The sequence below is a fragment of the Variovorax boronicumulans genome (genome assembly GCF_019352895.1).
Classification (GTDB): domain Bacteria; phylum Pseudomonadota; class Gammaproteobacteria; order Burkholderiales; family Burkholderiaceae_C; genus Variovorax; species Variovorax boronicumulans_A.
Genome location: NZ_JAAAFX010000009.1, coordinates 1,053,880 through 1,105,967 on the forward strand (window position 1 = coordinate 1,053,880; position 52,088 = coordinate 1,105,967).

Genomic DNA, 52,088 nt, shown 5'->3' on the forward strand with positions numbered 1-52,088 from the left:
CGGGGCGACCGAGATCGAGTGGCGCGAGCTGGCGTAGCCGCCCCGGAAGCCGTGCGTGTGGGCGCTGAAGAAGTGGCTCTGCTGGGCCGAGACGCCCGCGCCTTCGCTGTTGGTGATGCGCTTGTCGGTCGACAGGGCGGCCGCTTCGCATTCGAGCGCCAGCGTCGCCGCCCGCTCGCTGTCGATGTCCCAGGGGTGGAACAGGTCGAGGTCGGGCTGTTCGCGCACGATGTCGGCCTCGTCGGGCAGGCCGGCGACCGGGTCTTCGGCGGTGAAGCGCGCGATGTCGTAGGCCGCCTGCACCGTCTGCTCGATGGCGGCGCCGGAAAAGTCGGAGGTGCTGGCGTTGCCGCGGCGGTTGCCGACGTAGACGGTGATGCCCAGGGATTTGTCGCGGTTGCGCTCGACGTTCTCGAGCTCGCCCTTGCGCACCGAGACGCTCAGGCCGCAGCCTTCGGAGGCCTCGGCCCCGGCGTTGGTGGCGCCGAGCTTCTTGGCATGGGCCAAGGCCGAGTCGACCAGGTCTTCGAAGAAGGAGCGGCTGTAGGCAAAGCCGGACGCGGGGCGCGTGGAGGATGTCGTCATGTGTTGGCTATGATACTTGTCGCCCCCAGTTTTCTTATCGCGCGGTCCTTTGCGGCCCAGGATTCACGCATGTCCCGCAAACCCAAAAAAGGCTATTTCGTCCGTGGAGAGTTCGTTGCAGAAGGCAGCGAGCTCGATCTCGAGCTCAAACGCGAGCTCAAGGGCACCGACGACGCCAGCAAGACCGACCTCAAGCGTGAAAGCGCCGAGCTGCAGAAGCTCGGCGAAGACCTGCTCGACCTGCGCGCCGGCCTGTTCGACAAGCTCCCGATCGGCGAAAAGCTGCGCGACGCCGTCATCGAGGCCCGCCGCATCACCAATTTCGAAGGCAAGCGCCGCCAGATGCAGTTCATCGGCAAGCTGATGCGCCTGCAGGACCCCGGCGTGCTCGACGCCGTGCGCGCCGCGCTCGACGAGCAGCATCACGGCCCGGCCGAGGAAAGCGCTCTGCTGCACGAGGCCGAGCGCTGGCGCGACCAGCTGATCGCCGACGACGACGCGTTGGGCGGCTGGATCGAGACCCACCCGGCCACCGACAGCCAGCAGCTGCGCGCCCTGGTGCGCCAGGCCCGCAAGGACCTCAAGGCCGGCAAGCCCGGCGAAGCGCCGCGCCAGGGCAAGGCCTACCGCGAGGTGTTCCAGCTGGTGCGCGCGCAACTGTCCGCGCACGGCAGCGGCGACCATGCGGCCGAAGCCGCCGAGCAGTCGAGGGAGCACGACGCGTGAGCGAAGCCGCCGGAACGGGCCTCGCCGCCTTCGATCCGGTGCGCATCGGCATCGTCTCGGTGAGCGACCGCGCCTCGAGCGGCGTCTACGTCGACCAGGGCCTGCCGGCCCTCAAGGACTGGCTCACGCGCGCGCTGCGCAACCCGATCGAATTCGAGGCCCGGCTGATCCCCGACGAGCAGGCCGGCATCAGCGCCACGCTGATCGAACTGGTCGACGCCGGCTGCTCGCTGGTGCTGACCACCGGCGGCACCGGCCCCGCGCTGCGCGACGTGACGCCCGAGGCCACGCTGGCCGTGGCGCACAAGGAAATGCCGGGTTTCGGCGAGCAGATGCGCCAGATCGGCCTGCGCTTCGTGCCGACCGCGATCCTCTCGCGCCAGGTGGCGGTGGTCCGCGAACGCAGCCTGATCCTCAACCTGCCTGGCCAGCCCAAGGCCATCGCAGAAACACTCGAAGGCCTGAAGAACCCCGACGGTTCGCAGGCCGTGCCTGGCATCTTCGCGGCCGTGCCCTATTGCATCGACCTGATCGGCGGGCCCTACCTGCAAACCGACGACGCGGTGTGCAAGGCTTTCCGGCCCAAATCGGCGATCCGTCCCGCGCGCGCGGCCTGAGCTGTCTCCAAGGCGCCTGAAAAGGTGTCTTCTCCCCGTACAAATCCCGACGCTGCAGTGCAGCAGCGTGCGGCATAGTCGTTGCTTGTCTGCACACCGGGATCGCCCGTCCTGCAGTCTTTCAATCACAGGAGACACCGCATGAAGTTGACCCGACTGGCCGCCGGCCTGGTCCTGGGAATGGGCATGGCCTGCGCCGCGTTCGCACAGACCACGATGAAGATCAGCATCTCGACGGCGCAGAACTCGCACCAGGGCGTGGCGATCGACACCTTCGCCAAGGAAGTCGCGACCCGCACCAACGGCCGCTACAAGGTCGAGACCTTCTACAACGGCTCGCTCGGCGGCGAGCGCGAGTCGATCGAGGCGGTGCAGCTCGGCACGCAGGAACTGGCCTTCTCGTCGACGGGGCCGGTGCCCAACTTCGTGCCCGAGACCAAGATCCTCGACGTGCCCTTCCTGTTCCGCGACAAGGCGCATGCGCGCGCCGTGCTCGACGGCCCGATCGGCCAGGAGATGCTCGGCAAGTTCGACGCCAAGGGCTTCAAGGCGCTGGCATGGGCCGAGAACGGCTTCCGCCACATGACCAACAGCAAGCGCGACGTGAAGGCGCCCGAGGACCTCAAGGGCCTGAAGATGCGCACCATGGAGAACCCGGTGCACATCGCCGCGTACAAGGGCCTGGGCATCATCACCACGCCGATGGCCTTCCCCGAGGTCTTCACCGCGCTGCAGCAAGGCACGGTCGACGGCCAGGAGAACCCGCTGCCGGTGATCATGTCGGCCAAGTTCTCGCAGGTACAGAAGCACCTGACGCTGACCGGCCATGTCTACTCGCCCTGCATCTTCGTGATGAACAAGGCCGCCTTCGACAAGCTCGGTGCCGCCGACAAGACCGCCTTCCTCGAAGCCGCCAAGGTGGCGGTCAAGGCCAACCGCGACCGCGTCGACCAGGACGACGCCAACGGCGTGAAGGAACTCCGCGCCCAGGGCATGACCGTGATCGACAACATCGACAAGGCCAAGTTCGTCGCGATGCTGGCGCCGGTCAATGCCGACTTCGAGAAGCAGTTCGGCAAGGCCAACCTCGACAAGATCCGCAACGTGCAGTAACGCTCGGGCAACCGTCCCCTGCGGGGATGGTCGGGGGCCCGCCGCTCGATCGGCGGGCTTTTTTTTGGTTTCTCGAACGGCTTTGAGATGAAAGAAAAATTCCTTGGATTGGAGCGCTGGACGACGACAGCGTCGATGGTGCTCGCCTGCCTGATGCTGGTGGTCGCCTCGGCACTGGGCGTGTTCCAGATCGTCACGCGCTTCGTGCTCGAACAACCCGCCGAATGGAGCGAGATCCTGATTCGGGTGAGCCTGATCTGGATGGTCTTCCTCGGCATTCCCATGGCCTTCCGCCAGGGTGCGATGGTGAGCGTGGACGTGCTCTACCGCTGGAGCCCGCCGCGCTTTCGCCGCGTGCTCGACGCGGTCGTGAGCCTCGCGGCCCTGACGCTGATGCTGGTGATCCTCTGGTACGGCTGGGACTACGCGATGCGCGGTCGCGTGCAGACCATGGCCGGGCTGGAGAGCCTGTCGATGGTCTGGGCCTACCTCGCGCTGCCGGTCGGCGCCGTCTTTTCCCTGTTCGGCATCGCCGGCAATTTCCTCGATCCGAAGCGGCTCGAGCTGGAGACCGCGCAATGACGCCGGTGATGGTTGCAACGATGGTGCTGTGTTTCGCACTGTCGGTCTCGGTGGCGGTGTCCATCGGCCTGGCTTCGGTGGTGGGCATCCAAGTGTCGGGCGCCAACATGCTGATTTCCGCCAAGGAGATCTTCAGCTCGATCAACAAGTTTCCGCTGGCGGCAATTCCGTTCTTCATCCTTGCGGGCAACCTGATGGAAACCGGCGGCATCTCGCGCCGGCTCGTCGAGTTCGCCAAGAGCATCGTGGGCGGCGTGCAGGGCGGCCTGCCGATGACCTGCGTGCTGACCTGCATGATCTTCGCGGCGGTCTCGGGCTCGTCGGTGGCGACCACCTTCGCGATCGGCGCGATCCTGATCCCGGCGCTCATCAAGCACGGCTACCCGACCTCGTATGCGGCGGCCCTGCAGGCCACCAGCGCGGAGCTGGGCGTGATCATTCCGCCGTCGATCCCGATGATCCTCTACGGCGTGAGCGCCGAGGTCTCGATCGGCGAACTGTTCATCGCGGGCTTCGGCCCCGGCATCCTGATCAGCCTCGCACTGATGCTCTTCGTCTGGATCTACTGCAAGTGGAAGGGCTGGGGCAAGAACGACGGCGAAGGCCGCATGCCCTTCGGCCGCGCGCTGTGGCAGGCCGGCTGGGCCCTGCTGATGCCGGTGATCATCCTGGGCGGCATCTACGGCGGCATCTTCACGCCGACCGAAGCCTCGGCCGTGGCGGTGTTCTATGCGCTGGTCGTGGGCGTGGTGATCTACCGCGAAATCAAGCTCACCGACCTCTACGTGATCCTGCGCAAGTCGGTGCTGTCGTCGGCGGTGATCATGTTCATCATCGCCAACGCGGGGCTGTTCGCCTTCCTGATCACGCGCGCCGGCGTGCCCGACGCCATCGGCCACTGGCTGCAGGAAGTGCTCAAGTCGCCGGCCATGTTCCTGCTGGGCGTGAACGCGGCGCTGTTCATCATCGGCATGTTCATCGAGACCAGCGCGGCCATCATCGTGCTGGCGCCGATCCTCGCGCCGGTGGCGGTGCACTTCGGCATCGACCCGGTGCACTTCGGGCTGATCATGGTGGTCAACCTCGCGCTCGGCATGATCACGCCGCCCTTCGGCGTGAACCTGTTCGCGGCCTGCACGGTGGCGCGCATCTCGCTCGACCGCATCGTGAGGCACCTGATCCCGTTCGTGCTGGTGATCCTCGCCTGCCTGATGGTGATCACCTACGTGCCCTGGGTCTCGCTGGCCCTGCGCGACCTGGTCTACGCCAGGTAGTCGCGGCGCAGGTACACGCTCGGCGGCACGCCGAGCGTGCGCCGAAACATCGCCGTGAACGCGCTGGGGCTCTCGTAGCCGTGCGACAGCGCCACCTCCAGGATCGACGCCCCGCCCGCCAGCTTCGGCAGGCTCAGCAGCAGCCGCGCCTGCCGGCACCAGGCGCCGAAGTTCATGCCCGTCTCGCGCTGGAACAGGCGCGCCAGTGTGCGGGGGTTCATGTGCAGGCGCAGCGCCCAGTCGTCCAGCGTGGCCGGCAGCGCGGGGTCGCGCACCAGTTCCTCGCACAGCACGGCCAGGCGCGCATGGCGCGGCATCGGCACATGCAGCGCCAGCGCGGGCGCGGCCTCGATCTCGTCGAGCATCAGCTCCATCACCCGCTCGTCGCGCCCGCCCGGCGCGTAGTCCAGCGGCAGCGCGGCGGCCGTGACGATCAGCGTGCGCAGCAGTTCGCCGACCTGGATCACGCGACAGTGACGACCCAGGTCCGCGCGCATGCCGGGCTCGACGAAGACGGTGCGCATGCGCACCTCGCCCGCCATGCGGATCTGGTGTTCCATGCCGCCCGGCACCCACACGCCGCGCCCCGTCGGCACCACCCAGCTGCCGGCCGCGGCGCTCACCAGCATCACGCCCGAGATGGCGTGGATCAGCTGTCCGCGCCGGTGCGTGTGCGGCGGGATGACAGCGTCGCCCTCGGGGTCGGTGGCCAGCACCGCGACCGCGCGCGGGGTCGATTCGCCCTGTTCTGGGCGCAGGTCGAGCGGCGTGAAGTGTTTGTCCATTTCGCGACGATTCTTGCCGATTCGTAGCGAGATGATCTTCACAGGGCTTCCTACGATGCTTTTTTCCTCAGGCAAATGAAAGAAGCGATCGAATGAACAAGCGCCGACTCGGGCTGCTCACCGGCACCCATGCCGTCAATGACCTCTACCAGGGGCTGGTGCCCGCCCTGCTGCCCATCATGGTGCTGGAGCGCGGCTACAGCTACACCGCGGCGGCCGGGCTGATGCTGGCGGCCACCGGCCTGTCGAGCGTGGTGCAGCCGCTGTTCGGCCTCTATGCCGACCGCCACCCGCGCAGCTGGCTGGTGCCCACGGGCTTCCTGGTGGCCGCCCTCGGGGTGGTGCTGGCGGGCCTGAGCCAGAGCTACCTGCTGACCTGGATCGCGATCGCGCTGTGCGGCCTGGGCATCGCGGCCTACCATCCGCCCGCCACCGTGGCGGCGCGCGCGGCCGGCGGTGCCTCGCAGAAGGCGATGAGCGTGTTCTCGGTGGGCGGCACCATCGGCGCCTCCTTCGCGCCGGTGCTGGCGGCCACGGTGGTCGGCGGCGGCAGCCTGTCTCGCAGCTACCTGCTGGGCCTGCCGGCGCTGGCGATGGGCGTGGTGTGGCTGGTGGCGAACGCCGGGCGCGGCGCGGCCTCCGCGGCCACGGCCGCCGCCGCGCGCCAGGCCCGCAGCGCGGTGGCGAAGCCGCGCAACGACTGGCGCGCCTTCGGCCTGCTGGTGGCCACCATCGTGGGCTGGTCGATCCCCTACGTCACGGTGCTGTCGATGCTCTCGCTGCGCATCACGCGCGACCTGCACGGCACGAGCTTCCAGGGCGCCGCCGCGCTGACTGCCTTCACCGCCGCGGGCGCCGTCGGCACGCTGCTGGGCGGCTGGCTGGGCGACCGCATCGGCCGCATGGCCACGATCCGCACCGGCTACCTGCTGGCCCTGCCCGCGCTCGCCGGCCTGGTGCTGGCGCCGGGCGCAGCCTGGGCCATGGCCTGCACCGCGCTGCTCGGCATGTGCATGTTCCTGCCCTTCGCCGCGCAGGTCACGCTGGCGCAGGACTACCTGCCGCGCAATCCGGCCACGGCCAGCGGCATCACCTTGGGGCTGGCGCTGTCGGTCGGCGGGCTGGCGTCGCCGCTGTTCGGCATGCTGTCGGACGCGCGCGGGCTCGGCGTCACGCTGACGGCGGTGCTGGGCGTGCTGTGCATCGCGACGGTGCTGGCCTTGCGCATGCGCAACCGGACGATGCAGCCGATGCCGCCCGAGATCGAAGCGATGGCCGCCTGAGGCCCGGCGCTGTCACTGAAAAATCATCGGGATGTCATCGCGCTGCGCCATGCTCCGGCCTTCGATCCTCGAAGGCTGCGGCTGCCATGTTCCCCACCAAGACCGACAAGGCGCGCGACGAACTGCATGGCGGGCGCCGCACGCTGAGCCAGCGTGAGCGGGCGCTGCTGCTGATGGCCGACGGCCGGCGCTCGCTGAGCGACTTCAGCCCGCTGTTCAGCAACCGCGGCGAGGCCGAGCAGGCAGTCCAGGCGCTGGTGCAACAGGGCTACCTGCAGGCCCCGGCCGCCGCGTCCGCCCCACCACCCGCGGCCGTGCAACTGCCGCCGGCCACCTCGGCCGACACCTTCGACGGCAAGCGCTCGCTGGCCACCACGCGGATGTTCCTGTTCGACATCTGCGAACGGATGTTCGTGCGCCGCGACCCGGCGCTGGCGCACCAGATCCGCCATGCCTTGCGCGAGGCCCGCGACCGCGCGTCCATGCTGGAGATCGCCGCGCTGATGCTCGCCGAAGTCGAGAAAAGCGCCGGCGCCGAACGCGCCACGTCGCTGCGCGAGCGCATCGACCGGTTGCTGCCCTTCACCGAAATCGTTCATTGACGCCCCGCCCTGCTCCTGGCGATCCACTACACTCGCGGGGTCAGGAGAGAGCCTCGCACGACGGGGCCGCCGAAGGCGCAGGGGATTCCCCCGAACGCTCAGGCAAAAGGACTGACGAGGCGCCGGTGACCACCGGCGTTTCCTTGCTGGAGAGAGGCCGCCGTACCGGAAACGACGCAGCGGCCCACCGAAGGAGCAAACCCCGATCGTGGGGCGAATCTCTCAGGTAAAGCGGACAGCAGGGGTGGCCCGTGGCGTTGCAGCCATGGATTTCGACTGCCCCTTTGGAGTGCCCCGTGGCTGCTTCTTCCGCCCCCGCTACCGAACTTCTCCAGACCCCGCTGCACGGCCTGCACATCGAACTCGGCGCCCGCATGGTGCCCTTCGCAGGCTATTCGATGCCGGTGCAGTACCCGGCCGGCCTGATGGCCGAACACCGGCACACGCGCACGGCCGCCGGCCTGTTCGACATCTCGCACATGGGCCAGTTGCGCCTGGTCGGGCCCGACGCCGCGGCCGCCTTCGAGACCCTGATGCCGGTCGACGTGGTCGACCTGGCGCCCGGCAAGCAGCGCTACGGCCTGCTGCTCGACGACGCGGGCGGCATCCTCGACGACCTGATGTTCTTCAACGAAGGCCACGACTCGCTGTTCGTGATCGTCAACGGTGCCTGCAAGGTGGCCGACATCGCCCACATCCAGCAGAAGATCGGCACGCGCTGCGAAGTGCAGCCCCTGCCCGACCATGCGCTGCTCGCGCTGCAGGGCCCACAGGCCGCGGCCACGCTGGCGCGGCTGTCGCCGGGCATCGAGCGCTTCGTGTTCATGACCGGCGGCGCGGTGCAGATCGGCGGCATCGCGGCCTTCGTCACGCGCAGCGGCTACACCGGCGAAGACGGCTTCGAGATCTCGGTGGCCGCGAAGGACGCCGATGCGCTGGCCCGGCTGCTGCTGGCCCAGCCCGAGGTCCAGCCCATCGGCCTGGGCGCGCGCAACTCGCTGCGGCTCGAGGCCGGCCTGTGCCTCTACGGCAACGACATCGACACCACGACCACCCCGGTCGAGGCCTCGCTCAACTGGGCGATCCAGAAGGTGCGCCGCGCGGGCGGTGCGCGCGCGGGCGGCTTCCCGGGCGCCGACCGGATCCTGGCCCAGCTCGCCGCGGCCACGACCGGCGCGGCCGGCCACACCGACCACCACACGCTCAAGCGCAAGCGCGTGGGCGTGGTCGCGCTGGAACGCATCCCGGTGCGCGACGGCACGCTGCTGCAGTCCTTCGAAGGCCACGACATCGGCAGCGTCACCAGCGGCCTGCTCGGCCCCACGGCCGACCGCTGCATCGCCATGGGCTACGTGGCCACGGCCTTCGCCGAGCCCGGCACGCGCATCCAGGCCATCGTGCGCGGCAAGCCGGTGCCGATGGAGGTCTCGACCCTGCCCTTCGTTCCGACCCGTTACTACCGCGGCTGAACCTCGCGGAGCCGGCTAGGCTCTGCACCCCTGAACATTTTTTCCACGAGGAGTCTTTTCACCATGAGCATCAAGTACACCAAGGACCACGAATGGGTCGCGGCCGAAGGCGATGCCGCCACCGTCGGCATCACCGTGCACGCACAGGACGCGCTGGGCGACGTGGTCTTCGTCGACCTGCCCGAGGTCGGCAAGACCTTCGCGCAGGGCGAAGTCGCCGGCGTCGTCGAGTCGGTCAAGGCCGCGGCCGACGTGTTCATGCCCGTGTCGGGCGAGATCACCGAAGTCAACGAGGCGCTGCGCGCCGACCCCTCGCTGGCCAACAGCGACCCGCTGGCCACCGGCTGGTTCTTCAAGGTCAAGCTCAGCGAACCCGCGCAGCTCGATGCGCTGCTGGAAGCGGCCGACTACGACAAGTTCGCTGCAGAGAGCTGATTCCGCTTCTTCGTCCCCGTCTTTTCCTCACCGCCATGTCGACCACCTTCCCCACCCTGCGCGAACTTGACACCGCCGACGAGTTCATCGCCCGCCACATCGGCATCGAAGCCGCGGACGAGGCGCGCATGCTGCCGGTCATCGGCTCGGCCACGCGCCAGGAACTGATCGACGGCATCGTGCCCGCGGCCATCCGCCGCTCGAAGCCGATGCAGCTGCCGCCCGCGGCAAGCGAGGCCGATGCGCTGGCCGAACTGAGGAAGATGGCGGCGAAGAACAAGGTGGCGCGCAACTTCATCGGCCAGGGCTACTACGGCACGCACACGCCCGGCGTGATCCTGCGCAACATCCTCGAGAACCCGGCCTGGTACACGGCGTACACGCCCTACCAGGCCGAGATCTCGCAGGGCCGCATGGAGGCGCTGGTCAACTTCCAGACCCTGGTCTGCGACCTGACCGGCATGGCGATCGCCAACGCCTCGATGCTCGACGAGGCCACCGCGGCCGCCGAAGCCATGACGCTGGCCAAACGCAGCGTCAAGAGCAAGAGCAACATCTTCCTGGTGGCGGGCGACTGCCATCCGCAGACCATCGAGGTGCTGCGCACGCGCGCCGCGCCGCTGGGCATCGAGATCAAGGTCAGCACCGCCTCCGAGACGCTGCCCCACCTGATGGCCAACTGCGATTTCTTCGGCGTGCTCGCGCAATACCCGGCCACCACCGGCCAGGTCCACGACCTGCGCCCGCTGGCCGGCCACGCGCACGCCTGCGGCGCGGCGCTGTGCGTCGCGGCCGACCTGCTGGCGCTCACGCTGCTCACGCCTCCCGGCGAATGGGACGCCGACATCGTCTGCGGCACCACCCAGCGCTTCGGCATGCCGATGTGCAACGGCGGCCCGCACGCCGCCTACCTGGCCTGCCGCGACGCCTTCAAGCGCTCGCTGCCGGGCCGGCTGGTGGGCGTGAGCGTCGACGTGCATGGCGCCCCCGCCTACCGGCTCGCGCTGCAGACGCGCGAGCAGCACATCCGGCGCGAGAAGGCGACCTCGAACATCTGCACGGCACAGGTGCTGCCGGCCGTGGTGGCCAGCATGTACGCGGTCTACCACGGCCCGGCGGGCCTCCTGCGCATCGCGCAGCGCGTGGCCGCGCTGACCGGCGTGCTGGCCGCGGGCCTGGAGCAGATGGGCTTCGAGCTGGCCCACGCCACCGCCTTCGACTCGCTCACGGTCAAGAGCGGCGACGACACCGCGGCGATCCTCGAGCGCGCACGCAGCGCGGGCCTGAACCTGCGCCACCGGCTGCAGCAGCACCTGGGCATCTCGCTCGACGAGACCCACACGCGTGCCGACGTCGAGACGCTCTGGGCGCTGTTCGTGCGGCCCGGCATGCCGATGCCGCGCTTCGACACGCTGGCCGAGACGGCCGAGGTGCGCATTCCGCAGGACCTGCGCCGCACCAGCGCCTTCCTCACGCACCCGGTGTTCAACACCCACAAGAGCGAGACCGCGATGCTGCGCTACATCCGCAGCCTCTCGGACAAGGACCTCGCGCTCGACCGCAGCATGATCCCGCTGGGCAGCTGCACCATGAAGCTCAACGCGACCAGCGAGATGATCCCGATCACCTGGCCCGAGTTCGCCAACATCCATCCCTTCGCGCCGGCCGAGCAGCTGCAGGGCTATGCCGAGCTCGACGAGCAGCTGCGCGCCTGGCTCTGCGAAGCCACGGGCTACGCGGGCATCAGCCTGCAGCCCAACGCGGGCTCTCAGGGCGAGTACGCGGGCCTGCTGGCGATCAAGGCCTTCCACGCCTCCAGGGGCCAGGGCGGCCGCAACATCTGCCTGATCCCCTCGTCGGCGCACGGCACCAACCCGGCCAGCGCGCAGATGGTGGGCATGCAGGTGGTGGTGACCGCCTGCGACGCGCAGGGCAACGTCGACCTCGACGACCTCAAACGCGCCTGCGAGAAGCACAGCGAACACCTGGCGGCGGTGATGATCACCTACCCCAGCACCCACGGCGTGTTCGAGACCCGCGTGAAGGAGCTCTGCGCGCTGGTGCACTCGCACGGCGGGCGGGTGTATGTCGACGGCGCCAACATGAACGCGCTGGTCGGTGTGGCTGCGCCGGGCGAGTTCGGCGGCGACGTGAGCCACCTGAACCTGCACAAGACCTTCTGCATCCCGCACGGCGGCGGCGGGCCGGGCGTGGGGCCGGTGTGCGTGGTCGAGGACCTGGTGCCCTTCCTGCCCGGCCATGCGACCGCGGGCATCGGCTCCGAGGGGCCGGGCGCCGTGTCGGCCGCGCCGCTGGGCAATGCCGCGGTGCTGCCGATCAGCTGGATGTACTGCCGCATGATGGGCGCCGAGGGCCTGCAGGCCGCGACGGAGACCGCGATCCTCTCGGCCAACTACATCAGCGCACGCCTGAAGGACCACTACCCCACGCTCTACGCCAGCCCCAACGGCCATGTCGCGCACGAGTGCATCCTCGACCTGCGTCCGCTCAAGGAAAGCAGCGGCGTGACCGCCGAGGACGTGGCCAAGCGCCTGATCGACTACGGCTTCCACGCGCCCACACTGAGCTTCCCGGTGCCCGGCACGCTGATGGTCGAGCCCACCGAGAGCGAGCCGCTGGCCGAGCTCGACCGCTTCGTCGACGCGATGATCGCGATCCGCGGCGAGATCCGGCGCATCGAGGAAGGCGTCTGGCCGCAGGACGACAACCCGCTCAAGCACGCGCCGCACACGGCCGCCAGCCTGCTGACCACCGAGTGGGCGCATCCCTACTCGCGCGAACTCGGCGCCTACCCGCTGGCCGCGTTGCGCCAGGCCAAGTACTGGTCGCCGATCGGCCGGGTCGACAACGTCTACGGCGACCGCAACCTGTTCTGCAGCTGCCTGCCCGTGGGCGACTACGCGACGAGTTGAGCCACTGCACAATCGATGTTCCCTTTCACACGGAGACATCGATGAGTCAACAGAACCAGCCCCTCGACGGACAGATCGCCTGGGTCACGGGCGGCGGCAGCGGCATCGGCCTGGCCGGCGCCATCGACCTTGCGAAGGCGGGTTGCCGCGTCGTGATCTCCGGGCGCAATGCCGCCAAGCTCGAGGCCGCGGTGGCCGAGGCCGAAGCCAAGGGCGCGCCGCAGGGCCGCATCAGCGCGATGCCGCTCGATGTGGGCGACCGGCCGGCGGTCGACAAGGTCGCAGCGGCCATCGAGGCCCAGCACGGCGGCGTCGACATCCTGGTCAACAGCGCGGGCATCAATTTCCCCAAGCGCTTCTGGAACGAAACCGACGGCGACACCTTCGCCAAGGTGGTGAACATCAACCTCAACGGCGCGACCTTCTGCACGCTGGCCGTGCTCAAGGGCATGCAGGCGCGGCGCCGCGGCACCGTGATCAACATCGCCTCCTTCGCGGGCTGGCACCAGAGCTTCCTCACCGGCCCGGCCTACGTGGCGAGCAAGGCCGGCCTGATCGCGATGACGCACAACTTCAACATCGAGCAGTGCGTGCACGGCCTGCGCGCCACCTCGGTGTGCCCGGGCGAGGTGGCCACGCCGATCCTCAAGAACCGGCCGGTGGAGCCGAGCGCCGAAGACAAGGCGCTGATGCTGCAGGAGGAAGACCTGGGACGCACCATCCGCTTCATCGCCGAGATGCCGCCGCACGTGTGCATCAACGAGCTCGTGATCGCGCCGGTCCACAACCGGATCTTCATGGGCGGCAGCGAGTTGCAGCGGCGCTAGGCCAGCGTCGGCTCGATCGCGTCGTCGCGCCCGATGCGCCGGACTTCGAGCTGCCGGATGCGCTGCGCATCGGCGTCGGTCACGGCGAACTCGAACGCGCCGTGGCGCAGGGTCTCGCCCACCACCGGCACCCGACCCAGCCGCGCCAGCAGGAAGCCCGCGGCCGAGCTGTAGCTGTCGTCCTCGCTCACCAGCCCCTCGGTGTCGAGCGCACGTTCGAGCTGGTGCAGGTCGGCCGCGCCGGCCACCTTCCAGTGGTCGGGGCCCAGGGCCTGCACTTCCAGCGTCTCGTCCTCGTCGGGAAACTCGCCGGCGATCGCCTCCAGCACGTCGATCGGCGTGACGATGCCCTGCAGGGTGCCGTACTCGTCGTGCACCAGCGCGACCTGCCCGCGTGCATTGCGCAGCGTGGCGATCAGGCCCATCACCGGTCCCGTCTCGGGCACGTAGAGCGGCTGGCGCAGGTCGGTCAGCGGGTCGATGCGGCCGTGCGCGAGCAGCGCGCCCAGCAGGTCCTTGGCGCGCGCCACGCCCAGCACTTCGTCGAGCGAGCCGCGGCACACCGGGAACATGCCATGCGGCGTGTCGAGCAGCTGCTGGCGGATCGATTCCGAGGGATCGTCCAGGTCGACCCAGGAGATGTCCGAGCGCAGCGTCATGATCGAGCTGACCTTGCGCTGCGCAAGCTTGAGCACGCCGCTGACCATGTCGCGCTCCTCGGGCGCGAACACCGGCGCCTCGGCCGAGGCCTCGGCGCCGGAGGCGGCACGGTCCGCAGTGTCCTGCCGCTGGCCGCCGAGCAGCCGCAGCACCGATTCGGCCGTGCGTTCGCGCAGCGGACGGCGCGCCTGCTGCTTGACGTAGTTGCGGCGCGCAAGCTGGTTGAAGAACTCGATCACGATCGAGAAGCCGATGGCCGCGTACAGGTAGCCCTTGGGCAGGTGGAAGCCCAGGCCCTCGGCGACCAGGCTCAGGCCGATCATCAGCAGGAAGCTCAGGCACAGCACCACCACGGTGGGGTGCGCGTTCACGAAGCGCGTCAGCGGCTTGGACGCCAGCAGCATGATGCCGATCGAGATCACCACCGCGGCCATCATCACCGGCAGGTCGTTGACCATGCCCACCGCCGTGATCACCGCATCGAGCGAGAACACCGCATCGAGCACCACGATCTGCGCGACCACCAGCGAAAAGCCCGCGTAGACCGGCGAGGCGGTGCCCGCATGCGTCACGCCTTCGAGCCGCTCGTGCAGTTCGGTGGTCGCCTTGAAGAGCAGGAAGAAGCCGCCCACCAGCAGGATCAGGTCACGCCCCGAGAAGCCGTGGCCCCAGACCGAGAACAGCGGCGTGGTCAGCGTGACCAGCCACGAGATCACCGACAGCAGCGCCAGCCGCATCAGCAGCGCCAGGCTCAGGCCGATCACGCGCGCCCGGTCGCGCTGGTGCGGCGGCAGCTTCTCCGCCAGGATGGCGATGAAGATCAGGTTGTCGATGCCGAGCACGATCTCGAGCACGACGAGCGTGAGGAGACCGACCCAGGTGGCCGGGTTGGAAAGCAGTTCGATCATGGGAGGGAGGAAGACAGCGCGGCGAAGAATGCGGCGCGCAAGCGGCGGCGGCCCGAGCTGGAGGATTCCATGCCGGGCGCGGGAAAGAACGCGGGAAGAAGTGCGTGCCTTGGGCGATGCCGCATTCGCATCGCGTCAGGAGAAAGACGGGGGTCGCTGGCTCGGGCCAGCGCCGTACTGGGCGGCTCGGAAAGAGATGTCACCCACAAAGTCTAGGGGCATTCCCGCCGCGTTCTGGAAAGGCCCCGCGTCACCCAAGGCCAAGGGCCGTCGACCGCTCAGCGCTTGTTCGCGATCTCGCCCGTCGCGACCTGGGCCCGGAAGCGCTTGAGCACGGCCTTGAGCCGGCGCTCGTGGGCCAGGCCCACGCGCACCATCATCTTCTGCCCGCTCGACAGCGATTCGAGCGCGGGGTCGGCGAATTCGTAGCGCGTCCAGGGGCGGGCCGCGGTGAACTCGCCGCGCACCTCGGTCAGCTGCACCGCGACCGGCCCGCCGGGCTCGGGTGCCGCCAGCAGATGGTCGATGGCCGCCACCAATCGGTCATTGAAGTAGCGCCCCGGATAGCCCAGGTCCTCGTAGGCCTGCTGGAACAGCGGGTACAGCCGCGCGTAGAGCGCGGCCACGCGCTCCGCGTCGAGGGCCTCGGCCAACGCCACGATGGCGTCGTAGCGCGCCGCATTGCCGGCGTCGATGTGCTGCGTCGGCCCGGCCGCGCCGGTCACGCTGAAGTGCTCGGGCGTGGGCTGCACCGGCCACAGGCGCGACGGGGTCTGGGCACGCGGCAGGTTGTCGACGGTGGCCACCACGCGGCGCACGAAGCCATCGACGTTGAGCATGGCGACCACGCGCTTGGCGCCCAGCCAGCCGTTGAGGGCCGAGGTGATCTGCGCATCCGAAGCAGCCAGCGTGGGCAGCACCGCATCGGGCTCGGCCAGCGCATCGATCGGGTTCTGGGGTCCGGAGGCGGCCGGCTGCGGCGCGGGTGCCGGCGCATCGGCGGGCGCCGCGGCCGCGACCGGCGGTGGCGCGGGCGGCACGGCGGCGCGCTGCTGCCACCAGTACCAGCCGCCTCCCACGGCGGCGATGGCGATCAGCACCAGGATGACGATCTTCGAGGCGGAGCTCTCGCGCGCAGGCCGGAAGTCGGAGGGTTCGCGTTCGGGCATGAAGCAGATTCCTTGGTTCCATCGCCGCGGGCGCGGCAATGCGGTTCATTGGAAACCATGCCTTGCCGCGATGGCGTAACGCCTTGTGTAAGCCGCGGGCAACGCAGGGCATGGGGCCGGCCCGACATGGCCCAGACCGGAGGTCCACGAACCGCGTTTCAGGCCAGACCATGACAGAGGTACGATGACGACCGTAAAGTTCCCCTCCCCATCCTGCCATGACTCCCGCGAAGACCGGCCCGTTGTCCGCATGGGAGCCCACCGCCGGCACGCCCTTCTACCGCCAGATCTACGACCGCTTTCGCGGCGCGATCGACAGCGGCCTGCTCAAGCCCGGCGACCGCATCCCCTCGGCACGCGCGCTGACCCAGGAGCTGGGGCTGGCGCGCGGCACCATCGAGGCCGCCTACGCGCTGCTGGCCGCCGAGGGCTACATCCAGGCCCGGGGCCAGGCCGGCACCATCGTCACACCGGAACTCAGGCCACGCACGCCGATGGCGAGCCCCGTGGCACCGGCCGCCGACGCTGCGTCCCGGCTCGGCTTCCGGCCCGATTCGGTGCTGCCCTTTCAGATGGGCCTGCCGGCGCTGGATGCCTTTCCGCGAAAGATCTGGGCCCGGCTGGGCGCGCGCTGCGTGCGCGCGATGCAACCCATCGACATGGCGCATCCCAGCGTCTATGGCCTGCCGGCGCTGCGCGCCGAGATCGCAGCCTATCTCCAGGTCTCGCGGGGCATCCAGTGCACCCCGTCGCAGGTCTTCCTGACCTCCGGCTACCGCCACAGCATCGAGCTGATCGGGCTGGCCCTGCTCAAGGCCGGCGACCGCGTCTGGCTCGAAGACCCCGGCTACCCCCCCACGCAGGCGCTGCTGCGGCACATGCGCATCGCCGGCGTGCCGGTGCCGGTCGATGCCGAGGGCCTGGTCGTGTCCGAAGGCCTGCGCCGCGCGCCGCGGGCGCGCGCGGCGGTGGTCACGCCCGCGCACCAGAGCCCGCTGTGCGTGTCGCTGTCGCTGCCCCGGCGCATGGCGCTGCTGGACTGGGCCGCGCGCAACGAGGCCTGGATCGTCGAGGACGACTACGACGGCGAGTACCGCTACGTGAGCCGCCCGCTGCCCGCGCTCAAGAGCCTGGACCGCGAGGGGCGCGTGCTCTATGCCGGCACCTTCAGCAAGGTGCTGTTCCCGAGCATCCGGCTGGCCTACCTGGTGGTGCCGCAGCCCCAGGTCGAGCGCTTCGAGCAGGTGCTCCAGACCTTTGCCGGTGGCAGCCCCGCGCTCACGCAGGCCATCGTCACCGCCTTCATCGCCGAGGGCCACTTCGCGCGCCACATCCAGCGCATGCGCAAGCTCTACGCCGAACGCCGCGATGCGGTGCGGGCCGGCCTGGAAAGCGTGCTGGGCTCTCACATGCGCATCGATTCGCCGCCCGGCGGCATGCACCTGATCCTGCGGCTGCAGGGCCGGCGCTCGGACCGCAAGCTGGCCGCGCGCATGCGGGAGGCCGGCCTGTATGCCGAGGCATTGACGAACTGGACCCAGGACCACCAGGGCAGCCCGGCCCTGCTGCTGGGCTTCACGAACATCGACTCGCAGCAGGCGGCGCAAGCGCTCGGGCGGCGCATCCTGGCGCTGATGTGAAGGCCATCATGGCCCAGTTCCAAACACCGATCATGGCTCTTCCGGCCTAGGCCAAGATTGCGCACCATGGCGTCCTTTCCAACCGTCAAACACAAGGACTTTCCATGACGACCTCTCGCATCGACTACGCAACGGTCTCGCCCGACATCTACAAGGCCTTCGGCGCCGTGCACATGGCCGTTCACAAAGGCAGCCTGCCCAAGGCGCTGATCGACCTGGTCTACCTGCGCGTGTCGCAGATCAACGGCTGCGCCTTCTGCATCGACATGCACTCCCGCGACCTGCTCAAGGCCGGCCTGCCGGTCGACAAGCTGGTGCTGGTGCCGGTGTGGCATGAAGCCGGCGCGGTCTTCAGCACCCGCGAACGTGCCGCGCTGGCCTGGGCCGAAAGCGTGACGCGCGTGGCCGAGACCGGCGTGCCCGACGCGGACTACGCGGCCGCCGCGGCCGAGTTCGGCGACAAGGAACTGGCCGACCTGAGCTATGCCATCGCGCTGATGAATGCCTTCAACCGCTTCGGTGTCTCGTTCCGCGTCGCCCCCGCCGCGGCCATCGCAGCGGCCAAGGCCTGAGACCGGCACCCATGGCCTGGACGCTGCTCGCCATCGCCGGCCTGCTGGAGATCGCCTTCGCCTTTGCGATGAAGTCGTCGGCAGGCTTCACGCGCTGGGTGCCTGCGCTCTGGACGGTCGCCACCGGCCTGTCGAGCGTGGTGCTGCTCTCGCTGTCGCTGCGGACGCTGCCCATGGGCACCGGCTATGCGGTCTGGACCGGCATCGGCGCGGCCGGCACCGCGATCGTCGGCATCGCCGTGCTGGGCGACTCCGCGGCGCCGATGCGGCTGCTGTGCATCGGGCTGATCCTCGCGGGGGTGATCGGGCTCAAGCTGGTGTCGGGCGACTGAGCGGCGGCGGGCGGCACCGAAAGTGCTTGGGCATGTGGGCACAATGCCCGCAACCCCTCCGCCCCCATCGCCATGGACATCGACTTCTCCCAGCTCACCGAGTACCAGCGCTACAAACTCATGGCCAGCCTGATCGTGCCGCGGCCGATCGCGCTGGTCACCACGCTCGGGCCCGACGGCACCGTCAATGCCGCGCCCTTCAGCATGTTCAACATGGTGGGCGAGGAGCCGCCGATCGTGATGATCAGCCTCAACCGCCGCGAAGACACCTCGCTCAAGGACACGGCGCTCCACATCGTGCGCACCGGAGAGTTCGTGGTGCACATGGTCGACGAGGCCATCGCCGCGCAGATGCACCGCTGCGGCGAACACCATCCGCCGCACGTGAGCGAGCTCGACAAGGTCGGCTTCACCGCGCTGCCCAGCAAGGTGGTCGCGCCGCCGCGCATCGCCGAGGCGCCCGTGGCCTTCGAGTGCACGCTGTTCGAGACCATGGAAACCGCGAGCCGGCAGGTCTTCATCGGCCAGGTGCGCTGGATGCATGCGCGCGACGAGCTGATCGACACCGACACCTGGCGCGTGCGGCTCGAGCACTACCTGCCGGTCGCACGCTTCGGTGCGAGCTTCTACATGCGCACACGCGAACGCTTCGCGATCGAGGACATCGCGGCCGCGCCCGGCACCGCGGTGGAGCCCATCGACCCCGTCTGACAAGGCGCCCGGGCCGCTGCCGCTAGCATCGGCCCATGCTTTCTCCTTCCGTCTGCCGTGCGCCCGCGCACCGTCCGTGGGGCACGCCATTCGGCATGGCCTTGCTGCTGCTGCTCACCCTGTGCGTGTGGGCCCTGCCCTTGCCGGCCGCGGCCAAACGCATCGCGGTGCCGGCGCGGCAGTCGCTGGTGACCGACCTCACGGGCACGCTGAACGCGAACCAGATCGCGGCGCTGAGGGAGAAGCTCGACGACTTCGAGCGCGACCACCAGGCGCAGCTTGCGGTGCTGGTCGTGCCGACCACGGGCGAGGACAGCATCGAGTCCTTCGCGACGCGCGTGTTCGACAGCTGGAAGCTGGGCAGCGCCAAGGACAACGACGGCATGCTGCTGCTGGTCGCCTTGAAGGACCGGCGCATGCGCATCGAGGTCGGCCAGGGGCTCGAGGGCGAGATCCCGGATGTGCTCGCGGGCCGCATCGTCGACCAGCAGATGATGCCGCGCTTCAAACAGCAGGACTACTACGGCGGCATCGACGGCGCCGTCGATGCGCTGATCGAGCGCCTGGGCGGTGGCTTCGTGGTGCCGCCCTCGGCCATGGGGCAGGACCCGCAGATCGGCGCGGTGATCGACACCGAAGGCCAGCCCAACGATGCGGAATCCAGCGCCGGCGTCACGCCCTTCGGCTGGGCCTTCTTCGCGGTGCTGCTCGCCGCCATCGGCGCGGCCTGCCTGCGCTGGCGCTTCGCCCGGCGTTTCTTCGCGGGCGTCGGCGTGCTTGCGGGCGTCATCACCGCATCGGTCATGCACTTCGGCGGCGAGCAGACGCTGACCGGCATGGGCGTGGTGCTGGGCAGCGCCGTCGCGCTGTTCCTGCTGGCCCTGATCGCCGTGGGCATGCGCATGGCCTGGCGCCAGGGATTGGCCGCCTTCGCCATCCGCTGGGTGATCGTGCTGGGCATCACGGGCTACGTGGCCTGGGAGAACCCCGGCGAATGGATTCCGGTGGCGATCGCCTTCGGCATCTCGATGCTGTTCGCCTTCTTCCCGGCCAGCAACACCGGCGACAGCAGCGACGACGATTCCGACAGCGGCTGGAGCAGTTCCAGTTCCTCGAGTTCGTCCTCCTCCAGCAGCAGCAGCTCGTCGAGCAGCAGCGGCGGATCGAGCAGCGGCGGCGGTGCCTCGGGCAGCTGGTAGCCTGCACGCCCGCGCCGCCATGGCGCAGACCCCTTAAACCGAACGCCCGGCCTGTGGGCGCATGACATGACCGACCCTCGCAACTTCAACCAACTCTGGCGTGACCGCAACGACACCTCGGTACAACGCACACCGCGCGTGCTAATCCGCGTTTTCATCGGGCCCGGTGAACTGGAGCACAGCGTGCGCTTCTACGAGCAATTGCAGGACGTCGTGGCCGATGCGGGTTTCCCCTTTCCCGAAGCCGGCCTGCGGCTGGCGATGGTCGGCGCCTTCCTGCTGATCGAGGGCACGCCCGAGGCGCTGGCGCCCTTCACCTCGACCACCGGCACGCTGCTGGTCGACGACGTGCATCCCTACTACGAGAAGCTGGTGGCTGCCGGCGCCGAAATCATTTTTCCGCTGCAGGTGGTCCCGACGGGGGCCGCGTTCAACGCCATCCACCCGGACGGCAGCGTGGTCGAGTACGTGCACCACCGGCCCGACCCGCAGGGCCGCTGACACGCACGGCCCACGCTCGGCTGCGGTTCAGACCAGTCGCAGGTCTCTCGCGGCCACGCCACCGAACACATGGTCGAGCTGCGCGGGCGACAACCCGTACATGCGCGCGAACAGGCCCGCGAACACCGCGCGGTACTCGTTGAGCACAGGATGGTCGCGGTTCTGGAACAACGCCGCGGGCTGCGTCAGCGCGACCTGCTCGCCCACCACGCGGCCGCCGGCCTGCGCGGCGAGCCCGCCGCCCAGCACCCAGTACACCGTGCCATGCCCGTGGTCGGTGCCCTTGTTGCCGTTTTCGCGGAAGGTGCGGCCGAATTCGCTGATCACCACCACCACGGTGTCGCGCCAGGCGGTCTCGCCCATCGCGTCGGCAAAGCCGGCCAGGCCGCGGCCCAATTCCTCGAAGCGGTTGGCGAGGTAGCCGGTGCCCGCGCCCTGCCCCACGTGCGTGTCCCAGCCGCCGACGTCGACGAAGCCGAGGTCGAAGCGCTCCTGCATGAGCCGCGCCATGCGCTGGGCCACAAGCTCGAAGCCCTTGGCCGTCATCGCGTTGCGGCTGGCCGCGTCCATCTCGGCCTTGACCGCGCGCAGCACCTCGTCGCGCACCGCGAAGCCCTCGGCCACGGGCTGGGCCAGCGCGGTGCCGCGGTACATCGATTCGATCACCTGGCTCTGGCGCGCGTCGATGCCCTGGCGTCCGACGTTGCCCAGCGCCATGTTGGCCGCCTGCGCATCGCCGCGCAGCGAGATCGGCAACTGGTCGGTGAAGGCGATGGGCGACACCGCCGTGAGCGGGCCCGCGCCCAGCACGCCGGCCAGCCGGTTGAGGAAGCCCGAGCGGTAGTCGCGGCGGCGGTCGAGCGCCTGGCCGAGCTCGATCGAATCCTGCGTCTCGAAGTGGCTGCGCGTGAGGTCGTCGGTGCCGGCAAAGGGAATGAAGGCCGCCTGCTTCTTCTGGAACAGCGGCATCACGCTCGAGGCCAGCGCCGGATGCAGCCCCCAGTCGCCGTCGAGCGCCAGCGCGCCGTTGGCCTCGCCGGGCCGCGGCACCGCGATGCCGGGACGCGAGGCACGGTAGAAGTCGCCGGCCGCGCCCGAGATCGGGACCAGCAGGTTGGCGCAGTCGTAGGCGCCGCGCAGGAACACCACCAGCAGCTTGGCGCCCTCGGCCGCAGGCGCAGCCATCAGGCGGCCCGCGCCACCGGCCAGCGGTGCGGCGGCGGCCAGCATCTTCAGAAGATCACGGCGTTGCATGGCGAATCCTTTCAGCGGTTGTTGCGCTCGGGGGACGCGAGATAGAAGGTGTTCCAGTCGGGCGGCGAGTTCGCCTGCGCCAGCGCCGCGCGCGTGGCCGTGCTCAGCGCCGCCGTCTGCGTGCGCACCACCGGCGAGGTGGCCAGCGGCGGGTACGGCGGCTTCTCCAGCGGCGCCTTGTCGGCGGCGCGGAACAGCACCGCGCCGTTGGCGCCGATGGCCCGCGCGATCTCGAAGCGCGTGGCCATCTGCCCGGCACTGGCCCAGGCGTCCTGCGTGAGCGCATAGCCGTCGGGCGTCTCGTGGCCGTAGAGCGGCTGGCCCATGCGGTTGAGCCAGCCCATCATCGGTGCCAGGTCGGTGGCCACGCGATCGCCATAGGCCAGGCGCACGCTGCCGACCACGTAGTGCACCGGGTCGCGGAACTTGTGGCCCAGCGAGGCCGCGAACTCGGGCGACTCGAACAGCGTGGTCAGCACGGCGGCGATGTCGCCGTCGCTGCGAAGAAAGGTCGCGCTCATGCGGTCGACCAGCGCGGGCGGCGGCACGTCGGCCACGAAATAGACGGCCAGCTTGTGCGAAACGAAGCGCGCGGTGGCCGGGGCGCGCGCCAGGCGATCGAGTGCTTCGTCGGCCTCGGCCAGGCCGCGCTGCGTGATCGGTGCGCCCAGCAGCGTCTTGGCGCCGTCGTCGTGACGCGCGGGGTTGAACTCGAACAGGCCCTGGCGCACATACGCGGCCTGCTGGGCAGCAGGCAGACGTGGCGGCGGACCGTCGTCGCGCAGGGTCACGCCCAGGCCGCTGAGCACGCGCGCCAGCGACTGCACGTCGGCCTGCGAATAGCCGCTGCCCACGCCCAGGGTGTGCAGTTCCATCAGCTCGCGCGCGTAGTTCTCGTTGAGCCGGCCGCCCGCGTTCTGCGCGTTGTCGAGGTAGCGCAGCATCGCGGGATGCCGCGCGGTCGCGCCCAGCAGGTCGCGGAAGCGGCCCAGCGCATGCGGGCGGATGGCCGTTTCCTCGTAGTCGCCGACCAGTTCGCGCAAGCCGCCCTTGCGCGTGCTCACGTTGAAGTGGTTCATCCAGAACCAGGTCATCTGCTCCTGCAGCTGGTTGGTCGAATAGAGCGCACGCAGCAGGAAGCGCTGCTGGGCCTCGCGGCTCAGCTGGTTGAGCGCCTGCTGGTAGGCCTGGCGCGCGGCCGCCTTCGCATCGTCGTCGGCGAGCGCGTCGGCGGCCTTGCGCTGGGCCTCGAGTTCGCGCGCCAGGCGGTCGATCGGGGTGCTGCTGATGCGCATCGCGTCGATCTGCGCCTGTGCCGCAGCCGGCAAGGTGGCCGGGCCCGGGTGCAGTTGCGCGCCGAGCCAGCGGGGCACGCCCAGCGCTTCGACCTGCTGTGCGTCGGCCGGGCTGGCGCCCCAGCTCACGCGGTCGAGCCATTGCAGCCGAGCCGAGGCGTCCGCCGGGGGCGTGGCGAGCTTCGGCGTGGGGATGCTGCTGCAGGCGGCGAGCAGCAAGGCCGCGAGCGCAATGCCCGGACGGAAAATCGACAGACGGATCGATGGCATGCCGTATTCAACCTTTCGCACATCGCTCAGGTTGACAGGGTCGTGTCAACGCCGGGTGAAGCCCGGTGACAAGCCGTCGCCGGCTCAGGCCTGCAGGGTCTTCTGCGCCGTCGCCTCGCCGGCGATCTGGCGCAGCGCGCGCTCGAACACCTCGACCGGCTGGCCGCCGGAGATCAGGTGCTGGTCGTTGATGATGATCGCGGGCACCGAGCGGATGCCGGCTTCGGTGTAGAGGTGCTCTCGCTGGCGCGTTTCCTCGGCGTATTCGTCGCTCTCGAGAATGGCGCGGGCGCGCACCGGGTCGAGGCCGACCTCGGTCACGGCGCGCAGCAGCACCTCGATGTCCGAGGGGTTCTCGCCGTCGGTGAAGTAGGCCTGCAGCAGCCGCTTCTTGAGCGCCTTCTGCTGCGCCTCGCCCTCGAACTCGGCCCAGTGCAGCAGCCGGTGCGCGTCGAAGGTGTTCCAGATGCGCTTGCGCTTGCCCTGGCCGAAGGTGAAGCCGACCGCGGCACCGCGCTGGCGGATCGCCTCGGCATTGGTCTGCGCCTGCTCGGCCGAGATGCCGTACTTGCGCGTCAGGTGCTCGACGGTGTCCTCGCCCTCGCGCGCCATCTGCGGGTTGAGCTCGAAGGGCTGGAAGTGCAGCTCGGCCGTGACCTCGGGCGCAACCCGCGCCAGCGCGCTTTCCAGCGCGGTCAGGCCGATGGCGCACCAGGGGCAGGACACATCGGAAACGAAATCGATCTTGAGGCGGGCGGTCATCGGCGGGCTCTTAAAAGGCAGGGACAAGCCGCCATGATGGCGCCAGGCACGCCACCGCTGCCGGGGGCCCGGGCGATCACCCCACCGCCGCCGCGGGTCATTCCTCGCTGGTCCACTCGACGCGCACGCCCAGGCTGCGCAGGTTCTCGACGAAATGCGGGTGGGCGCGGCGGATCGGCGTGGCGTTGCGGATCTCGGAGCGGCCCTCGATGCTGGCCGCCACCATGAACAGCGCGATCGCCACCCGGATGATGTAGGGGCTCTCGACCACCGCCGGCGTCAGCGGTCCGCCGCCGAAGGTGATGAGGCGGTGCGGGTCGGACGAGAACACGTGGGCGCCGAACTTCGACAGCTCGCCGGTCCAGCCCAGCGCGCCGTCGTAGACCTTGTTCCAGAACATCGCGTTGCCCTGCGCGCGCACGCCCAGCGCGATGAAGATCGGCAGCAGGTCGACCGGGAAGTAGGGCCAGGGCGCGGCCTCGACCTTGGTCAGCACGTTGCTCGTGAACGGCGTCTGCACGCGCAGCGCGCCTGGCGTGCTGGCCCGCGACCAGCCGTCTTCGTGCGTGATCTTCACGCCGAACTTGGCGAAGGTGCGGTCGATCAGCGGGAAGTTGCCGGGCGCGGTGTTGCGCACCACCACATCGCCGCCGGTGATCGCGCCGAGCGCGAGGAAGGTGGTGATCTCGTGGAAGTCCTCGTCGAAGCGGAACTCGCCGCCGCCCAGCCTGAGCCCGCCATGCACCGTGAGGCGCGAGGTGCCGATGCCCTCGATGCGCGCGCCGAGCGCGACCATGAAACGGCAGAACTCCTGCACATGCGGCTCGGACGCCGCGTTGGTCAGCGTCGAGGTGCCCTCGGCCGCCGAGGCGCAGAGCACGAAGTTCTCGGTGGTGGTGACCGAGGCGTAGTCGAGCCAGTGGTCGACCGGGCGCAGGCGCCCCGCGCGCACCAGCAGCGAACCGTCGGCGCGCTCGACCTCGGCGCCGAAATGCCGGAACACCTCGACGTGCGGATCGATCTCGCGCACGCCCAGCGTGCAGCCCTTGACGTTGTCCTCGAGCCGCGCCACGCCGAAGCGCGCCAGCAGCGGCGGCACCAGCATGATCGACGAGCGCATCTCCTCGGGCAGCCGGTGGCGCACCGCATCGAAGGTGGTCTCGCGGTGGTGCAGGTTCAGCGTGCCGCTCGCATGGTCCATCTCGACCTGGCTGCCCAGCGTGCGGAAGATGTCGAGGATCTTGCGCACGTCGGTGATGTCGGGCACGCCGAGCAGGCGCAGCGGCTCGGTGCTGAGCAGGGTGGCGCAGAGCACCGGCAGCACCGCGTTCTTGTTGGCCGAGGGCGTGATGCGGCCGCTGAGCGGACGGCCGCCGTGGACGATGAGGTTGGACATGGGACGAAGGGAAAAGTGAAGGTGCGCCGGCTCAGAGGCTGCGCCAGAAATCGGTCAGAAGGGTCACGAACTCGACGGGCTTTTCGACCGCACTCACATGCGCTGCATCGAGGCTCGCGCGCTTCGCATGCGGGATGGCGGCGGCGATCAGGTCCGACATGGCGGGCGGCGTGGCCAGGTCCTGCGCGCCGTCGATCACCAGCGTCGGCACCGTGATGCGGCGGTTGCTCGCACGGAAGTCGATGCCGGCCACGGCCTTGCAGCTTTCGATGTAGCCGGCCGCATCGGTGGCCACCAGCATGCCGTGCAGCGCGGCGGCGGCGGCCGTGCCTTCGGGCGTGGCACGCCAGGCGGGCGTGAGCCAGCGTTCGACCGCGCCATCGGCGATGGCGGCCACGCCCTCGGCCTGGACGCGCGCCACGCGAGCCTGCCAGGTCGAGACGTCAGGATAGTGCGCGCTCGAGTTCGCGATGACCACGTCGCGCAGCAGCTCGGGCCGGCGCACCGCCAGCGCCTGGGCGGTCATGCCGCCCATCGACAGGCCGACGAAATGCACGGGCTCGCCGCCGGCTTCGCGCTCGATCAGCGCCGCCGCGTCGTCGGCCAGGGCCTCGACGGAGAACGGCGCCGCCGGCGCGGCCGAACCGCCGTGGTGGCGGTGGTCGTAGCGGATCACGGTGTGGGCGCGCGACAGCAGCGCGGCCACGCCGTCCCACATGTGCAGGTTGCAGCCGAGCGCATGGCTCAGCACGACGATCGGGCCTTCGCCTTCGCGCAGGACATTCAATGGAATCATGGTGCGATCTCTTTACGGACGGAGGTTGCAGGCAGCCGGGGCAGCCAGAAGAAGGCGATGAGCATCAGCGAGGCGCCGGCCAGCGCCATCGGCACGACCATCGGCCAGGCGCCGTTGGACGAGGCCGGGTCGATGAAGGTGGCGGCGGTCTGCCCGACCACGAAGCCCGCCACCATCATGCCGAAGCCCGACCACGACACCGCGCGTCCGGCCAGGTGCGGCAGGTCGCCCACCGCGCCGGCCTGGCCGCAGGGTTGATGGATGCCGTGGCCCAGGCAATAGACGCCGTGGCCCAGCAGCAGCGGCCAGATCGACAGCGGCAGCAGCCGAGCGCCGCCAGCAGCGGGCCGGCCAGGCTCAGCGTGGCCCCCAGCTGCACGGTGCGCACGGCACCGCGTCGGCGCAGCAGGCGCCGGCACATCGTGGTGCTGAAGATGTAGACCAGCGAGCCGCCCGCGGGAATCCAGCCGTACTGGATCGGCGTGAGCCCGAGGTAGCCGATGTAGACCATCGGCGACAGCAGCAGGAAGGAGAAGATGCCCGCGTAGGTGCTGGCCGCGACCGAGGCCCAGGCGCGAAAGCTTGCGCTGGCGAACACCTCGCGCAGGCGGCCCCGGGGCGCAGCGGCCTCGCCGACGCCCGGGCGCCGCAGCGTCTCGCCGAAATAGCGGTGGCACATCGCCCACAGCACCAGCGCATAGACGGCCATGCCGCCCAGCACCCAGCGCCAGCCCAGTTCCTCGACCGCGAAGGCGCCCATCACCGGCGCGAACAGCGCGACGATGCCCAGGCCGGTGAGGCCGCGCGCCATGATGTGCGGGCCTTCGTGCGCGGGGTAGAGGTCGCGCACCGCGGCGCGCGCGCAGACCAGGATCGCGGCCATCGCGAAGCCGTGCAGCACGCGCAGCCCCACCAGCCAGGCCATGCTGGGCGCGAACACGCCACCGGCCGAGGCCAGCGCGTAGAGGGCCAGGCCGCCGAGCAGCACCGGACGGCGACCGATGCGGTCGGCCAGCGGCCCGCAGGCCAGTTGCGCAAAGCCGAAGGCCAGCACGAAGGCCGTCAGGCTCGCACTGGCCGAGCCCAGTTCGCGCGCGATCTCGGGCAGGGCCGGCAGGTAGCTGTCGGTGGCCACCGGCTGCGCCGCGAGCAGCAGCGGCAGCAGCAAGGCGAAGGAAATCGCGGGGGATGGCGTCCCCAGGGCCGCACTCACTTCGGCAGGTCCGAGAGCAGGCCCTTCTCGCGCAGGATCGCGGTGGCGATGCCGAAGCCATGGTTGGCCACCGGCACGCCGCAGTAGATGGCCGCCATCATCAGCACTTCCTTGATGTCGTCGGGCGTGAGGCGCGACTCGGGCGGCCCCTCGAGAGCGGACCGGACGTGCATCGCGAACTCTTCGTAGGCATGGGTGCCCAGCATCATCGACAGCACCATGTAGCGGCGCGTCTTGTCGCCCAGCGCGGGCCGGCCCCAGATGTCGTTCCAGGCGTGGCGCGTGATGAGTTCCTGGAACTCGGCGTTGAAGCTGGTGCGCTTGGCCAGCGACTGGTCGACCCAGGCGTCGCCCAGCACGCGGCGCCGCTGCAGCAGGCCGCGTTCGTAGTCGCTCGAAGCGGAAGAAGGGGAAGGAATGTTGCTGTCGTCGCTCATGGCGAAACGTCCTTGGAAGTGGATGCGCGAAGGGTGTCGAAGCGGGTCCGCAGCGCTTGCAGCAGCAGCCGTGCGAGGTCGGCCGCGCCGTCGGCCAGCGCGGGGTCGAACCATTCGTCGGCCGCCTCGTGCGGGAGTTCGGCGCGCAGCCGGTCGATCTGGGCGCGCATGCGTGCGGCATCGACCTGCAATCGCGGCAGCGCGCCGGCCATGGCGCGCGCCGCGCCCTGCACGGTGGTCCAGAGCTGCGGCCATGCGGCCAGCTCGGCCTGCCACGGCCCCAGGGCGCGCTGGTGCTGCTGCGGCATCGCGGCCAGCAGCGCCGCGACCTGCTGCGGCGCGCGTTGCGCCGCGGCCAGCGCGACCATCGAGGCCACGGGATTGCGCTTGTGCGGCATGGCCGAGGAGCCACCGCGACCGGGCTCGCTGCCTTCGCTGACCTCGCCGACCTCGTACTGGCCCAGCAGCGACAGGTCGAGCGCGATCTTGCCCAGGCTGCCGGCCAGCAGGCCGAGTTCGCAGCCCAGCGCCACCGCCTCGTCGCGCTGGGTGTGCCAGTTGGCGCCGGGGTCGCGCAGCTGCAGCGCGGCGGCGAGCCGGGCGCGCACCGCGGCGCCCTGCCCCTTCATCTGCGCCAGCGTGCCGACCGCGCCGCCCAGTTGCAGTTGCAGCGCACGTGCCGCGACCTCGGCCAGCCGCTCGCGGCTGCGCAGCAGCGGCGCGGCCCATTGGGCGCACACCAGGCCGAAGCTGGTGACCGAGGCCGGCTGCATCAGCGTGCGCGCCAGCATCGGTGTCGCGACATGGGCCTGCGCATGATCGAGCAGGGCCGCGATCGCGGCATCGAGATCGGTTTCCAGCAGCGCCAGCGCCTCGCGCATGGCCAGTGCCAGCGCGGTGTCGATCACGTCCTGGCTGGTGCCGCCCAGGTGCACGAAGGGCAAGGCCTCGGGATGGCGCTCGGCCACGCGGGCCTTGAGTGCCAGCACCAGCGGGATCGCGAGGCTGCCGGCACGGCCGCTGTCGCGCGCGATCTGTGCGGGATCGAACAGCGCCGGGTCGCAGCAGGCGGCGATGGCCTCGGCCGCGGCACCGGGCACCAGGCCCACGTCGGCCTGCGCGCGCGCCAGTTCGGCCTCGAAGCGCAGCATCGCGCCGACCACGGCGGGGCCCTCGAAGACCGCCTGGATCTCGGGGTTGGAAAGGAAGGCGTCGAAGATGCTCATGGAAAAAGCGGGCACAGGGCCCGCCAAAAAGCGGGCGCAAGGCCCGCATTGTGAACGGCGGCCCGCGCCCTGTCGCGCGCTGCGGTACTCGCCGGCTGCCAGGGCCTCAGCGCCGCCGGCCGAAAGGAATCTGCCCGCGCCAGTAGCGCAGCGTGAGCCAGCCCCCCAGGATGCCGCCGAGGTGCGCGAAATGGGCCACGCCGCTCATGCTGCCGGTCACGCCCAGGAACAGTTCGATCAGGCCGTAGAGCAGCACGAAGAGCCAGGCCGGCATCGGGATCGGCGGGATCAGCGGCACGATGCGGCGGTTCGGGAACAGCATCGCAAAGCCCAGCAGCAGGCCGAACAGGCCGCCCGAGGCGCCCACCGTCGGCGCGCCGCTGCCGCTCCAGGCCGCGACCGCGAGCTGGGCCAGCGCGGCGAACAGCACGCTCACGAAATAGAAGACCAGGAAGCGCTTGGGGCCCCAGACGCGCTCGAGCTCGGCGCCGAACATGAACAGGCCGAACATGTTGAACACCAGGTGCGACATGCCGCCGTGCAGGAAGGCGTAGCTCAGCACCTGCCAGGGCATGAAGCCGCCCGAATCGACGGGCCACAGCGCGAACATGGCCAGCCCGTCGACGCCGAGCGACTGCATCAGGAAAACGACCACGCAGCTGAGGATCAACGCCTGGGTGGCGGGCGGCATGAAGAACATCGAGACTCCGTTTCTGGGTCGGCAAGGAAAGGGGAAGAAAAAGAAGAGCGCGCCCGGTGCGACTCAGGCCATCGCGCCAGGTTCCTGGCCCGGCCCGAAGCCGGCTTCGACCCGCTCCATGCGCCAGGCGCACAGCGTCCCCAGCACCGCCAGCACCGAGGCCGCGGCGAACATCGCGCCGAAGCCGAAGCGGCTGGCCAGCGCACCGCCGGCCAGCACGCCGGCCACGCCGCCGATGCCGTAGCCGACCACGGTGAACAAGGCCTGGCCGCGGCCGCGCAGCCGGCCCGGGAAGTGGCGCGTGATCAGCGCGATGCAGGTCGTGTGATGCGCCGCGAAGCTCAGGCCGTGCAGCAGCTGCGCCAGCACGATGGCGATCAGCCACTGCCCGGCCGCGCCGGTGAGCGCCATGCGCGCGATCGCGACCACGCTGCAGATCAGCAGCCAGCGCGCCATCGGGAAGCGGCCGATGATCCGGCCCTGCACGAAGAACCAGCCCACCTCGGTGACGATCGACAGCGCCCACAGCCCGCCGATCACGCCCTTGCCGTAGCCCAGCGAATCGAGGTAGAGCGAGAGAAAGCCGTAGATCGAGAAGTGCGCCGTGATGTGCAGGCACAGCGAGGCCAGGAACCAGCGCACCGCCGGCTGGCGCAGCACCGGGCCGACCGGCACGCGCGCCTCGTCGTGCGCGGCCGGCGGCTCGCGCACGTCGGGCAGGCGCCAGGCGGCCAGCAGCACCAGCGCCAGCGTGATCGACGCCCAGGGCGGGAAGTGGCCCATGCCGAAACGGTCGAACCATTCGCCCGCCACCGAGACCGTGAGCAGGAAGCCGGCCGAGCCCCAGAGCCGGATGCGGCCGTAGCGGCCCCAGTCGCCGGCCACCAGCTGCGCCATCGCCGCCTCGGTGAGCCCCATCATCGAACTGGTGTGGGTGAACAGCAGCAGCAGGAAGAAGCCGATCCACCAGGCATTGCCCGGCACCCACAGGCCGAAGGACACGACCGTCGCGATGGCTGCGCTGATGCGCAGCAGCCGCACGCGCTCGCCGGTGTGGTCGCTCAGGGCGCCCCAGGCGTAGGGCGCGAACACGCGGGTGAAGGACTGCACCGCCGCCAGCAGGCTGATGGTGAAGATCGGCAGCCCCTGGTCCTTGAGCCACAGCGGCAGGTAGGGGTTGAAGAAACCGATGTGGGCGAAATAGCTCGCCGACAGCGCGGCGAACGCCAGCAGGTGACCGCGGCCCCCCGCGGGGGACGGCGGGGGTGGCGCGGCGGCCACTAGAGGAAGGAGGCCTGCAGGGCGGCGGGGGCTTCGGTTGGCGCGGCACTGTCGCCGCGGTCACCGTTCTGGGCCCGCTGGCGCAAGGCATGTTCGATCACCACCAGCGCCAGCATCGCCTCGGCGATGGGCGTGGCCCGGATGCCCACGCAGGGGTCGTGCCGGCCCTTGGTCACGACCTCGACCGGCTGGTTGTTCACGTCGACCGACTGGCGCGGGCTGATGATCGAGCTGGTCGGCTTGATCGCGATGCTCACTTCCAGGTCCTGCCCGGTGCTGATGCCGCCGAGCACGCCGCCCGCGTTGTTGCTCGCGAAGCCGGTGGGCGTGATCGAATCGCCGTGCGTGGTGCCGCGTTGCGTGACGCTGCCAAAGCCGGCGCCGATCTCGACGCCCTTGACCGCATTGATGCCCATCATCGCGAAGGCGATGTCGGCATCGAGCTTGTCGAACAGCGGCTCGCCCAGGCCGACCGGCACCTTCGAGGCGGTCACGCGGATGCGCGCACCGCAGGAGTCGCCGGCCTTGCGCAGCGCGTCCATGTAGGCCTCGAGCGCCGCCACATCGGCCACCGGCGCGAAGAAGGGGTTGTTCGGCACGTGCTGCCAGTCCTCGAAGGGGATGGCGATCTCGCCGATCTGCGTCATGCAGCCGCGGAACACCGTGCCGTACTTCTCGAACAGCCATTTCTTGGCCACCGCGCCGGCCGCCACCATCGGCGCCGTGAGCCGGGCCGAGGAGCGCCCGCCGCCGCGCGGATCGCGGATGCCGTACTTCTTCCAGTAGCTGAAGTCGGCATGGCCGGGCCGGAACTGCTCGGCGATGGCGCCGTAGTCCTTGCTGCGCTGGTCGGTGTTCTGGATCAGCAGCGCGATCGGCGTGCCGGTGGTCTTGCCCTGGTAGACGCCCGAGAGGATCTGCACCGCGTCGGGCTCGTTGCGCTGCGTGACGTGGCGGCTGGTGCCCGGGCGGCGACGGTCGAGGTCGCCCTGGATGTCGGCCTCGGTCAGGGCCATGCCGGGGGGACAGCCGTCGATCACGCAGCCGATCGCGGGGCCGTGCGATTCACCGAAGTTGGTGACCGCGAAGAGATTGCCGAAAGTGTTGCCGCTCATGGCGCTCGATTATCCCCACAATGCACGCCCCTTCAGCGTGCACGCGCATCGAGGCGCTGGATCAGTTCGCCGATCTGCAGGTCGATGGAGAACAGCCGCTCGTTGAGGATCGCGGTCTGCAGCCTCAGCGCCTCGACGATGGCGCGGGTCTGCGGGTCGGGTGCGTTGTCGACCAGCACCGACAGTTCATGCAGCTTCTTGCGCAATTCGTTGCTCATGCGATGCCTTTCGTGGGGGCTTGGTGTGGCGGCCAGTATCGGCGCGGCGCGAAACGCAGGTCAATCCGGAAGCACCCCGGAACCGCCCGAAAAGCCCCCCTCTTTTCAGAACTTCTTGAAGCTTCAGCAGCGACGCGCAACAATCGCGGCATGCCCAGCACCAGCAGCCCTCCCCTCGAGCTCCCGCCCCTCAACCGCCAGTTCGTCGCCCACTTCGGCGAGATGGGCAGCAAATGGGGCATCAACCGCACCGTCGGCCAGATCTACGCATTGATCTTCCTGTCGGAGCGCGCCCTCAACGCCGACGAGATCTCCGAGCTGCTGGCGTTCTCGCGCTCCAACGTGAGCATGGGCCTGAAGGAACTGCAGGCCTGGCGCCTGGTGCGCCTGCGCCACCAGTCCGGCGACCGCCGCGAGTACTTCGAGGCGCCCTCGGACGTGTGGGAGATCTTCCGCGTGCTCGCCGAGGAACGCCGGCGCCGCGAGATCGAGCCCACGCTGTCGATGCTGCGCATGGCGCTGCTCGAAGAGCCGACCTCGGACGAGGAACGCCATGCCCAGCAGCGCATGCGCGAGATGCACGACCTGATCGATCGGCTCATGAAGTGGTTCGACGACGTTCAGCGCCTCGCGCCCGAGACCGCCATGCAGCTGATGGGCATGGGCGCGACCGTGACCAAAGTGCTGGGGCTCAAGGACCGGTTGACGGGCGGGGGCAAGCGCAAGCCGGTGGAGAAGTAGGCGCCGCGGTGTTTCTCGCTGCCAGCCAACGGTCGATCCGCGGCCTCCCTTTCAGCGCGTGCATGCGGCGCCGATGAAGCAGGCCGTGCTGATGGCGCAGCCGATCAGTGGCGTGCGAAACCAGTAGCGCAGCGCGAGCAGGACATAGCCGCCCGACCCGACCACCGCGAGCCATGCCAAGGCGGGCGACATGCGCAGCCATTCGATGTGGCCGATCGCCAGGATCAGATAGACCGTCGCGAACAGCATGGCGCCCAGGCTGTGGCTTGCGTTGAAACCCACCCATGCGCGCCAGAGCGTCGTGCGGCGCGTGAGCAAGGGGTGGCCGGCCTGCATCGCGGCCTTGGTCGCGGCATCGTTCGGGTCGAACCTGTCGGTGCAGCAGGTGTAGAGCAGGTGCACCGTGCCCAGCAGGCCCATCACGGCAGCGCCTGCGATCGTCAGTGTCTGAGCAAGCATTTGAGGCCTCCCTTGGCTACGACGCAGCGCCGGTCGCGCCATGTCCGTCCGCGAGGACACGGTCGTCGGTTGCAAGCAAGGTCGGGGGCGAGGGCAGGCGAGGGTTCATTGCGCAGATAGAATTGGTTCAACATTGAACAGTGTAGTTCAACATTGAACGATATGCCATGACCACCCCCAAGACAGCCCGCACCCCCCCGTCGCCGCATGGCACCAAGACCTGGCTCGCCGTCGTCCGTGCCTACAACCTGTGCGACGCGACGATGAGCGTCCGGCTGGCCGAGCTGGGCCTGCGCATCGGCGATCACGAGGTGCTGGCGACGCTCACGACGATGCCCGGCATCACGCAACAGGAGCTGGCGGCACGCTGCTTCGTCACCAAGAGCGGCGTGAGCATGCTGCTCGCGCAGCTGGAGGCGAAGGGCTGGGTCCGGCGCGAAGCCGATGCCAGCGATGCACGGGTCAAAAGGCTGACGCTGACCGCCGCCGGCGAGAAGATCGCGGCCCGTTCCCTGAAGATCCAATCGGAGGTGGTCACCGCGATGGTCGCCGGCAGCTCCGAAGCGGAACTCACTTTTGTCACGAACGTGATGGAAGGCGTCTCGGCGCGGCTCGAGGCACTGCGCTGATCGGATGCCTCCTGCAGGCCCGTTGCGGCCGTTCGACTTCCGCGACCGGACAAGACAGCCGACCTCAGATGCCGGGCCGCGGGTCCTTGTCGGTGATCGAGAGGTCCACGGGAACGCGGGTTTCATGTGCCATTCCCCCGGGCACTTCCCACACCAGCGTCATGTAGCCCTTGACGCGTTCGAAGGGCTTGTCCAGCTTCACATAGACACCGAGCTGGCCGCACAGGACCTTGTCGTAGGTCCAGAGCGGGAAATTCTGCAGTGGGCCTGAATCCATGTCTTCCTCGAGCTGCAGCGTCTCGTTCTTCTCGTTGGTCAGTCGGTAGTTCGTGATCCTGTAGGTCACGAGGTTGGCGATGTCGTCCTTCTTCTTGACGAGCTGGCCCGTGCGCTTGTACGCGTCCGCCTTGTCCTTCGACAGCGGATAGTAGGCAAGGAGGTCGAACGCCTTCGCCGGCAGCTTCCTCCTCAACGTGAGGTCGGCGTTGATCACCATCACATGGGCACCGAGGGACGCGAGCCATGTTCGTGCCTCGTCTGCTGAATACGGAAGGCCCGGCGCACCGTGGGCCTGGAAGGCGAGCGAGACCGCCAGGACCGGCCATGGCAGCAACTTCTTCATCCTTGGACTCCGGCGGGGTGGTGGCATGCGGGATCTCGCAGGGTGCCATCGGCCGGCCCACGGCCGGACGCGCGTGGGCCCGACATCACACGTCCTGTGCAGGCGGGTCTCACGCCAGGCGAGCCTCGACCACGAAGGCCTGCAGCTCGGCCAGCCGGCCGTCGCGAAAGCGCCAGACATCGCAGTAGGCGTTGCGGCTCGTCTTGCCTGCATCGTCCCTGAGCGTGATCTCGCCAACGGCCGAGAGAAAGTCGCCGTCGGCGATGAGGCGATGCACCGCGAAGCGGGGCGGCTCCTTGTAGGCGGTCGCCATCCATTCGCGAACGGCCTGCTTGCCGCGCAGGATTCTGTCGCCGACGAAGGTCCACCGTGTGTCGTCGGTGCAATAGGCCAGAAATCCTTCGTAGTCGCCTTGGGTGATGGCCGCATTGGCCTTTTCCAGAATTGCCTTGTGGGTGTCGGACATTCAGAACGCTCCTGTGTTCGACCGATCCGTGCAAGCGTGCGCGTGCCGGCGAGTTGCCATTTCTATCAGTCCGGCGTCTTTCCATTGCGGGTCGGCCCGCAACGACCACGTCAGCTTTTGGCTCGTCGCTGCGCACGCAGCCGTCGACGGGCCCATCAGGCCTCCGGTCCGACCTGCCGCCCCAGGCGCTCGATGAGCGCCGGCATGTCGAAGCCCTGTTCGACCACGGACTTGGGCAGCACGTGAAAAAGCCGGGGCATCACATAGACCAGCACGAAGCGATCGTTCTGCCGCCACTGGAGGATGTTCTCCCAGACGATCGTGCCCTCGCCATGCAGGGACTCGATGCGCAGACCGTGGTCCAGCAGCTCGGCGCCGAACGCCTCCTGCATGCCCTTGTACTGGCGGTAGTGCCGCCGGGCCGCCGTGGGCGCCAGGGCGATGGGCATCACGACGATGCCGGCGCCGACGAAACCCACCAGGACGACCGGCCACAGCGTGCGGCCACCGAGCAGCGCGCCCAGCACCAACACCGCCACGATGGCGATCAACAGCAGGCGGCGCGTTCGGGTCAGGCGCACGAAGAGCTTCATCGCGCCCGCGTAGTCGTCCTCGGAAATCCTGAATCTGGCGATCATGGGCTGCAGCTTTCCTGACAACGTACGAAGAGGCCACCGGGGTGTTGGGCGGCAGCAGAAGGCCGAGGCCGGCGCTCATGGCGCCGAGCGCTTCGTCGCCCTGCGTTGCGACGCCTCTGCGGCGCAAGGGCCCGGAAGGCGAGGTCGCGTCCAGGTGTCACAGGGGTCGAACCGGAGGGCGCGCAGGGCATGTCGGGGTTGTAGCCGATCTCGGGACCCGGCGGCCAACGATCGGTCAGAGCATCTTTCGATAGACGACAAAGCCGGATTTCTCGGCCACCTTGTCGTAGAGCCTCATCGCCGTCGCGTTGGTCTCGTGGGTCTGCCAGTAGACCCTCGGAGCGCCGGCGGCCTTCGCCCGCGAATAGACCTCCTCGATCAGCGCGCGTGCCACGCCCTGCCCTCTGGCCGCTTCGACGGTGAACAGGTCCTGCAGGTAGCAGCTCGGCCCGATCTGCGTCGTGCTTCGATGGAAAAGAAAGTGGGCCAGGCCGAGCAGGCCCGATGCGCCTTCGGCCACCAACGCATGCATCGGCTCCGCGGCATCGTGGAAGCGCGACCAGGTCGTGCGCGTGATGTCGACGGGTAGCGCGGTCGTTGCGCTCCGGCCATAGAACGCGTTGTAGCCGTCCCACAGGACCCGCCAGGCATCGAAGTCCGCGTCGGTGGCGGGACGAATGAGGATTTTTGGGGGCACAGGTCGTCGTGGGCTGAAGGGTTGGAAGCGGCGAAGGTGCGTCGCCGGTGAATGCCGATTGTTGTGGGCGACCCGGCCGGCATGCAAGCGCTTCGGTGCTCGGGTTCGAACCACGGGGCGGGCTCAGCGCAACCGCTGCAGCGCCAGGCTGGCTGCGATGAGCTTGCTCAGGCGGGCGTTGCGGGTCGCGGGCTTCCTGGCGCTGCAGACCCAGTGCAGGACGCGCTTCCTGTAGCTGGGAGGCGTCTGCTCGAAGAAGGCCCAGGCGGCCTTGTCGCCCTGGAATGCACGCAGCTCGTCCGCGCCGAGTTCGGCGATCCCGTTCTGTTCGTGCGAGGAGATGGCCGACCGCGCTGCCGTCCGTTTCGCGAAAGCGCTGAGGCCCGCCGGCGTCATGCGCCCTTCCAGCCGCAGTCGCTCGACCTTCGCGATATTGACGGCGCTCCAGATGGACGTCGGCTGGCGCGGCGTGAAACGGATGGCGTACGTCGCCTCGTCGATGCGCCTGCGCACGCCATCGATCCAGCCGTGACACAGCGCCTCGTCGACCGATTCCGACCACGACATGCAGGGCTCCCCCGTGCCGACCTTGTGATAGCCCACGAGAAGCGCCTGGGCGCTGTCGGCGTGGACTGCGAGCCACTGCCCGAAGGCTTGCGGTGTCTTGAAGAACTTCGGAGGCGTCATGGCCGGCTGCGTGTTCGGATGCTCGAAGAAGGGAACGCCTGGCCGAAGAAGCATGCCACATGGGCACCGGTTCACGGCAGCGACTGCGCATGCGCGCCACGCCACAAACAGTGACTTTGGGCACTGGTGCCGCGGCGCATGCCCCCCTATCTTCGCAGGCCTCGCTTCACGAAGCCTTTCGTGATGGCGTGGCATGACAAACCGGAGGTAGAAGATCATGAAGACGAAGTTGTTTCTGGCCGTGCTGGCGGCTGCTGCATTGGCCGCGTGCGGAGGCGGTGGGGGTGGCGGCGATGGCGCACCGATCAGCGTGGCACCAGGCCCCGGTTCCGGCGGTGGCGCAGGCCCGGGCCCGGGCCCAGGCACCGATCCCGTGCCGAACCCGCAACCCAACCCGGACCCCACGCCGATCAGCGCCGACTACAAGTACCTGACTTTCCAGCAGGAGCGCAACCCCGACACCGATTCGGCTGAGAAGCGATTCGACGACTACATCGCGTTGCTCAACCGCGAAGGCGCGGCCGGCTATCGCTACCTCGCTGGCGAAGCCGGAGGCGGTACCCTGTCGTTGCGCGACAGCTTCATGATGGTCAAGGACAGCGACACCACCTACAGCTACGAGTACAAGCGGCTGACCTACGACATCCTGAAGACCAACGCCGTGGAGGCGCTGCTGGCGCAGGCCAAGGAACAGGGTGCGCGTGGCATGGTGCTGCTCAAGGTCCTGGCGGCCATCGACCTCAACAGCGACCTCAATCCCGAGCTCGCCGTGCTCTATCGCAAAGACCTCGGCACGTCGACCACCTACGACCTGACGGCCGAGCCCTATGCCACCACCTCCGCCGACTACGTGAACCGCGCCAATGTGCAGGGCGCGAACGGCTACCGCCCTTGGGCCACACCGGGTCTGTACAGCCAGACCCTCTACCAGTTCTTCCTGAAGGATCAAAGCAGCGCGGCACGCTATGAGGTGAAGGCGGTAGTCAGCCCGCTGAGCGTGGTCGGTGGCACGGACGCCGACCTCAAGGCGCAGATCCGCAGCCAGGGAACGCAGGGCTTCCGGCTGCTGAAGAACCAGTTCATGGAAGACAGCAAGAGCTTTTTCTTCTACGTGAAGGACACGACGCAATCGAGCAGCTTCGCCTACGAATTCCTCGACAACCCAGATCCGGTGTTCGGTCTGCAGGAAGCCAATGCGATCCAGGCCAACGCGCAGGCAGCCAACGGCCTGCGCTACTTCGGCTCGCCCGACGCGCCGCTGTTCTTCCGGGCCTCGGCCTGCACGGGCCCCCTGTGCCTGTCACCCGACAGCATTGAGAGCAACAACCTGAACTGATCACGGCCTGCAGCCCGTGCACGGCTCGGGCGTCGACAGACGCCTTGAGTGCGCGCACGGGTTCTTGCCATGCGATCGAAGCGGCACGCACGCTTGTGCGTTGCCGCGCTCTGACGGGTGGGGGGTTCAGGGCCACTCTCTCGAATGCGAAGCACCGGATGCCGCCGACAGCGATCGCCTGATCTGCGACACCCTGTTCAACGTCTGCACGGACGCTCTCATCTCAGCCCCTCGCGTTCACGACGCGGGCTGCAACACCCTCGTCATCTCTCGCAGGTTCTGCACGGCCGCGCCCGCCGCCCCCTTGCCCAGGTTGTCGAGCACCGCGCTCAGGACGATCTGGCCCGTGCGCTCATTGCATGCAACGGCCAGGCTCATGTCGTTGCTGCCGTTGTGGACCTGCGGGTCCAGTTCGGTGACCGGCGCATCGCAAGACATCGGCCGCACGTACACGTGCGCCGCCTCGCGGTACCGTGCCACCAGGCATTCGTGGATGCGCCGGCCCGACGCATCGGCAGGCAGCATCCGCGCATGCAATCCGATGGTCAGCACGATGCCCTGCCGGTAGCTGGCATAGGCGGGCACGAAGAGCGGCCGCTGCGCCAGGCCGGCATAGACCTCGATTTCCGCCACGTGCTTGTGCTCGAGCGCCAGGCCGTAGATTTTCAAGGCATGCGCGCCTGCCCCGGCCTCGTGCGCTTGCGCCCCCGCCCTGCCCTGACCCGAATAGCCCGAGACGGCGTGGATGACCAGCGGATAGTCGGCCGGCAGCAGGCCGGCATCGGTCAACGGCCGCAGCAGCGCGATCGCGGCCGTGGGATAGCAGCCCGGATTCGTGACCCGCGCCGCCGAGGCGATGCGTTCGCCCTGCCCCGCGTCGAGCTCCGGCAGGCCGTAGACCCAGCCCGGGCTGGTGCGGTGGGCCGAGCTGGCGTCGATGACACGCACGGCAGGGTTCTCGATCATCGCCACCGCATCGCGCGCCGCGGCATCGGGCAGGCAGAGGATGGCGATGTCGCTTTCGTTGAGTGCGGCCCGGCGGGCCGCCGCGTCCTTGCGCAAGTGGGCCGGCAGGGTGCGGATGCCAAATTCCGTGCCCTGGAGCCGGTTCTGCAGATCCAGGCCGGTGGTGCCCTGGTCGCCGTCGATGAAGATGTTGAGGTCCATGGAGCGTGATCCTAGGGACACCCCCTCGATGGCTCCAGCTAAATATATGCAAGCCAGGATTAAGAAAAGTTAAATTAGCGCCATGCGGGAACTGAGCCTCGACCATCTGCGCACCCTGGTTGCCATCGCCGACCTCGGGTCGCTGGCCAATGCTGCGCGCGCCCTTCACCTGGCGGCGCCGACCGTCACGGTCCAGATCGCGGAACTGGAGTCACGCCTGGGCGGCCAGTTGCTCGTGCGCGGGCGCGGGCCCGCGCAGCCGACCGCGCTGGGCGAGCGCTTCATCGCGCGGGCCCGCAGGCTGCTGGCGGATGCCGACGACGCCGTCGACGACGTTCGACGTCAGCTCGCCGGCCAGACGGGCCGCGTGCGGGTCGGGGCATCGACGGGCGCCATTGCGCACCTGCTGCCGCCCGCGCTCGAGCGCCTGGCACGGGACCATCCCGGCATCGACGTGAACGTGCAGGTGCTGACCTCCAACGACAGCATGGCCCGGCTCGCCGCCGGCAGCCTGGACCTGGCGGTGGTGGCGCTGCCGCAGGCGCCGGTGCGCGGCGTGCATGTCACGCCGCTGCGGCGCGAGGCCGTCGTGGCGTTCCTGCCGGCGACCTGGAAGGCCCCGCGGCGACTGACGCCGCAGTGGCTGGCCGCGCAGCCGCTGATCATGAACGACGCCTCCACCAGCCTCTGCCGGCTGACCGCGGAATGGTTCTCCGCGGCAGGCGTCCATTGCCGGCCGCGCATCGAGCTCAACTACAACGACGCGATCAGGACGCTGGTCGCCGCGGGTTACGGCGCGGCGTTGCTGCCGCAGGAATCGCACGAGGGCACGCGCGATCCTCGCATCGCCATCCGGCCGTTGAGCCCCGCGCTGTGGCGGCAGCTGGGCCTGGCGGTCAGCGACCGGGGCGCCAGCGGGCCGACGCGTTTCGTCCTCGAGGCGCTGCAGCCCACGAAGCGCTGACGGGCGGCCCGGCAATGGCCGGCTACAGCCGCTCCTGATGGCGCGAAGGTTCGGGCGTGTCGAACTTGTCGCGGCGAATCGCTTCGTCGTCCATCAGCTCGTACCACATCGCATTGAGCACCGCGAAGGTGGCTGCCAGCGGCAGCCCCAGGATCCAGGCGAAGTACCACATCTGTCAGTCCTTTCTTGGCGTTTCAATAAGCGTGTCCGCGCTCATCTCGAATGGCTTCGGCATCCACCTTGCCCCACAGCACGTGGTAGACCCAGGTGGTGTAGGCCACGATGATCGGCAGGAAGATCGCGGTCGCGACCAGCATGTTGAACAGCGTCAGGTGGCTCGAGGACGAGTCCCACACCATCAGGCTGGCGCGCGGATCGATCGACGAGGGCAGGATGAAGGGGAACATCGAGGCCCCCACGCTCAGCACGATGCCCGTGATCGACAGGCCGCTGGCCAGCAGCGTGAACACTTCGCGCCGCAGGCGCAGGCCGATCAGCGCCAGCACTGAGCCCACGAGACCGAGCACCGGCGCCGCCCACAGCCAGGGCTTGGCCGCGTAGTTGAGGAACCAGGCGCCCGCGTGCAGTTCGGCGGTCTTGAGCATCGGGTTCGACGGGCCGGTGGTCGGCAGCGCGCTGGTCACGCGGTAGCCGTCGATCCAGGTCCAGAGCGCGAAGCCGGCCAGCGCGTAGAGCACCAGCGTGGCGATGGCCGCCCAGCTGCCGTAGTTGCGTGCGCGCGCGGCCACGGCGCCCTCGGTCTTGAGCTGCAGCCAGGCCGCGCCGTGCATCAGCATCATCGCCACCGACACCAGCCCGCACAGCAGCGCGAAGGGGTTGAGCAGGCCGAAGAAGGTGCCGTCGTAGAAGATGTGCATGTCGCTCGAGAAGCGGAAGGGCACGCCCTGCAGCACGTTGCCCACGGCCACACCGTAGATCAGCGCCGGCACCAGGCCGCTGGCAAACAGCACCGCGTCCCAGCGCGCGCGCCAGGCCGGCTCCTCGCGCTTGCTGCGGAACTTGAAGGCCACGGGCCGCAGGATGAGCGCGACCAGGATCACGAACATCGCGAGGTAGAAGCCCGAGAAGGACACCGCGTAGAGCTGCGGCCAGGCCGCGAAGACCGCGCCGCCGCCCAGGATCAGCCAGACCTGGTTGCCTTCCCAGACCGGGCCGACGCTGTTGATGATCACGCGTCGCTCGTTGTCGTTGCGCCCCGCGAAGGGCAGCAGCATGCCGACGCCCAGGTCGAAGCCGTCGGTGACCGCATAGGCCACCAGCAGCACGCCGATCAGCAACCACCAGATCATGCGCAGGGTTTCGTAGGAGATCAGTTCGTTCAGGACCATGGTGTGCTCCTCGGTTATTCGGCGGCGCCGGTCAGGGGGCGCGGCGACGCGCGCAGCTCGGGTGCGGCACCGGCGCGGTAGACCGCGGGCGGCGGCACGGGATGCTCTTCGGGCCCCTTGCGGATGGCCTTGAGCATCAGCTTCATCTCGATCACGAACAGCGTGGTGTAGATCGCCACGAAGCCTGCGATGGTGATCAGCAGCGTGGTCACGCCGAGGTTCGACACGGCCACGGCCGTGGGCAGCACGCCCTCGATCACCCAGGGCTGGCGGCCGACCTCGGCCACGATCCAGCCGCACTCGGCGGCGATCCACGGCAGCGGGATCGCGAACACCGCGACCTTGAGCAGCCAGGGATGCGCATCGAGCCGGCGCCGTGTCGACAGCACGAAGAAGGTGCCGGTCAGCAGGATGAAGAACATGCCCAGCCCGACCATGATGCGGAAGGACCAGTAGAGCGGCGCCACCGCCGGCACCGTGTCCCAGGCGGCCTTCTTGATCTGCTCGGGCGTGGCCTGGCGCGGGTCGTCGACATAGCGCTTGAGCAGCAGCGCGTAGCCCATCGACTGGCCGTTGGCTTCGAAGGCCTCGCGCGCGGCGGCCGGCACTGCGGCGTCGCTGCCGGCCGCGCGGATGGTCTGCAGCGCGTCGTAGGCCTTGATGCCGTCGTGGATGTGCACCTCGGCACGCTCGACCAGTTCCTCGATGCCGGGGATCACGGTGTCGAGCGAGCGCGTGCCGATCAGGCCCATCACGGCCGGGATGTGGATCGCGTAGTGCGTCTCGCGCGCGGCCTGGTCGGGGAAACCGAAGGCGGTGAAGGCGGCCGGTGCCGGCTCGGTCTTCCACATGGCCTCGATCGAGGCCAGCTTCATCTTCTGGTGCTCGGTCGAGAGGTAGCCGCTCTCGTCGCCCAGCACCACCACCGACAGCGAGGCCGCGAGGCCGAAGGACGCGGCCACGGTCATCGAGCGCTTGGCGAGCTCCAGGTGACGGCCCTTGAGCACATACCAGGCCGACACGCCCAGCACGAAGATCGCCGCCACCGTGTAGCCGGCCGACACCGTGTGCACGAACTTGGCCTGCGCCACCGGGTTGGTCAGCACGGCGAAGAAGTCGGTCACTTCCATGCGCATGGTCTGCGGATTGAAGGCCGAGCCCACCGGGTTCTGCATCCAGCCGTTGGCGATCAGGATCCACAGCGCCGAGAAGTTCGAGCCGATGGCCACGGCCCAGGTGGTCATCAGGTGGCCGACCTTGCTGAGCTTGTCCCAGCCGAAGAAGAACAGGCCGACGAAGGTGGCCTCGAGGAAGAAGGCCATCAGGCCCTCGATGGCCAGCGGGGCGCCGAAGACGTCGCCCACGTAGTGGCTGTAGTAGCTCCAGTTCATGCCGAACTGGAACTCCATCACGATGCCCGTGGCCACGCCCATCGCGAAGTTGATGCCGAACAGCACGCCCCAGAACTTGGTCATGTCGCGCCAGACCGTGCGCCCGGTCATCACGTAGACCGTCTCCATGATGGCGACGATCACCGCGAGGCCGATGGTCAGCGGCACGAAAAGGAAGTGGTACAGCGCCGTGAGGGCGAACTGCAATCGGGAGAGTGCGACGATGTCGAGGTCCATGGGGAGGTTCCTTTCGTTTCTTCTTCGGTCGTGGCGTCGTGTGTGGCGTCAGTCGGGGCGCAGGGTGCGCAGCGCGGCCTCGAAGGCCGGGGTGCCGCGTGCGAGGTCGGCCGTGAGGCGGCCGTCGTTGAGGCACAGCAGCCGGTCGGCCAGTGCGGCCTCTCGGCGCAGGTGGGTGGCGATCAGCAGCGTGTGGCCCTGTGCCGCGCCCGCCAGGCGCTGCAGCACGTCGTGGGCCGTGGCCGTGTCGAGCGCTTCGGTGGCTTCGTCCAGCAGCCAGAAGGGGGCGTCGCGCAGCAGCAGCCGTGCGAGCGCGAGCCGGCGCAATTGGCCGCCCGACAGGCCCAGCCCGCCCTCGCCCAGCGCGGTGTCGAGCCCGGCCGCAGTGGCGCGCACTTCGGCGGCCAGGCCCGCGGCCTCGAGCACCGACCAGAGCCGCGCATCGTCGGCCGAAGGGTCGGCCAGCCGCAGGTTGTCGCGCAGGTCGTCCTGGAACAGCTCGGTGCGCTGCGTGAGCAGGCAGTGCGGCGGCACGCGCAGTTCGCCCTGCGTGGGCGCGAGTTCGCCGGCCAGCACCGACAGCAGCGTCGACTTGCCGGCGCCGCTGGGGCCGATCAACGCCACGCGCTCGCCGGGCGCGATCGTGAAGGAGATGCCGTGCAGCGCCTGCACCGCGCTGCCTTCGTAGCCGGCGACGATGTCGTGCAGGCGGATGTCGTCGGACGCGGCGGCCGGCGCCGGCAGCGCGGTGTCGTGCATGCGCGGCGCAAGGCGGCGCACCGCCAGCCAGGTGCGGCCGGCCTCGAGCGCGCCACGGCGCAGTGCGGCGAAGGGCTCGGTGGCGGTCAGGGCCAGCAGCAGGGCCAGCGCCGCAGCCGGGGCGCCGATCGCGCCCTCGCCCGCCAGCGCGCCGACGGCCAGCAGCACCCCGACCAGCGTCAGCGTCCCCGCCAGGCCATAGCCCATGCCGGCGCGCAGCTCGAGGCGGTTGAGCGCCAGGTCGGCGCGCGCCATCCGGCGGTCGGCCGCGGCCAATGCCTCGCATTGCGCATCGAGCCGGCCCGCCATCGCGAGCTCGGTCTGGCCGGCCACGAGGTCGACCGCGCGGGCACGCAGCGCTTCCATGGCCTGCGCGCGCCGCATCGCATGCGGCTTGGCGCGCTGCGCCACGACCCAGGCCATGCCCCAGCCGAAGGCGATCAGCCAGGTCGCCAGCGCGATGCCCAGGCCGAGGTGCATGAAGCCCAGCACCGTGCCCGCCAGCAGCGCCGCGCCGAGGGCCGCGATGGCCGGCACGATCAGCCGCAGGTAGAGCGATTCGAGCGCATCGATGTCGGCGGTCAGCCGGAACAGCAGCCGGGCCGGCCGTGCCTGCAGCCGGCGTGCCGCCTCGGGCCGGGCCCAGCCGCGGAACAGCTGCTCGCGCAGGTCGGCCAGCGCGGCGAAGGTGGCGTCGTGCGTCACCAGGCGCTCGCCGTAGCGCGCGCCGGTGCGGCCCAGCGCCAGCAGACGGATGCCGGCCGAGGGCGCGAACACGTCGAACACCAGCGCGGTGCTGGCACTCAGGCCGGCCAGCGCGGTGGCGGTGATGAACCAGCCCGACAGGCCCAGCAGCGCCATGCCCATCAGCACGGTGATGGCGGCCAGCGCGGCGCCCAGCGCGAGCCGGCGCGGCGCGGTGGCGAGCAAGGGGCGCAGGACGGTCCGCAGCTCGCTGGCGGCACGGCGCGGCCGCACGACCCGTCCCCGGAAACCAGGGAGGCGGCGACGCGTCTTCAGGGGAATGCTCGTGGTCATAGCTGAATGACGCGGTTCATGCGCGCGGCGAGCAAAGGGTCGTGCGTCACGGCGATCAATGTCTTGCCGCGCGCGAGTTCGATCAGCGCATCGGCCACGCGCTCGGCCGTCTCGGTGTCGAGGTGCGCGGTGGGTTCGTCGACCAGCAGCAGGTCGGCCTCGGGTTGCGCAGCGATGCGCGCCAGCGCCAGCCGCACGGCCTCGCCGCCCGACAGCCCGCTGCCGCCCTCGCCCAGCGCGGTGGCGGGATGGGCCTGCGCCACGCCGCCCAGGGCGGCGAAGCGCATCGCCTGTTCGACCTGCGGGCCGTGCACGCCGTCGCGCCCCAGCGCCACGTTGGCCTGCACCGATCCCGCGAACACATGCGGGCGCTGGCCCATCCAGCCGATGCGGCGGCGCAGGCCGGCGGCGCTCGCGTCGTTCAACGCGACGCCGCCGATGGCAATCTCGCCCGAATCGGCCGGCACCAGGCCCGCGATCAGGCTCAGCAGCGCGGTCTTGCCGACACCGCTGGCGCCCATCAGCGCGACGTGTTCACCGGGCGCGATGCGCAGGTCGAAGCCTTGCAGCACCGGCGCTTCACCGGCATGGCCGAAGCGCAGGTCGCGGATGCGGACCGTGGGCGCGCCGACGCGCTCGCCCACGGCCGCCTGGGCCTGCGCGCCAGGCAGTGGCACGCCGCCTTCGGCCAGCCCGTCGAGCGCATCGAGCGCCGCCTCGCCGGCCGCGCGGTCGTGCCACACGGCCGACAGCTCGCGCAGCGGTTCGTAGAAGGCGGGCGCCAGCAACAGCACGAACAGGCCTTCGCCCAGCGTGAGGCGCGTGCCCCAGCTGCCGAATTCCAGCGTGCCCAGCAGATGGAAGCCGACGTAGACCGCGACCATCGCCACGCCCAGCGCCGCGAACAGCTCCAGCACCGCGGACGACAGGAAGGCGATGCGCAGCACGGCCATGGTGCGGCGGCGCAGCGACTGCGCGGCCTCGCCCAGCCGGCGCGCGGTGGCGTCGACCGCACCCAGCGCGCGCAGCGTGGCCAGGCCGCGCAGCCGGTCGAGCAGGAAGGCGTTCATGCCGCCCATCGCCACCATCTGCTGCTGGCTCGCGGCCTGCGCGCGCCAGCCCACGATGGCCATGAACAGCGGGATCAGCGGTGCCGTGACCAGCAGGATCAGCGCCGCCACCCAGGAAAACCAGGCCACCAGCGGCAGGATGCACAGCGGCACCAGCACGGCGCGCCAGCGGGCGGGCTGGTAGCGCGCGAGATACGGCAGCACCGCCTCGGCCTGCTCGGCGATCGCGCTGGCCGCCAGGCCCGAGGCCGGGCGGCGCGCATCGAGCGGCGAGCGGGCGGCCAGCGCCCGCGCCACCTGCGCGCGCAGCACCGAGAGCTGTACGCGCACATCGCCGAACACGCGCCGAGCGCCCCAGGCTTCGCAGGCCGCGCGCGCCATGCCGAGCACCAGCACGCCTACGGCCGGCAGCCACACCGCCGCCATGCCCTCCCCTGCGCCCAGCCCCTGCACCGCCCAGGCCAGCAAGGCGGCCTGCGGCAACCAGAACAGGGCCGCGGCGCCCTGCACCAGGCTGCCGATGCCGGGGGCGGCCAGGGCGCGCAAGGCATCGGTCGACCGGCCAGTGGCCTCGGGCGATGGCGTGGTGTGGGAAGGCGACGAAGACATCTTTGTGGGATTCATGTAATTTCAGTATTTACTGAAACTTCCTGAAGTTTAAAGGATGTGCGCTGCGTTTGCACGGCGCATGATGACCGCGATATGTGAAATGGCCAAAGGCAGGCGCGCACGGCTGCGCCGCCACCGACTCTCGCGAGGTGGCGAAGGGTGTGCGCAGGGGATTCATTCGAGCGGCGCTGGACGCGCCGTCGTTCGCCGCCCAGGCCCTGGGCGGCATCCAGCCAGGACCAGGCGCTTAGAGCGCCAGCCGTGCGCGGGCCGCGAAGTACTCGCGCTTGAGCTTCTCGACGAAGGCCGCGGTGCTGGTGACTTCGGTGATCGCGCCGATGCCCTGGCCCGAGCCCCAGATGTCCTTCCAGGCCTTGGCCTTGCTGCCGTCGCCCGAGGCGAAGTTCATGGTCTTGAGGTCGCCCTGGGGCAGGTTCGTCGGGTCCATGCCGGCCGCGACGATGCTGGGTGCGAGGTAGTTGCCGTGCACGCCGGTGAACAGGTTCGAGTAGACGATGTCGTCGGAGCTGCCGTCGACGATGGCCTGCTTGTAGGCATCGCTGGCGCGGGCTTCCTCGGTCGCGATGAAGGCGGTGCCGATGTAGGCGAAGTCGGCGCCCATGGCCTGTGCCGCCAGCACCGCGTCGCCGCTGGCGATCGAGCCCGACAGCGCGATCGGGCCGTCGAACCACTGGCGGATTTCCTGGATCAGCGCGAACGGGCTCTTCACGCCCGCGTGGCCGCCGGCACCGGCCGCCACCGCGATCAGGCCGTCGGCGCCCTTCTCGATCGCCTTCTTGGCGTACTTGTTGTCGATGATGTCGTGCAGCGTCACGCCGCCGTAGCTGTGCACCGCTTCGTTGACGTCGACGCGCGCGCCCAGCGAGGTGATGACGATCGGCACCTTGTACTTCACGACCATCTCCATGTCGTGCTCGAGCCGGTCGTTGCTCTTGTGCACGATCTGGTTGATGGCAAAAGGCGCGGCCGGCTTGTCCGGGTTGGCCTTGTTGTAGGCCGCGAGTTCCTCGGTGATCTCGATCAGCCACTCCTCCAGCTGCGCGGCCGGCCGCGCGTTGAGCGCGGGCATCGCGCCCACCACGCCGGCCTTGCACTGGGCGATCACCAGCTTGGGATTGCTGATGATGAAGAGCGGCGAGCCGATGATGGGCAAGGGCAGGTTCGCGAGCACGGGAGGAAGCTTGGACATGTTGCTTTGTCTCTGGAAAGTTGTGGAATGCGGGATCGGACTTCCGGACCCAGAAGGACGACAAGAACGACGCGGGGGTCGCCAAAGAAACTCAAAGCAAATTTTGGTTTTTCTTTCGCGACTTCTGCGTAACCTTTGCGACTTCTGCGTCCGGGAATCCGTGCGTCAGAACGCGTCGAGCGCCAGCGCCGTGACGCTCTCGGCGCCCTCGACGATGCTGTCGCGCAGGCCGGGCGCCTTGTTGAGGATGTGCTCGGCATAGAAGCGCGCGGTCGCGACCTTGGCCTGCATGAAGGCCACTTCGTGGCCGGCCCGGGCCTGTTCCTCGGCGATCAGCAGCGAGCGCGCCAGCTGCCAGCCGGCCACCAGGTTGCCCGCGAGCATCAGGTAGGGCACGCTGCCCGCGAACACCGCGTTGGGCGAGGCCTTGGTCTGGCCCGCGACGAAGGCCACCACGTCGAGGAAGGCTTCGCGCGCGGCCTTCAGGCGCTTGTGCACCGCGCGTGCATCGGCGCTGTCGCGCTTGGCGAGCTCGGCTTCGGTGATCTCGATCTGCGCGGCGATGGCCTTGGCGGTCTGGCCGCCGTCGCGCGCGGTCTTGCGGCCCACGAGGTCGTTGGCCTGGATCGCGGTCGTGCCTTCGTAGATGGTCAGGATCTTCGCGTCGCGGTAGTACTGCGCCGCGCCGGTCTCCTCGATGAAGCCCATGCCGCCATGCACCTGCACGCCCAGCGAGGTCACTTCCAGGCTCATCTCGGTGCTGTAGCCCTTGACCAGCGGCACCATGAATTCGTAGAAGGCCTGGTTCTGCTTGCGTGCGTCCGCATCGGGATGGTGGTGCGACGCGTCGTAGGCTGCGGCGGCCACCGAGGCCATCGCGCGGCAGCCTTCGGTGTAGGCACGCATCGTCATCAGCATGCGCTTGACGTCGGGGTGGTGGATGATCGCCGCGCTGCCGTTGATCGAACCATCGACCGGGCGGCTCTGCACGCGGTCCTTGGCGTAGGCCACGGCATGCTGGTAGGCGCGCTCGGCGATCGCGATGCCCTGCATGCCCACCGCATAGCGGGCCGAGTTCATCATGATGAACATGTACTCGAGGCCGCGGTTCTCCTGGCCGACCAGGTAGCCGACCGCGCCGCCATGGTCGCCGTACTGCAGCACGGCCGTGGGCGAGGCCTTGATGCCCATCTTGTGCTCGATGCTCACGCAGTGCACGTCGTTGCGCGCACCCAGCGAGCCGTCTTTCCCGACCATGAACTTGGGCACCACGAACAGGCTGATGCCCTTCACGCCCTCGGGCGCGCCGCTCACGCGGGCCAGCACCAGGTGCACGATGTTCTCCGCCATGTCGTGCTCACCGTAGGTGATGAAGATCTTGGTGCCGAAGACCTTGTAGGTGCCATCGGGCTGCGGTTCGGCACGGCTGCGCACCAGCGCGAGGTCGCTGCCGGCCTGCGGCTCGGTGAGGTTCATCGTGCCGGTCCACTGGCCGCTCACGAGCTTCTCGAGGTACACCGCCTTGAGTTCGTCGGAGCCCGCCGTGAGCAGCGCCTCGATCGCACCATCGCTGAGCAGCGGACACAGCGCGAAGCTCATGTTGGCCGAGTTGAGCATCTCGCCGCAGGCCGCGCCGATGGTCTTGGGCAGGCCCTGGCCGCCGAAGTCCGCGGGGTGCTGCAGGCCCTGCCAGCCGCCCGACACGTACTGCGCGAAGGCGTCCTTGAAGCCCTTGCTGGTGGTGACTTCGCCGTCCTTGAAGGACGAGGGGTTGCGGTCGCCTTCGACGTTGAGCGGTGCCACCACGTCCTGGTTGAAGCGTGCGCATTCCTCGAGCACGGCCTGTGCGGTGTCGAGGCCGGCTTCCTCGAAGCCGGGCAGCTTGGCGATCTCGCCGATGTTGGCCAGGTGCTCGATGTCGAACAGCATGTCCTTGAGGGGGGCGGTGTAGCTCATGGTCTCTCCAGATACGAAAAAGGCACCGCGAACGGTGCCTTCATGAATGCGGGCTGCCGGACGCAGAGGACGCGAAGGATTCGCAGAAGACGCAAAAGGAATCCAAAGGGGACTCCAAGGATTTGAAGTCTGGCTCTTTCGAGTTTTTTCGCGATGTCTCGGCGTCCCTCGGTGTCCGGCTGCCCGTGTTTTAAAGCGCCTTGACGAGCTCCGGCACGGCGACGAACAGGTCCGCCACCAGGCCGTAGTCGGCCACCGAGAAGATCGGCGCCTCTTCGTCCTTGTTGATCGCCACGATCACCTTGGAGTCCTTCATGCCCGCCAGATGCTGGATCGCGCCCGAGATGCCCGCTGCGATGTACAGCTGCGGTGCCACGATCTTGCCGGTCTGGCCCACTTGCCAGTCGTTCGGGGCGTAGCCCGCGTCGACAGCCGCACGCGATGCGCCCAGGCCCGCGTTGAGCTTGTCCGCCAGCGGTGCCATCACCTCCTGGAACTTCTCGGCGCTGCCCAGCGCACGGCCGCCCGAGACGATGATCTTCGCGGCCGTCAGTTCGGGGCGCTCGCTCTTCGTGACCTCGCGGCCCACGAAGGCGCTCTTGCCGCTATCGGCCACGCCTTCGGCGGTTTCGACCGAAGCCGAACCACCCGTTGCGGCTGCCGCATCGAAGCCGGTGGTGCGCACCGTGATGACCTTGGTCGCATCCGTGCTCTGCACCGTGGCGATCGCGTTGCCGGCGTAGATCGGGCGCTCGAAGGTGTCGGCGCTCACCACGGCCGTGATGTCGCTGATCTGTGCCACGTCCAGCTTGGCGGCCACGCGCGGTGCGACGTTCTTGCCGTTGGCGGTCGAGGGGAACAGGATGTGGCTGTAGTTGCCGGCGATCGCCAGCACCTGCGCGGCCACGTTTTCAGCCAAGTTCTCGGCCAGGCTCGGGCTGTCGGCCACGATGACCTTGGTGACGCCGGCGATCTGCGCGGCGGCCTTGCCGGCTTCGGCGGCATTGGCGCCGGCGACCAGCACATGGACTTCACCGCCGCAGGCCAGTGCGGCCGTCACGGTGTTCAGGGTGGCGGGCTTGACCGTGGCGTGGTCGTGTTCGGCAATGACTAGTGCGCTCATGTTCAGATCACCTTCGCTTCGTTCTTCAGTTTGTCCACCAGGGTCGCGACGTCG

Annotated in this window: 51 protein-coding genes, 1 pseudogene and 2 riboswitches (1 of these 54 running past the window's edge); of the genes and pseudogenes, 21 read left to right on the forward strand and 31 right to left on the reverse strand. The window is 69.3% G+C overall.

What is annotated here, in order from left to right; translation table 11 throughout:
* Nucleotides 1-585, reverse strand: the 5' end (the start) of a protein-coding gene (pmbA, locus tag K0H49_RS24020) for a metalloprotease PmbA (protein ID WP_219217979.1). The gene continues 786 nt to the left of window position 1, outside the view; 585 of the gene's 1,371 nt are visible here — the first part of the coding sequence; its start codon is at nucleotides 583-585; its stop codon lies off the left edge, out of view.
* A 69-nt stretch (nucleotides 586-654) separates the two neighbouring features.
* Between pmbA and yjgA the strand changes: the two genes are divergently transcribed.
* From yjgA to K0H49_RS24045, 5 genes are all read left to right on the forward strand, one after another.
* Nucleotides 655-1,311 carry a ribosome biogenesis factor YjgA gene (gene yjgA, locus K0H49_RS24025; RefSeq protein WP_219217981.1) on the forward strand — a complete coding sequence of 219 codons (657 nt, stop codon included), beginning with the start codon at nucleotides 655-657 and terminating at the stop codon, nucleotides 1,309-1,311.
* Nucleotides 1,308-1,928: a molybdopterin adenylyltransferase gene (gene mog / locus K0H49_RS24030; RefSeq protein ID WP_219217983.1), complete on the forward strand. Its 621-nt coding sequence runs from the start codon at nucleotides 1,308-1,310 to the stop codon at nucleotides 1,926-1,928. Before yjgA ends, mog begins: the two co-directional genes overlap by 4 nt.
* A gap of 141 nt (nucleotides 1,929-2,069) precedes the next feature.
* Nucleotides 2,070-3,041, forward strand: a complete 972-nt coding sequence (locus tag K0H49_RS24035; protein WP_219217986.1) for a TRAP transporter substrate-binding protein — start codon at nucleotides 2,070-2,072, stop codon at nucleotides 3,039-3,041.
* Nucleotides 3,042-3,128: 87 nt separating this feature from the next.
* On the forward strand, nucleotides 3,129-3,623 hold the full coding sequence (locus K0H49_RS24040; protein ID WP_219217988.1) for a TRAP transporter small permease: 495 nt from the start codon (nucleotides 3,129-3,131) through the stop codon (nucleotides 3,621-3,623).
* Nucleotides 3,620-4,897 (forward strand): TRAP transporter large permease, encoded by a 1,278-nt coding sequence (locus tag K0H49_RS24045; RefSeq protein WP_219217990.1) that lies wholly within the window; start codon nucleotides 3,620-3,622, stop codon nucleotides 4,895-4,897. Before K0H49_RS24040 ends, K0H49_RS24045 begins: the two co-directional genes overlap by 4 nt.
* Here the strand turns inward: K0H49_RS24045 and K0H49_RS24050 are convergent.
* Complete coding sequence (locus K0H49_RS24050) at nucleotides 4,885-5,682, reverse strand: AraC family transcriptional regulator (RefSeq protein ID WP_219217992.1); 798 nt, start codon at nucleotides 5,680-5,682, stop codon at nucleotides 4,885-4,887. The two genes, K0H49_RS24045 and K0H49_RS24050, sit on opposite strands and share 13 nt — an antisense overlap.
* A 92-nt stretch (nucleotides 5,683-5,774) precedes the next feature.
* On the opposite strand from K0H49_RS24050, the gene K0H49_RS24055 reads away from it, so the two are divergent.
* From K0H49_RS24055 to K0H49_RS24080, 6 genes are all read left to right on the forward strand, one after another.
* Nucleotides 5,775-6,965 (forward strand): MFS transporter, encoded by a 1,191-nt coding sequence (locus K0H49_RS24055; RefSeq protein ID WP_219217993.1) that lies wholly within the window; start codon nucleotides 5,775-5,777, stop codon nucleotides 6,963-6,965.
* Between the two features lie 86 nt (nucleotides 6,966-7,051).
* On the forward strand, nucleotides 7,052-7,567 hold the full coding sequence (locus K0H49_RS24060) for a hypothetical protein (protein ID WP_219217995.1): 516 nt from the start codon (nucleotides 7,052-7,054) through the stop codon (nucleotides 7,565-7,567).
* Nucleotides 7,568-7,606: 39 nt separating this feature from the next.
* A riboswitch (glycine riboswitch) is annotated at nucleotides 7,607-7,683 on the forward strand.
* Nucleotides 7,684-7,703: 20 nt separating this feature from the next.
* A riboswitch (glycine riboswitch) is annotated at nucleotides 7,704-7,816 on the forward strand.
* A gap of 47 nt (nucleotides 7,817-7,863) precedes the next feature.
* On the forward strand, nucleotides 7,864-9,036 hold the full coding sequence (gene gcvT / locus K0H49_RS24065) for a glycine cleavage system aminomethyltransferase GcvT (protein ID WP_219217998.1): 1,173 nt from the start codon (nucleotides 7,864-7,866) through the stop codon (nucleotides 9,034-9,036).
* A gap of 63 nt (nucleotides 9,037-9,099) precedes the next feature.
* Nucleotides 9,100-9,471 carry a glycine cleavage system protein GcvH gene (gene gcvH, locus K0H49_RS24070; protein WP_219218000.1) on the forward strand — a complete coding sequence of 124 codons (372 nt, stop codon included), beginning with the start codon at nucleotides 9,100-9,102 and terminating at the stop codon, nucleotides 9,469-9,471.
* A 35-nt stretch (nucleotides 9,472-9,506) separates the two neighbouring features.
* Nucleotides 9,507-12,404, forward strand: a complete 2,898-nt coding sequence (gene gcvP / locus K0H49_RS24075; protein ID WP_219218002.1) for an aminomethyl-transferring glycine dehydrogenase — start codon at nucleotides 9,507-9,509, stop codon at nucleotides 12,402-12,404.
* A 41-nt stretch (nucleotides 12,405-12,445) separates the two neighbouring features.
* Nucleotides 12,446-13,231, forward strand: a complete 786-nt coding sequence (locus tag K0H49_RS24080) for an SDR family oxidoreductase (RefSeq protein ID WP_219218004.1) — start codon at nucleotides 12,446-12,448, stop codon at nucleotides 13,229-13,231.
* Here the strand turns inward: K0H49_RS24080 and K0H49_RS24085 are convergent.
* Complete coding sequence (locus tag K0H49_RS24085) at nucleotides 13,228-14,796, reverse strand: TerC family protein (RefSeq protein WP_219219140.1); 1,569 nt, start codon at nucleotides 14,794-14,796, stop codon at nucleotides 13,228-13,230. The two genes, K0H49_RS24080 and K0H49_RS24085, sit on opposite strands and share 4 nt — an antisense overlap.
* 281 nt (nucleotides 14,797-15,077) lie before the next feature.
* A complete protein-coding gene (locus K0H49_RS24090) occupies nucleotides 15,078-15,968 on the reverse strand; it encodes a DUF3014 domain-containing protein (RefSeq protein WP_219218007.1) in 891 nt (296 codons plus the stop codon).
* 218 nt (nucleotides 15,969-16,186) lie between these two features.
* Here K0H49_RS24090 and pdxR point away from each other — a divergent pair, with 218 nt between their 5' ends.
* The 6 genes from pdxR (at nucleotide 16,187) to K0H49_RS24120 (ending at nucleotide 20,923) form a co-directional block, all read left to right on the forward strand.
* Nucleotides 16,187-17,608 carry a MocR-like pyridoxine biosynthesis transcription factor PdxR gene (gene pdxR, locus K0H49_RS24095; RefSeq protein ID WP_219218009.1) on the forward strand — a complete coding sequence of 474 codons (1,422 nt, stop codon included), beginning with the start codon at nucleotides 16,187-16,189 and terminating at the stop codon, nucleotides 17,606-17,608.
* Nucleotides 17,609-17,712: 104 nt separating this feature from the next.
* On the forward strand, nucleotides 17,713-18,180 hold the full coding sequence (locus K0H49_RS24100; protein WP_219218011.1) for a carboxymuconolactone decarboxylase family protein: 468 nt from the start codon (nucleotides 17,713-17,715) through the stop codon (nucleotides 18,178-18,180).
* An 11-nt stretch (nucleotides 18,181-18,191) separates the two neighbouring features.
* A complete protein-coding gene (locus K0H49_RS24105) occupies nucleotides 18,192-18,512 on the forward strand; it encodes a DMT family transporter (protein ID WP_219218013.1) in 321 nt (106 codons plus the stop codon).
* Between the two features lie 72 nt (nucleotides 18,513-18,584).
* The gene (locus K0H49_RS24110; protein ID WP_219218014.1) at nucleotides 18,585-19,223 is read left to right on the forward strand and encodes a flavin reductase family protein; all 639 of its coding nucleotides are present in this window, start codon (nucleotides 18,585-18,587) and stop codon (nucleotides 19,221-19,223) included.
* Nucleotides 19,224-19,258: 35 nt separating this feature from the next.
* On the forward strand, nucleotides 19,259-20,422 hold the full coding sequence (locus K0H49_RS24115) for a TPM domain-containing protein (protein WP_219218017.1): 1,164 nt from the start codon (nucleotides 19,259-19,261) through the stop codon (nucleotides 20,420-20,422).
* 66 nt (nucleotides 20,423-20,488) lie between these two features.
* Nucleotides 20,489-20,923, forward strand: a complete 435-nt coding sequence (locus K0H49_RS24120; RefSeq protein WP_219218019.1) for a VOC family protein — start codon at nucleotides 20,489-20,491, stop codon at nucleotides 20,921-20,923.
* A gap of 27 nt (nucleotides 20,924-20,950) precedes the next feature.
* Here K0H49_RS24120 and K0H49_RS24125 read toward each other — a convergent pair whose 3' ends face one another.
* The 12 genes and pseudogenes from K0H49_RS24125 to K0H49_RS24180 all read right to left on the reverse strand — a co-directional run bounded on the left by K0H49_RS24125 (nucleotide 20,951) and on the right by K0H49_RS24180 (nucleotide 32,886).
* Nucleotides 20,951-22,177 carry a DUF1501 domain-containing protein gene (locus K0H49_RS24125; RefSeq protein WP_219218021.1) on the reverse strand — a complete coding sequence of 409 codons (1,227 nt, stop codon included), beginning with the start codon at nucleotides 22,175-22,177 and terminating at the stop codon, nucleotides 20,951-20,953.
* An 11-nt stretch (nucleotides 22,178-22,188) separates the two neighbouring features.
* Entirely contained in the window at nucleotides 22,189-23,742 is a 1,554-nt protein-coding gene (locus K0H49_RS24130) for a DUF1800 domain-containing protein (protein WP_219218023.1), read from the reverse strand.
* Between the two features lie 84 nt (nucleotides 23,743-23,826).
* Nucleotides 23,827-24,504, reverse strand: a complete 678-nt coding sequence (locus tag K0H49_RS24135; RefSeq protein ID WP_219218025.1) for a DsbA family oxidoreductase — start codon at nucleotides 24,502-24,504, stop codon at nucleotides 23,827-23,829.
* Between the two features lie 97 nt (nucleotides 24,505-24,601).
* On the reverse strand, nucleotides 24,602-25,900 hold the full coding sequence (locus K0H49_RS24140; protein WP_219218027.1) for a UDP-N-acetylglucosamine 1-carboxyvinyltransferase: 1,299 nt from the start codon (nucleotides 25,898-25,900) through the stop codon (nucleotides 24,602-24,604).
* 31 nt (nucleotides 25,901-25,931) lie between these two features.
* Complete coding sequence (locus K0H49_RS24145; protein WP_219218036.1) at nucleotides 25,932-26,696, reverse strand: alpha/beta fold hydrolase; 765 nt, start codon at nucleotides 26,694-26,696, stop codon at nucleotides 25,932-25,934.
* Nucleotides 26,693-27,909 (reverse strand): annotated as a pseudogene (locus K0H49_RS24150) (MFS transporter). Before K0H49_RS24150 ends, K0H49_RS24145 begins: the two are co-directional and overlap by 4 nt.
* Nucleotides 27,906-28,346: a carboxymuconolactone decarboxylase family protein gene (locus K0H49_RS24155; RefSeq protein WP_219218038.1), complete on the reverse strand. Its 441-nt coding sequence runs from the start codon at nucleotides 28,344-28,346 to the stop codon at nucleotides 27,906-27,908. Before K0H49_RS24155 ends, K0H49_RS24150 begins: the two are co-directional and overlap by 4 nt.
* Complete coding sequence (gene pcaB / locus K0H49_RS24160; RefSeq protein ID WP_219218040.1) at nucleotides 28,343-29,572, reverse strand: 3-carboxy-cis,cis-muconate cycloisomerase; 1,230 nt, start codon at nucleotides 29,570-29,572, stop codon at nucleotides 28,343-28,345. The genes K0H49_RS24155 and pcaB overlap by 4 nt, the downstream gene beginning before the upstream one ends.
* Nucleotides 29,573-29,678: 106 nt before the next feature.
* A complete protein-coding gene (locus tag K0H49_RS24165) occupies nucleotides 29,679-30,272 on the reverse strand; it encodes a rhomboid family intramembrane serine protease (RefSeq protein ID WP_219218042.1) in 594 nt (197 codons plus the stop codon).
* A 63-nt stretch (nucleotides 30,273-30,335) separates the two neighbouring features.
* Nucleotides 30,336-31,553 carry an MFS transporter gene (locus K0H49_RS24170; RefSeq protein WP_219218044.1) on the reverse strand — a complete coding sequence of 406 codons (1,218 nt, stop codon included), beginning with the start codon at nucleotides 31,551-31,553 and terminating at the stop codon, nucleotides 30,336-30,338.
* Nucleotides 31,553-32,668 (reverse strand): chorismate synthase, encoded by a 1,116-nt coding sequence (gene aroC, locus K0H49_RS24175; protein ID WP_219218045.1) that lies wholly within the window; start codon nucleotides 32,666-32,668, stop codon nucleotides 31,553-31,555. Before aroC ends, K0H49_RS24170 begins: the two co-directional genes overlap by 1 nt.
* Before the next feature lie 32 nt (nucleotides 32,669-32,700).
* Nucleotides 32,701-32,886: a hypothetical protein gene (locus K0H49_RS24180; protein WP_219218048.1), complete on the reverse strand. Its 186-nt coding sequence runs from the start codon at nucleotides 32,884-32,886 to the stop codon at nucleotides 32,701-32,703.
* A 150-nt stretch (nucleotides 32,887-33,036) separates the two neighbouring features.
* On the opposite strand from K0H49_RS24180, the gene K0H49_RS24185 reads away from it, so the two are divergent.
* Nucleotides 33,037-33,627, forward strand: a complete 591-nt coding sequence (locus tag K0H49_RS24185; RefSeq protein WP_219218058.1) for a GbsR/MarR family transcriptional regulator — start codon at nucleotides 33,037-33,039, stop codon at nucleotides 33,625-33,627.
* Nucleotides 33,628-33,678: 51 nt separating this feature from the next.
* Here K0H49_RS24185 and K0H49_RS24190 read toward each other — a convergent pair whose 3' ends face one another.
* Nucleotides 33,679-34,086, reverse strand: a complete 408-nt coding sequence (locus tag K0H49_RS24190; protein WP_219218060.1) for an LIC_13387 family protein — start codon at nucleotides 34,084-34,086, stop codon at nucleotides 33,679-33,681.
* Nucleotides 34,087-34,253: 167 nt separating this feature from the next.
* Between K0H49_RS24190 and K0H49_RS24195 the strand changes: the two genes are divergently transcribed.
* Nucleotides 34,254-34,715: a MarR family winged helix-turn-helix transcriptional regulator gene (locus K0H49_RS24195; RefSeq protein WP_219218062.1), complete on the forward strand. Its 462-nt coding sequence runs from the start codon at nucleotides 34,254-34,256 to the stop codon at nucleotides 34,713-34,715.
* 64 nt (nucleotides 34,716-34,779) lie between these two features.
* On the opposite strand, the gene K0H49_RS24200 is transcribed toward K0H49_RS24195, so the two are convergent.
* From K0H49_RS24200 to K0H49_RS24220, 5 genes are all read right to left on the reverse strand, one after another.
* Nucleotides 34,780-35,337: a hypothetical protein gene (locus K0H49_RS24200; RefSeq protein WP_257625105.1), complete on the reverse strand. Its 558-nt coding sequence runs from the start codon at nucleotides 35,335-35,337 to the stop codon at nucleotides 34,780-34,782.
* Between the two features lie 109 nt (nucleotides 35,338-35,446).
* Nucleotides 35,447-35,803 carry a nuclear transport factor 2 family protein gene (locus K0H49_RS24205; RefSeq protein WP_219218065.1) on the reverse strand — a complete coding sequence of 119 codons (357 nt, stop codon included), beginning with the start codon at nucleotides 35,801-35,803 and terminating at the stop codon, nucleotides 35,447-35,449.
* Nucleotides 35,804-35,958: 155 nt separating this feature from the next.
* A complete protein-coding gene (locus K0H49_RS24210; protein ID WP_219218066.1) occupies nucleotides 35,959-36,441 on the reverse strand; it encodes a YcxB family protein in 483 nt (160 codons plus the stop codon).
* Nucleotides 36,442-36,676: 235 nt separating this feature from the next.
* The gene (locus tag K0H49_RS24215) at nucleotides 36,677-37,138 is read right to left on the reverse strand and encodes a GNAT family N-acetyltransferase (protein WP_219218069.1); all 462 of its coding nucleotides are present in this window, start codon (nucleotides 37,136-37,138) and stop codon (nucleotides 36,677-36,679) included.
* Between the two features lie 123 nt (nucleotides 37,139-37,261).
* A complete protein-coding gene (locus K0H49_RS24220; protein ID WP_219218071.1) occupies nucleotides 37,262-37,825 on the reverse strand; it encodes a YdeI/OmpD-associated family protein in 564 nt (187 codons plus the stop codon).
* A 217-nt stretch (nucleotides 37,826-38,042) separates the two neighbouring features.
* Between K0H49_RS24220 and K0H49_RS24225 the strand changes: the two genes are divergently transcribed.
* A complete protein-coding gene (locus K0H49_RS24225; protein WP_219218072.1) occupies nucleotides 38,043-39,161 on the forward strand; it encodes a hypothetical protein in 1,119 nt (372 codons plus the stop codon).
* A 237-nt stretch (nucleotides 39,162-39,398) separates the two neighbouring features.
* On the opposite strand, the gene argC is transcribed toward K0H49_RS24225, so the two are convergent.
* Nucleotides 39,399-40,328 (reverse strand): N-acetyl-gamma-glutamyl-phosphate reductase, encoded by a 930-nt coding sequence (argC, locus tag K0H49_RS24230; protein WP_219218074.1) that lies wholly within the window; start codon nucleotides 40,326-40,328, stop codon nucleotides 39,399-39,401.
* Between the two features lie 82 nt (nucleotides 40,329-40,410).
* On the opposite strand from argC, the gene K0H49_RS24235 reads away from it, so the two are divergent.
* A complete protein-coding gene (locus tag K0H49_RS24235) occupies nucleotides 40,411-41,292 on the forward strand; it encodes a LysR family transcriptional regulator (protein ID WP_219218076.1) in 882 nt (293 codons plus the stop codon).
* 22 nt (nucleotides 41,293-41,314) lie between these two features.
* Here the strand turns inward: K0H49_RS24235 and cydX are convergent, their stop codons facing one another.
* The 8 genes from cydX to K0H49_RS24275 form a co-directional block, all read right to left on the reverse strand.
* On the reverse strand, nucleotides 41,315-41,464 hold the full coding sequence (gene cydX, locus K0H49_RS24240; protein WP_219218079.1) for a cytochrome bd-I oxidase subunit CydX: 150 nt from the start codon (nucleotides 41,462-41,464) through the stop codon (nucleotides 41,315-41,317).
* 22 nt (nucleotides 41,465-41,486) lie between these two features.
* Nucleotides 41,487-42,641: a cytochrome d ubiquinol oxidase subunit II gene (cydB, locus tag K0H49_RS24245; protein ID WP_219218081.1), complete on the reverse strand. Its 1,155-nt coding sequence runs from the start codon at nucleotides 42,639-42,641 to the stop codon at nucleotides 41,487-41,489.
* A gap of 14 nt (nucleotides 42,642-42,655) precedes the next feature.
* Nucleotides 42,656-44,269 (reverse strand): cytochrome ubiquinol oxidase subunit I, encoded by a 1,614-nt coding sequence (locus tag K0H49_RS24250; protein ID WP_219218089.1) that lies wholly within the window; start codon nucleotides 44,267-44,269, stop codon nucleotides 42,656-42,658.
* 48 nt (nucleotides 44,270-44,317) lie between these two features.
* Complete coding sequence (locus tag K0H49_RS24255) at nucleotides 44,318-46,066, reverse strand: amino acid ABC transporter ATP-binding/permease protein (protein ID WP_219218092.1); 1,749 nt, start codon at nucleotides 46,064-46,066, stop codon at nucleotides 44,318-44,320.
* Nucleotides 46,063-47,760: a thiol reductant ABC exporter subunit CydD gene (gene cydD / locus K0H49_RS24260; RefSeq protein WP_257625106.1), complete on the reverse strand. Its 1,698-nt coding sequence runs from the start codon at nucleotides 47,758-47,760 to the stop codon at nucleotides 46,063-46,065. Before cydD ends, K0H49_RS24255 begins: the two co-directional genes overlap by 4 nt.
* A 232-nt stretch (nucleotides 47,761-47,992) precedes the next feature.
* The gene (locus tag K0H49_RS24265) at nucleotides 47,993-48,955 is read right to left on the reverse strand and encodes an NAD(P)H-dependent flavin oxidoreductase (protein WP_219218093.1); all 963 of its coding nucleotides are present in this window, start codon (nucleotides 48,953-48,955) and stop codon (nucleotides 47,993-47,995) included.
* A 165-nt stretch (nucleotides 48,956-49,120) separates the two neighbouring features.
* Complete coding sequence (locus K0H49_RS24270; protein WP_219218095.1) at nucleotides 49,121-50,911, reverse strand: acyl-CoA dehydrogenase; 1,791 nt, start codon at nucleotides 50,909-50,911, stop codon at nucleotides 49,121-49,123.
* A 190-nt stretch (nucleotides 50,912-51,101) separates the two neighbouring features.
* Nucleotides 51,102-52,034 (reverse strand): electron transfer flavoprotein subunit alpha/FixB family protein, encoded by a 933-nt coding sequence (locus K0H49_RS24275; protein ID WP_219218097.1) that lies wholly within the window; start codon nucleotides 52,032-52,034, stop codon nucleotides 51,102-51,104.
* Nucleotides 52,035-52,088: the final 54 nt, after the last annotated feature.

Bases quoted from the DNA above. Each gene is read 5' to 3' on its own strand.
- yjgA (WP_219217981.1), top strand. From the start codon at position 655: ATGTCCCGCAAACCCAAAAAAGGCTATTTCGTCCGTGGAGAGTTCGTT.
- K0H49_RS24035 (WP_219217986.1), top strand. From the start codon at position 2,070: ATGAAGTTGACCCGACTGGCCGCCGGCCTGGTCCTGGGAATGGGCATG.
- K0H49_RS24040 (WP_219217988.1), top strand. From the start codon at position 3,129: ATGAAAGAAAAATTCCTTGGATTGGAGCGCTGGACGACGACAGCGTCG.
- K0H49_RS24045 (WP_219217990.1), top strand. From the start codon at position 3,620: ATGACGCCGGTGATGGTTGCAACGATGGTGCTGTGTTTCGCACTGTCG.
- K0H49_RS24050 (WP_219217992.1), bottom strand. From the start codon at position 5,682: ATGGACAAACACTTCACGCCGCTCGACCTGCGCCCAGAACAGGGCGAA.
- K0H49_RS24055 (WP_219217993.1), top strand. From the start codon at position 5,775: ATGAACAAGCGCCGACTCGGGCTGCTCACCGGCACCCATGCCGTCAAT.
- K0H49_RS24060 (WP_219217995.1), top strand. From the start codon at position 7,052: ATGTTCCCCACCAAGACCGACAAGGCGCGCGACGAACTGCATGGCGGG.
- gcvH (WP_219218000.1), top strand. From the start codon at position 9,100: ATGAGCATCAAGTACACCAAGGACCACGAATGGGTCGCGGCCGAAGGC.
- gcvP (WP_219218002.1), top strand. From the start codon at position 9,507: ATGTCGACCACCTTCCCCACCCTGCGCGAACTTGACACCGCCGACGAG.
- K0H49_RS24080 (WP_219218004.1), top strand. From the start codon at position 12,446: ATGAGTCAACAGAACCAGCCCCTCGACGGACAGATCGCCTGGGTCACG.
- K0H49_RS24090 (WP_219218007.1), bottom strand. From the start codon at position 15,968: ATGCCCGAACGCGAACCCTCCGACTTCCGGCCTGCGCGCGAGAGCTCC.
- pdxR (WP_219218009.1), top strand. From the start codon at position 16,187: ATGACTCCCGCGAAGACCGGCCCGTTGTCCGCATGGGAGCCCACCGCC.
- K0H49_RS24100 (WP_219218011.1), top strand. From the start codon at position 17,713: ATGACGACCTCTCGCATCGACTACGCAACGGTCTCGCCCGACATCTAC.
- K0H49_RS24105 (WP_219218013.1), top strand. From the start codon at position 18,192: ATGGCCTGGACGCTGCTCGCCATCGCCGGCCTGCTGGAGATCGCCTTC.
- K0H49_RS24110 (WP_219218014.1), top strand. From the start codon at position 18,585: ATGGACATCGACTTCTCCCAGCTCACCGAGTACCAGCGCTACAAACTC.
- K0H49_RS24115 (WP_219218017.1), top strand. From the start codon at position 19,259: ATGCTTTCTCCTTCCGTCTGCCGTGCGCCCGCGCACCGTCCGTGGGGC.
- K0H49_RS24120 (WP_219218019.1), top strand. From the start codon at position 20,489: ATGACCGACCCTCGCAACTTCAACCAACTCTGGCGTGACCGCAACGAC.
- K0H49_RS24125 (WP_219218021.1), bottom strand. From the start codon at position 22,177: ATGCAACGCCGTGATCTTCTGAAGATGCTGGCCGCCGCCGCACCGCTG.
- K0H49_RS24130 (WP_219218023.1), bottom strand. From the start codon at position 23,742: ATGCCATCGATCCGTCTGTCGATTTTCCGTCCGGGCATTGCGCTCGCG.
- K0H49_RS24135 (WP_219218025.1), bottom strand. From the start codon at position 24,504: ATGACCGCCCGCCTCAAGATCGATTTCGTTTCCGATGTGTCCTGCCCC.
- K0H49_RS24140 (WP_219218027.1), bottom strand. From the start codon at position 25,900: ATGTCCAACCTCATCGTCCACGGCGGCCGTCCGCTCAGCGGCCGCATC.
- K0H49_RS24145 (WP_219218036.1), bottom strand. From the start codon at position 26,696: ATGATTCCATTGAATGTCCTGCGCGAAGGCGAAGGCCCGATCGTCGTG.
- K0H49_RS24155 (WP_219218038.1), bottom strand. From the start codon at position 28,346: ATGAGCGACGACAGCAACATTCCTTCCCCTTCTTCCGCTTCGAGCGAC.
- pcaB (WP_219218040.1), bottom strand. From the start codon at position 29,572: ATGAGCATCTTCGACGCCTTCCTTTCCAACCCCGAGATCCAGGCGGTC.
- K0H49_RS24165 (WP_219218042.1), bottom strand. From the start codon at position 30,272: ATGTTCTTCATGCCGCCCGCCACCCAGGCGTTGATCCTCAGCTGCGTG.
- aroC (WP_219218045.1), bottom strand. From the start codon at position 32,668: ATGAGCGGCAACACTTTCGGCAATCTCTTCGCGGTCACCAACTTCGGT.
- K0H49_RS24180 (WP_219218048.1), bottom strand. From the start codon at position 32,886: ATGAGCAACGAATTGCGCAAGAAGCTGCATGAACTGTCGGTGCTGGTC.
- K0H49_RS24185 (WP_219218058.1), top strand. From the start codon at position 33,037: ATGCCCAGCACCAGCAGCCCTCCCCTCGAGCTCCCGCCCCTCAACCGC.
- K0H49_RS24190 (WP_219218060.1), bottom strand. From the start codon at position 34,086: ATGCTTGCTCAGACACTGACGATCGCAGGCGCTGCCGTGATGGGCCTG.
- K0H49_RS24195 (WP_219218062.1), top strand. From the start codon at position 34,254: ATGACCACCCCCAAGACAGCCCGCACCCCCCCGTCGCCGCATGGCACC.
- K0H49_RS24200 (WP_257625105.1), bottom strand. From the start codon at position 35,337: ATGAAGAAGTTGCTGCCATGGCCGGTCCTGGCGGTCTCGCTCGCCTTC.
- K0H49_RS24205 (WP_219218065.1), bottom strand. From the start codon at position 35,803: ATGTCCGACACCCACAAGGCAATTCTGGAAAAGGCCAATGCGGCCATC.
- K0H49_RS24210 (WP_219218066.1), bottom strand. From the start codon at position 36,441: ATGATCGCCAGATTCAGGATTTCCGAGGACGACTACGCGGGCGCGATG.
- K0H49_RS24220 (WP_219218071.1), bottom strand. From the start codon at position 37,825: ATGACGCCTCCGAAGTTCTTCAAGACACCGCAAGCCTTCGGGCAGTGG.
- K0H49_RS24225 (WP_219218072.1), top strand. From the start codon at position 38,043: ATGAAGACGAAGTTGTTTCTGGCCGTGCTGGCGGCTGCTGCATTGGCC.
- argC (WP_219218074.1), bottom strand. From the start codon at position 40,328: ATGGACCTCAACATCTTCATCGACGGCGACCAGGGCACCACCGGCCTG.
- K0H49_RS24235 (WP_219218076.1), top strand. From the start codon at position 40,411: ATGCGGGAACTGAGCCTCGACCATCTGCGCACCCTGGTTGCCATCGCC.
- cydX (WP_219218079.1), bottom strand. From the start codon at position 41,464: ATGTGGTACTTCGCCTGGATCCTGGGGCTGCCGCTGGCAGCCACCTTC.
- cydB (WP_219218081.1), bottom strand. From the start codon at position 42,641: ATGGTCCTGAACGAACTGATCTCCTACGAAACCCTGCGCATGATCTGG.
- K0H49_RS24250 (WP_219218089.1), bottom strand. From the start codon at position 44,269: ATGGACCTCGACATCGTCGCACTCTCCCGATTGCAGTTCGCCCTCACG.
- K0H49_RS24255 (WP_219218092.1), bottom strand. From the start codon at position 46,066: ATGACCACGAGCATTCCCCTGAAGACGCGTCGCCGCCTCCCTGGTTTC.
- cydD (WP_257625106.1), bottom strand. From the start codon at position 47,760: ATGAATCCCACAAAGATGTCTTCGTCGCCTTCCCACACCACGCCATCG.
- K0H49_RS24265 (WP_219218093.1), bottom strand. From the start codon at position 48,955: ATGTCCAAGCTTCCTCCCGTGCTCGCGAACCTGCCCTTGCCCATCATC.
- K0H49_RS24270 (WP_219218095.1), bottom strand. From the start codon at position 50,911: ATGAGCTACACCGCCCCCCTCAAGGACATGCTGTTCGACATCGAGCAC.
- K0H49_RS24275 (WP_219218097.1), bottom strand. From the start codon at position 52,034: ATGAGCGCACTAGTCATTGCCGAACACGACCACGCCACGGTCAAGCCC.